This window comes from Streptomyces sp. NPDC000410 (assembly GCF_040300305.1).
In the GTDB taxonomy this organism is placed as follows: domain Bacteria; phylum Actinomycetota; class Actinomycetes; order Streptomycetales; family Streptomycetaceae; genus Streptomyces.
The window spans coordinates 1-55,928 of the sequence record NZ_JBEPDM010000027.1 but is presented as its reverse complement, the minus strand read 5'-3'; the positions used below and the strand labels follow the sequence as shown (position 1 = coordinate 55,928).

The 55,928-nt window shown below is 72.1% G+C and carries 53 protein-coding genes and 1 pseudogene (1 of these 54 running past the window's edge); 32 read left to right on the top strand and 22 right to left on the bottom strand.

The features are described from left to right. On the top strand, window positions 1-765 hold the 3' portion of the coding sequence (locus ABT342_RS24300; protein ID WP_351577724.1) for a cytochrome P450. 507 nt of this gene lie to the left of the window's left edge; only the last 765 of its 1,272 coding nucleotides appear in the window; the start codon falls outside the window, past its left edge; the stop codon is at window positions 763-765. Here the strand turns inward: ABT342_RS24300 and ABT342_RS24295 are convergent. Then, entirely contained in the window at window positions 704-1,447 is a 744-nt protein-coding gene (locus tag ABT342_RS24295; protein WP_351577597.1) for a hypothetical protein, read from the bottom strand. The genes ABT342_RS24300 and ABT342_RS24295 overlap by 62 nt on opposite strands. Before the next feature lie 105 nt (window positions 1,448-1,552). Here ABT342_RS24295 and ggt point away from each other — a divergent pair, with 105 nt between their 5' ends. From ggt to ABT342_RS24270, 5 genes are all read left to right on the top strand, one after another. Further along, window positions 1,553-3,355, top strand: coding sequence for a gamma-glutamyltransferase (ggt, locus tag ABT342_RS24290; protein WP_351577594.1), 1,803 nt, complete (start codon window positions 1,553-1,555; stop codon window positions 3,353-3,355). Between the two features lie 105 nt (window positions 3,356-3,460). Then, window positions 3,461-4,075 carry a hypothetical protein gene (locus ABT342_RS24285; protein WP_351577591.1) on the top strand — a complete coding sequence of 205 codons (615 nt, stop codon included), beginning with the start codon at window positions 3,461-3,463 and terminating at the stop codon, window positions 4,073-4,075. A 112-nt stretch (window positions 4,076-4,187) separates the two neighbouring features. After that, a complete protein-coding gene (locus tag ABT342_RS24280) occupies window positions 4,188-4,409 on the top strand; it encodes a ferredoxin (RefSeq protein WP_351577588.1) in 222 nt (73 codons plus the stop codon). Next, entirely contained in the window at window positions 4,399-5,793 is a 1,395-nt protein-coding gene (locus tag ABT342_RS24275) for an NAD(P)/FAD-dependent oxidoreductase (RefSeq protein WP_351577585.1), read from the top strand. Before ABT342_RS24280 ends, ABT342_RS24275 begins: the two co-directional genes overlap by 11 nt. Window positions 5,794-5,809: 16 nt before the next feature. Then, window positions 5,810-7,048, top strand: coding sequence for a cytochrome P450 (locus ABT342_RS24270; RefSeq protein WP_351577582.1), 1,239 nt, complete (start codon window positions 5,810-5,812; stop codon window positions 7,046-7,048). A gap of 89 nt (window positions 7,049-7,137) precedes the next feature. On the opposite strand, the gene map is transcribed toward ABT342_RS24270, so the two are convergent. Next, window positions 7,138-7,908: a type I methionyl aminopeptidase gene (map, locus tag ABT342_RS24265; protein ID WP_351577579.1), complete on the bottom strand. Its 771-nt coding sequence runs from the start codon at window positions 7,906-7,908 to the stop codon at window positions 7,138-7,140. Between the two features lie 41 nt (window positions 7,909-7,949). Here map and ABT342_RS24260 point away from each other — a divergent pair, with 41 nt between their 5' ends. Continuing rightward, window positions 7,950-8,201 carry a helix-turn-helix domain-containing protein gene (locus ABT342_RS24260; RefSeq protein WP_351577576.1) on the top strand — a complete coding sequence of 84 codons (252 nt, stop codon included), beginning with the start codon at window positions 7,950-7,952 and terminating at the stop codon, window positions 8,199-8,201. A gap of 14 nt (window positions 8,202-8,215) precedes the next feature. Here ABT342_RS24260 and ABT342_RS24255 read toward each other — a convergent pair whose 3' ends face one another. Continuing rightward, window positions 8,216-8,869, bottom strand: coding sequence for an NAD(P)-dependent oxidoreductase (locus tag ABT342_RS24255; RefSeq protein WP_351577573.1), 654 nt, complete (start codon window positions 8,867-8,869; stop codon window positions 8,216-8,218). Window positions 8,870-8,931: 62 nt separating this feature from the next. Here ABT342_RS24255 and ABT342_RS24250 point away from each other — a divergent pair, with 62 nt between their 5' ends. The 8 genes from ABT342_RS24250 (at window position 8,932) to ABT342_RS24215 (ending at window position 16,994) form a co-directional block, all read left to right on the top strand. Beyond that, a complete protein-coding gene (locus ABT342_RS24250; RefSeq protein ID WP_502965602.1) occupies window positions 8,932-9,312 on the top strand; it encodes a winged helix-turn-helix transcriptional regulator in 381 nt (126 codons plus the stop codon). Between the two features lie 10 nt (window positions 9,313-9,322). Further along, window positions 9,323-9,715, top strand: a complete 393-nt coding sequence (locus ABT342_RS24245; protein ID WP_351577570.1) for a PPOX class F420-dependent oxidoreductase — start codon at window positions 9,323-9,325, stop codon at window positions 9,713-9,715. A 67-nt stretch (window positions 9,716-9,782) separates the two neighbouring features. Then, window positions 9,783-11,234, top strand: a complete 1,452-nt coding sequence (locus tag ABT342_RS24240) for a hypothetical protein (protein ID WP_351577567.1) — start codon at window positions 9,783-9,785, stop codon at window positions 11,232-11,234. A gap of 190 nt (window positions 11,235-11,424) precedes the next feature. Continuing rightward, the gene (locus tag ABT342_RS24235; RefSeq protein ID WP_351577564.1) at window positions 11,425-12,267 is read left to right on the top strand and encodes a nitrilase-related carbon-nitrogen hydrolase; all 843 of its coding nucleotides are present in this window, start codon (window positions 11,425-11,427) and stop codon (window positions 12,265-12,267) included. Beyond that, window positions 12,264-13,544, top strand: a complete 1,281-nt coding sequence (locus tag ABT342_RS24230) for an aspartate aminotransferase family protein (protein ID WP_351577561.1) — start codon at window positions 12,264-12,266, stop codon at window positions 13,542-13,544. Before ABT342_RS24235 ends, ABT342_RS24230 begins: the two co-directional genes overlap by 4 nt. Before the next feature lie 53 nt (window positions 13,545-13,597). Further along, window positions 13,598-15,001 carry a dihydropyrimidinase gene (gene hydA / locus ABT342_RS24225; RefSeq protein ID WP_351577558.1) on the top strand — a complete coding sequence of 468 codons (1,404 nt, stop codon included), beginning with the start codon at window positions 13,598-13,600 and terminating at the stop codon, window positions 14,999-15,001. Between the two features lie 9 nt (window positions 15,002-15,010). Further along, window positions 15,011-16,009, top strand: a complete 999-nt coding sequence (locus ABT342_RS24220) for a TIGR03842 family LLM class F420-dependent oxidoreductase (RefSeq protein WP_351577555.1) — start codon at window positions 15,011-15,013, stop codon at window positions 16,007-16,009. Between the two features lie 283 nt (window positions 16,010-16,292). After that, window positions 16,293-16,994 (top strand): response regulator transcription factor, encoded by a 702-nt coding sequence (locus tag ABT342_RS24215; RefSeq protein ID WP_351577552.1) that lies wholly within the window; start codon window positions 16,293-16,295, stop codon window positions 16,992-16,994. Here ABT342_RS24215 and ABT342_RS24210 read toward each other — a convergent pair. The 5 genes from ABT342_RS24210 to ABT342_RS24190 all read right to left on the bottom strand — a co-directional run bounded on the left by ABT342_RS24210 (window position 16,955) and on the right by ABT342_RS24190 (window position 22,704). Next, on the bottom strand, window positions 16,955-18,607 hold the full coding sequence (locus tag ABT342_RS24210) for a sensor histidine kinase (RefSeq protein WP_351577549.1): 1,653 nt from the start codon (window positions 18,605-18,607) through the stop codon (window positions 16,955-16,957). The two genes, ABT342_RS24215 and ABT342_RS24210, sit on opposite strands and share 40 nt — an antisense overlap. Before the next feature lie 250 nt (window positions 18,608-18,857). Beyond that, a complete protein-coding gene (locus ABT342_RS24205; protein ID WP_351577718.1) occupies window positions 18,858-20,105 on the bottom strand; it encodes an ABC transporter permease in 1,248 nt (415 codons plus the stop codon). Between the two features lie 77 nt (window positions 20,106-20,182). Beyond that, window positions 20,183-20,881 (bottom strand): ABC transporter ATP-binding protein, encoded by a 699-nt coding sequence (locus tag ABT342_RS24200; protein WP_351577546.1) that lies wholly within the window; start codon window positions 20,879-20,881, stop codon window positions 20,183-20,185. Next, window positions 20,878-21,567 carry a peptidoglycan-binding protein gene (locus tag ABT342_RS24195; protein WP_351577543.1) on the bottom strand — a complete coding sequence of 230 codons (690 nt, stop codon included), beginning with the start codon at window positions 21,565-21,567 and terminating at the stop codon, window positions 20,878-20,880. Before ABT342_RS24195 ends, ABT342_RS24200 begins: the two co-directional genes overlap by 4 nt. A 561-nt stretch (window positions 21,568-22,128) precedes the next feature. Beyond that, window positions 22,129-22,704 (bottom strand): hypothetical protein, encoded by a 576-nt coding sequence (locus ABT342_RS24190; RefSeq protein ID WP_351577542.1) that lies wholly within the window; start codon window positions 22,702-22,704, stop codon window positions 22,129-22,131. A gap of 322 nt (window positions 22,705-23,026) precedes the next feature. Here ABT342_RS24190 and ABT342_RS24185 point away from each other — a divergent pair, with 322 nt between their 5' ends. The 4 genes and pseudogenes from ABT342_RS24185 (at window position 23,027) to ABT342_RS24170 (ending at window position 25,755) form a co-directional block, all read left to right on the top strand. Further along, window positions 23,027-23,308, top strand: a complete 282-nt coding sequence (locus ABT342_RS24185) for a hypothetical protein (RefSeq protein ID WP_351577540.1) — start codon at window positions 23,027-23,029, stop codon at window positions 23,306-23,308. Window positions 23,309-23,560: 252 nt separating this feature from the next. Beyond that, complete coding sequence (locus tag ABT342_RS24180; RefSeq protein WP_351577537.1) at window positions 23,561-23,782, top strand: hypothetical protein; 222 nt, start codon at window positions 23,561-23,563, stop codon at window positions 23,780-23,782. A 74-nt stretch (window positions 23,783-23,856) separates the two neighbouring features. Further along, window positions 23,857-24,033, top strand: a pseudogene (locus ABT342_RS24175) (dihydropyrimidinase); the annotation flags it as partial. Between the two features lie 204 nt (window positions 24,034-24,237). Beyond that, window positions 24,238-25,755, top strand: coding sequence for an NCS1 family nucleobase:cation symporter-1 (locus ABT342_RS24170; protein ID WP_351577534.1), 1,518 nt, complete (start codon window positions 24,238-24,240; stop codon window positions 25,753-25,755). Window positions 25,756-25,775: 20 nt separating this feature from the next. Here ABT342_RS24170 and ABT342_RS24165 read toward each other — a convergent pair whose 3' ends face one another. Then, the gene (locus ABT342_RS24165; protein ID WP_351577531.1) at window positions 25,776-28,331 is read right to left on the bottom strand and encodes an AMP-binding protein; all 2,556 of its coding nucleotides are present in this window, start codon (window positions 28,329-28,331) and stop codon (window positions 25,776-25,778) included. 218 nt (window positions 28,332-28,549) lie between these two features. On the opposite strand from ABT342_RS24165, the gene ABT342_RS24160 reads away from it, so the two are divergent. From ABT342_RS24160 to ABT342_RS24150, 3 genes are read left to right on the top strand one after another with little or no spacing between them, the layout of a single operon-like run. Next, on the top strand, window positions 28,550-29,569 hold the full coding sequence (locus ABT342_RS24160) for an iron ABC transporter substrate-binding protein (RefSeq protein ID WP_351577528.1): 1,020 nt from the start codon (window positions 28,550-28,552) through the stop codon (window positions 29,567-29,569). A 1-nt stretch (window position 29,570) separates the two neighbouring features. Next, window positions 29,571-31,160: an ABC transporter permease gene (locus ABT342_RS24155; RefSeq protein ID WP_351577525.1), complete on the top strand. Its 1,590-nt coding sequence runs from the start codon at window positions 29,571-29,573 to the stop codon at window positions 31,158-31,160. A gap of 11 nt (window positions 31,161-31,171) precedes the next feature. Continuing rightward, window positions 31,172-32,218, top strand: coding sequence for an ABC transporter ATP-binding protein (locus ABT342_RS24150; protein ID WP_351577715.1), 1,047 nt, complete (start codon window positions 31,172-31,174; stop codon window positions 32,216-32,218). Window positions 32,219-32,281: 63 nt separating this feature from the next. Here the strand turns inward: ABT342_RS24150 and ABT342_RS24145 are convergent, their stop codons facing one another. The 3 genes from ABT342_RS24145 to ABT342_RS24135 all read right to left on the bottom strand — a co-directional run bounded on the left by ABT342_RS24145 (window position 32,282) and on the right by ABT342_RS24135 (window position 34,797). After that, complete coding sequence (locus tag ABT342_RS24145) at window positions 32,282-32,872, bottom strand: hypothetical protein (RefSeq protein ID WP_351577523.1); 591 nt, start codon at window positions 32,870-32,872, stop codon at window positions 32,282-32,284. 3 nt (window positions 32,873-32,875) lie between these two features. Beyond that, window positions 32,876-33,478 carry an iron transporter gene (locus ABT342_RS24140; RefSeq protein WP_351577520.1) on the bottom strand — a complete coding sequence of 201 codons (603 nt, stop codon included), beginning with the start codon at window positions 33,476-33,478 and terminating at the stop codon, window positions 32,876-32,878. A 524-nt stretch (window positions 33,479-34,002) separates the two neighbouring features. Continuing rightward, window positions 34,003-34,797: an SDR family NAD(P)-dependent oxidoreductase gene (locus tag ABT342_RS24135; RefSeq protein WP_351577517.1), complete on the bottom strand. Its 795-nt coding sequence runs from the start codon at window positions 34,795-34,797 to the stop codon at window positions 34,003-34,005. 56 nt (window positions 34,798-34,853) lie between these two features. On the opposite strand from ABT342_RS24135, the gene ABT342_RS24130 reads away from it, so the two are divergent. From ABT342_RS24130 to ABT342_RS24110, 5 genes are all read left to right on the top strand, one after another. Continuing rightward, complete coding sequence (locus ABT342_RS24130) at window positions 34,854-36,281, top strand: amidase (protein ID WP_351577514.1); 1,428 nt, start codon at window positions 34,854-34,856, stop codon at window positions 36,279-36,281. Between the two features lie 5 nt (window positions 36,282-36,286). Further along, window positions 36,287-36,883 carry a TetR/AcrR family transcriptional regulator gene (locus ABT342_RS24125; RefSeq protein ID WP_351577511.1) on the top strand — a complete coding sequence of 199 codons (597 nt, stop codon included), beginning with the start codon at window positions 36,287-36,289 and terminating at the stop codon, window positions 36,881-36,883. 300 nt (window positions 36,884-37,183) lie between these two features. Continuing rightward, the gene (locus tag ABT342_RS24120) at window positions 37,184-38,056 is read left to right on the top strand and encodes an inositol monophosphatase family protein (protein WP_351577509.1); all 873 of its coding nucleotides are present in this window, start codon (window positions 37,184-37,186) and stop codon (window positions 38,054-38,056) included. Window positions 38,057-38,455: 399 nt separating this feature from the next. Continuing rightward, the gene (locus ABT342_RS24115; RefSeq protein WP_351577506.1) at window positions 38,456-39,871 is read left to right on the top strand and encodes a phytoene desaturase family protein; all 1,416 of its coding nucleotides are present in this window, start codon (window positions 38,456-38,458) and stop codon (window positions 39,869-39,871) included. A gap of 43 nt (window positions 39,872-39,914) precedes the next feature. Continuing rightward, window positions 39,915-40,427, top strand: coding sequence for an O-acetyl-ADP-ribose deacetylase (locus tag ABT342_RS24110; protein WP_351577503.1), 513 nt, complete (start codon window positions 39,915-39,917; stop codon window positions 40,425-40,427). 57 nt (window positions 40,428-40,484) lie between these two features. On the opposite strand, the gene ABT342_RS24105 is transcribed toward ABT342_RS24110, so the two are convergent. Continuing rightward, window positions 40,485-40,940, bottom strand: coding sequence for an Lrp/AsnC family transcriptional regulator (locus ABT342_RS24105; protein WP_351577500.1), 456 nt, complete (start codon window positions 40,938-40,940; stop codon window positions 40,485-40,487). A gap of 209 nt (window positions 40,941-41,149) precedes the next feature. Here ABT342_RS24105 and ABT342_RS24100 point away from each other — a divergent pair, with 209 nt between their 5' ends. Both ABT342_RS24100 and aspA read left to right on the top strand, forming a co-directional pair. Beyond that, window positions 41,150-42,232: an asparaginase gene (locus ABT342_RS24100; protein ID WP_351577498.1), complete on the top strand. Its 1,083-nt coding sequence runs from the start codon at window positions 41,150-41,152 to the stop codon at window positions 42,230-42,232. Window positions 42,233-42,523: 291 nt separating this feature from the next. Further along, complete coding sequence (aspA, locus tag ABT342_RS24095; protein ID WP_351577495.1) at window positions 42,524-43,978, top strand: aspartate ammonia-lyase; 1,455 nt, start codon at window positions 42,524-42,526, stop codon at window positions 43,976-43,978. 70 nt (window positions 43,979-44,048) lie between these two features. On the opposite strand, the gene ABT342_RS24090 is transcribed toward aspA, so the two are convergent. The 6 genes from ABT342_RS24090 to ABT342_RS24065 form a co-directional block, all read right to left on the bottom strand. Continuing rightward, window positions 44,049-44,966, bottom strand: coding sequence for a TauD/TfdA dioxygenase family protein (locus ABT342_RS24090; RefSeq protein ID WP_351577493.1), 918 nt, complete (start codon window positions 44,964-44,966; stop codon window positions 44,049-44,051). After that, complete coding sequence (locus tag ABT342_RS24085; RefSeq protein ID WP_351577491.1) at window positions 44,963-46,348, bottom strand: LLM class flavin-dependent oxidoreductase; 1,386 nt, start codon at window positions 46,346-46,348, stop codon at window positions 44,963-44,965. Before ABT342_RS24085 ends, ABT342_RS24090 begins: the two co-directional genes overlap by 4 nt. Window positions 46,349-46,448: 100 nt before the next feature. Further along, window positions 46,449-47,405: an ABC transporter permease gene (locus ABT342_RS24080; RefSeq protein ID WP_351577488.1), complete on the bottom strand. Its 957-nt coding sequence runs from the start codon at window positions 47,403-47,405 to the stop codon at window positions 46,449-46,451. Further along, window positions 47,402-48,238 carry an ABC transporter ATP-binding protein gene (locus ABT342_RS24075; protein WP_351577485.1) on the bottom strand — a complete coding sequence of 279 codons (837 nt, stop codon included), beginning with the start codon at window positions 48,236-48,238 and terminating at the stop codon, window positions 47,402-47,404. Before ABT342_RS24075 ends, ABT342_RS24080 begins: the two co-directional genes overlap by 4 nt. A 111-nt stretch (window positions 48,239-48,349) precedes the next feature. Beyond that, on the bottom strand, window positions 48,350-49,306 hold the full coding sequence (locus tag ABT342_RS24070) for an ABC transporter substrate-binding protein (protein WP_351577482.1): 957 nt from the start codon (window positions 49,304-49,306) through the stop codon (window positions 48,350-48,352). A 264-nt stretch (window positions 49,307-49,570) separates the two neighbouring features. After that, window positions 49,571-49,660 (bottom strand): putative leader peptide, encoded by a 90-nt coding sequence (locus ABT342_RS24065; RefSeq protein WP_351577479.1) that lies wholly within the window; start codon window positions 49,658-49,660, stop codon window positions 49,571-49,573. A 216-nt stretch (window positions 49,661-49,876) separates the two neighbouring features. Between ABT342_RS24065 and ABT342_RS24060 the strand changes: the two genes are divergently transcribed. Both ABT342_RS24060 and ABT342_RS24055 read left to right on the top strand, forming a co-directional pair. Beyond that, the gene (locus tag ABT342_RS24060) at window positions 49,877-51,355 is read left to right on the top strand and encodes an AlkA N-terminal domain-containing protein (RefSeq protein WP_351577477.1); all 1,479 of its coding nucleotides are present in this window, start codon (window positions 49,877-49,879) and stop codon (window positions 51,353-51,355) included. Window positions 51,356-51,381: 26 nt separating this feature from the next. After that, a complete protein-coding gene (locus tag ABT342_RS24055; protein WP_351577712.1) occupies window positions 51,382-51,876 on the top strand; it encodes a methylated-DNA--[protein]-cysteine S-methyltransferase in 495 nt (164 codons plus the stop codon). A 54-nt stretch (window positions 51,877-51,930) separates the two neighbouring features. Here the strand turns inward: ABT342_RS24055 and ABT342_RS24050 are convergent, their stop codons facing one another. From ABT342_RS24050 to ABT342_RS24040, 3 genes are all read right to left on the bottom strand, one after another. After that, window positions 51,931-52,662 (bottom strand): SIR2 family NAD-dependent protein deacylase, encoded by a 732-nt coding sequence (locus ABT342_RS24050; RefSeq protein ID WP_351577474.1) that lies wholly within the window; start codon window positions 52,660-52,662, stop codon window positions 51,931-51,933. Window positions 52,663-52,827: 165 nt separating this feature from the next. Continuing rightward, entirely contained in the window at window positions 52,828-53,319 is a 492-nt protein-coding gene (locus tag ABT342_RS24045) for an NUDIX domain-containing protein (protein ID WP_351577472.1), read from the bottom strand. A 54-nt stretch (window positions 53,320-53,373) separates the two neighbouring features. Beyond that, on the bottom strand, window positions 53,374-54,429 hold the full coding sequence (locus ABT342_RS24040) for an ADP-ribosylglycohydrolase family protein (RefSeq protein ID WP_351577469.1): 1,056 nt from the start codon (window positions 54,427-54,429) through the stop codon (window positions 53,374-53,376). 207 nt (window positions 54,430-54,636) lie between these two features. On the opposite strand from ABT342_RS24040, the gene ABT342_RS24035 reads away from it, so the two are divergent. Beyond that, window positions 54,637-55,794 (top strand): glycerate kinase, encoded by a 1,158-nt coding sequence (locus tag ABT342_RS24035; protein WP_351577466.1) that lies wholly within the window; start codon window positions 54,637-54,639, stop codon window positions 55,792-55,794. Window positions 55,795-55,928 lie beyond the last annotated feature (134 nt).

Sequence of the window (55,928 nt, the reverse complement as noted above, 5' to 3'; positions counted from 1 at the left end):
GGGCTGCTGCTCACCTGGACCGAGCGGGTCATCGCCTACCAGGACCCGGACGAGCCACCCGTTCTGGACCGCGACGGAAACCCCGTCAATCCGCGCTCGCCCGCGATGCTGCGCGAGATGTTCGACTACGCCCAGGACCTCGCGGCGCACAAACGCCGCCGTCCCGCCGACGACGTCATGACCTCGCTCGCCACCTCCGGACTGCTCGGCGCGGAACTGGAGATGTTCTTCTTCCTGCTCACCGTCGCCGGGAACGACACGGTCCGCAGCGCCGCCCCCGGCGGGCTGCTGGCGCTCGCCGCGCATCCGGACGAGCAGCGGCGGCTGCGCGCGGGGGAGGTGGCCGTGGACACGGCGGTGGACGAACTGCTGCGCTGGCACCCGCCGGTGCTGTCGTTCCGCCGCACGGCGGCCCGTGACGTGACGCTCGGCGGGCGCCGGGTGCGCAGGGGCGACAAGGTCGTCGTCTTCCACGCCTCGGCCAACTACGACGAGCGGGTGTTCACCGACTCCTACCGGCTCGATCTGTCCCGCTCCCCGAACCCCCATGTGTCGTTCGGGGACGGGCCGCACGTCTGCCTCGGCGCCCACTTCGCCCGCCTGCAACTGAGAGTGCTGCACGAGGAGGTCCGGGAACTGCTGCCCTTCGTCACCCTCGCCGGACCGCCACCGAGGCGGCTGGTCTCCAACTTCATCAACGGTCTCAAGTCGCTGCCGGTGTCGATGGCTCGGGCTCCGGATACGGGGCCTGCGCCGCGCGCGTGACATCCGCGACGAGTTCGACGACATCGGGTCCGTACGCCTGGGCGTTGACGACCTTCAGCAGCAGCACGAAGGAGTTCGACCGGTACTTCCGGGCGAGCCGCTCGTGGTGGCGGGCCAGATAGCGGGTGGCGGCCTGGTTGGTGATGGCCCGCTGCCCGCAGAAGAGGAACACGGGCCTGCCGCCCTCGCCCGCGGTCAGGCGGGCCAGCAGGACGTACTCGGTCGTGCCCGCGTCCAGACGGTACTGCTCGGCGCCTATGAGGAACGCGCCCCGGTCCTCCGTGCCCTGCTCGAAGTTGTTGATCCGTACACCGGGAAGGAGGGTGCTGAGATGGGCCGCCATCCGGCGGTTCGAGTACGGACCGCCCACGCAGAACTCCGTACGGTCACCGAAACCCTGCCGCGCGACATCGTGCTGGACGATCTGCGCCTGCGCCCCGCAGTCCTTGATCAGGGCGGACAGCTCCAGCAGCGCGAACACGTCGAAGCGGTGGACCACGCCCTCGCCGGTGGCCTCGCGGTTGACGACGAGCAGACACTCGGAATTCCCCGGCAGCCCGAAGAAGGCCTGCTTGCGACGGAGCCCCCGGCGCCACAGGTAGGTACGGGCGAGCCAGCCGAGCTGGGCGCTGACACCGGCGGCGACCACGCCCAGCACGATGTCGCGGAGGTCTTCATTCATGGGCGCGCATGTTAGCGGGCCGGGTGAAACAATGTTCGAGACGGTCCTGACGGGAGCCACGCGGTGAAGTTACGCTGCGCGGACGTTCGTTGACCGGAGGTACGGATGCGTCGCAAAGCCGCTCGTCTCGTCACGATTCCCGCAGTCACCCTGGCCGTGCTGTCGTCCGGCGCGGCCGCGCCACCCACCCCCGCGGCGGATGCCCCGGCCAAGGAACCGGTGGCCGTCGGATACGGGGGAGCGGTCTCCAGCGTCGACGCCGACGCCTCCGCGGCGGGCATCGCGGTGCTGCGCGGAGGCGGCAACGCGGTGGACGCGGCGGTGGCGACGGCCGCGGCGCTCGGCGTCACCGAGCCGTACTCCGCCGGTATCGGCGGGGGCGGCTACTTCGTCTACTACGACGCCAGGACGAAGAAGGTCCACACGATCGACGGCCGCGAGACCGCGCCCGGCTCGGCGGACGCGTCCCTGTTCCTGGAGAACGGCAAGCCCATCCCGTTCGAGGAGGGCATGACCAGCGGGCTGAGCGTCGGCACGCCCGGCACACCGCAGACCTGGGACGCGGCCCTGGACGCCTGGGGGACCCGGCCGCTGCGGCAGCTGCTGAAGCCGGCGGAGCGGCTGGCGAAGGACGGTTTCACGGTCGACGCGACCTTCCGCTCGCAGACCCAGGCCAACGAGGCGCGCTTCCGGGACTTCCCGGCGACGGCCGAGCTGTTCCTGCCGGGCGGCCGACTGCCGGTGGTCGGATCCGTCCTCAAGAACCCCGATCTCGCACGAACCTACGCGGAGATGGGGCGCAAGGGCTCCGAGGTGATGTACCGGGGCCCGATCGCCCGGGACATCGTCGACACGGTGCGCGAGCCGCGTGTCCGGGAGGGCGCCACGAGGGTCGTACGGCCGGGCGATCTCACACTGAAGGACCTGGCGGGGTACGAGACCAAGCGGCAGCGGCCGACGAGGACGACGTACCGGGGGCTGGACGTCTACAGCATGGCGCCGTCGTCGTCGGGCGGCACGAGCGTGGGCGAGGCGCTCAACATCCTTGAAGGGACGGACCTTTCGGGGCTCTCGCAGGCCAAGTACCTGCACCGGTACATCGAGGCGAGCCGGATCGCGTTCGCCGACCGCGGACGATGGGTCGGCGACCCGGCGTTCGAGGACGTGCCGGTGCGGGAACTGCTCTCGCAGCGGTACGCGGACTCGCGCGCGTGCCTGATCCGCGACGACGCCGTGCTGAAGAGCCCGCTGGCCCCGGGGGACCCGAGGAACCCGGCGGCGTGCGCGAACGAGGGGAAGGCCACGCCGACGACGTACGAGGGCGAGAACACGACGCACCTGACGGTCGCCGACAAGTGGGGCAACGTCGTCGCGTACACGCTGACCATCGAGTCGACGGGCGGCAGCGGCATCACCGTCCCCGGGCGCGGCTTCATCCTCAACAACGAGCTGACCGACTTCTCCTTCGCCCCGGCCGACCCGGCCGTCCCCGACCCGAACCTCCCGGGGCCGGGCAAGCGCCCCCGCTCCTCCATGTCCCCGACGATCGTCCTCGACGACCGTGACCGGCCCGTGCTGGCGCTCGGCTCCCCCGGCGGCGCGACGATCATCACGACGGTGCTGCAGACACTGACGGGCGTCGTGGACCGCGAGCTCGCCCTGGTCGACGCGATCGCGGCCCCGCGCGCGAGCCAGCGCAACCAGTCGACGACCGAGATCGAACCCGCCCTGTGGAACAGCCCGGTCCGGGCCGAACTGGAGGCCCTGGGCCACGCCTTCCGCCAGAACCCGGAGATCGGCGCGGCGACCGGTGTCCAGCGACTGCCGGACGGCCGCTGGCTGGCCGCCGCGGAGACGGTCCGGCGGGGCGGCGGCTCGGCGATGGTGGTACGGCCCTCGGGGTCGTAGACACGGTGGGCGGGAGGGTGACGCCGGCGTCACCCTCCCGCATCCCTCTGGTGGCGCGGCCCCGCACCCCACGGCTTGCTGGTACGGGGGAGAAAGCGAGCCGTCATGGAGCCGAGCACACGGCGCGCCCTGCGCACCCCGCGGGCCGCGGGGGTGGTCGGGATCCTCTTCGCGGTGCTGCTGGCCGTCGCGATCGTGCTGATGCGGATCGCGCTGCCCGAAGGGGACGCCGGCGGTGACGCGGTGGTCGATCCCGGTCGGCGGCGTGCCGTGCGCGTGGCGCTGGAGATCGTGCCGTTCGCCGGCATCCTCTTCCTCTGGTTCATGGGCGCCCTGCGCGCGCACGTCGGCGAGGCGGAGGACAAGTTCATCGCCACCGTGTTCCTGGGCAGCGGTGTGATCTTCGTGGCCTCGCTGTTCGGCGCCGCCGCGGCCGCCGGGGGCCTCCTGGCCGAAGAGGACCCCTCGGGCTTCGGCCGGCACTTCGCGTACACGTTCCTCACGACGTACGCGATGCGCATGGCCGCCGTCTTCGTCTTCGCGACCTCGACCATCGGGCACCGCCTCGGTGCCCTGCCCCGATGGCTCGCCTTCCTCGGCTACGCCGCCGGTGTGATCCTGCTCTTCGTCGGTCCTGCCGTGCCCTGGTCCGAGCTGATCTTCCCGTTCTGGTCGCTGGTCGTCAGCCTCCACCTCCTGCGGGCCAACTTCCGGGCCTGACGGCCTGGCCACTCACTCCTCCGGCCCGGCAGCACATGCGGGGCCGCGCCCCTTCCCCGATGCTGGTGCAGGGGAATGACCAGGCCACAGGCATGGGAAGGGCTGATCCTCGGTGAGGCTTGTCGTCGATCTCAACCGCTGCCAGGGATACGCGCAGTGCGCGTTCCTCGCCCCCGACGTATTCGAAATGCACGGCGACGAGGCGCTCCTGTACACCCCGCACGCCGACGAGAAGGAGCGCGAGAACGTGGCGCGTGCCGTCGCCGCGTGTCCGGTCCAGGCCATCCAGGTGGATCAGCTGGGCGACGCCGAGGAGACCTCCCGTGACCGGTGACGGATACCTGGACCGGCTCAGGCGCGAAGGGCGCATCGTCATCGTCGGCGCCTCCCTGGCCGGGCTGCGCGCGGCCGAGACCCTTCGCGAGGAGGGCTTCAACGGCTCCCTGACGATGATCGGCGACGAGCCGCACGAGCCGTACGACCGGCCCCCGCTGTCCAAGCAGGTCCTGCTCGGCAGGTCGCCCGCCGAGCACACCGCACTGCCCCGCCGCCGCGCCCTCGACGCCGAGTGGCGGCTCGGAACCCCGGCCACCGGGCTGGACATGGCCGCCAGGCGGGTACGGCTGGGCGACGGGGACGAGGTGGAGTACGACCGGCTGCTGATCGCCACCGGCGTACGGGCCCGGCCGTGGCCGAAGGAGTCGGAGGCCGAACTCGACGGGGTCTTCGTCCTGCGCACCCGCGACGACGCGGCCGCGCTCCACCGGCGGCTGGCGGAGTCACCCCGCCGGGTGCTCGTGATCGGCGCCGGTTTCACCGGCTCGGAGATCGCCTCGGCCTGCCGGGAGCGGGAGCTGCCCGTCACCGTCGCCGAACGCGGCGGCGCGCCCCTGGTCGGCGCCCTCGGCGGCGTCATCGGCGAGGTCGCCGCCGAGCTCCAGCGCGAACACGGCGTGGACCTGCGCACCGGCGTCATGGTCACCGGCCTCGAGGGCGACTCGGCGGGCCGGGTACGCGCGGCGCACCTCTCCGACGGCGCCACCGTGGAGACGGACGTCGTGGTCGTGTGCCTGGGCGCGACCCGCAACACGGAATGGCTCAGCGGCTCCGGCCTCGGCGCCGGCCCCAGGGGCATCGCCTGCGACGCGGGCTGCCGGGCCTTCGACATCCGGGGCATCGTCACCGACGACATCTTCGCGGCCGGTGACGTGGCGCGCTCCCCGCACCCGCTGTTCGGCTACCAGTTCGTCTCCCTGGAACACTGGGGCAACGCGGTCACCCAGGCCGAGACCGCCGCGCACAACATGCTCAGCGACAGCGTCGGGCGCCGCCCGCACATGTGGGTACCGGCCTTCTGGTCCTCCCAGTTCGGGGTGAACATCAAGTCCGTCGGCGTCCCGTCCATGGGCACGGAGATCCTGATCTCCCAAGGCTCGCTGGCCGAACGCAGATTCGCCGGTGTCTACGGCTACCAGGGGCGCGTCATCGGCGCCGTCACCTTCGACCAGTCGCGGTGGCTGCAGTTCTACCAGCAGCTGATCGAGACGACCACGCCGTTCCCGCCACCGTTCCCGACGGTGGACCGCCGCCCCGAGGGGCGGCACCCGGTGCCGGCCGACTTCCCCGACCCCTCGGTGCCCACGCACGGCCCGACGGTCACCCTCAGCGGCTATTCGCCGGCCGACCGGCGGATCACGTTCACCCCCGCCCGGCACTGAGAAGGATCCCCCCGTCATGACGCAAGCCACCACGCTCCTGCGGCAGATCATCGACTACGCCAACCGCGCGAACCCGTATCCCCTGTACGAGGAGCTGCGCAAGACGCCAGTGGTCCACGACGAGGACGGTGCCTACGTCGTCAGCACCTACTGGGAGATCCAGAGCCTCCTCCACGATCCCCGGATCAGCTCCGACGCCCGTAATCTGTCCGCGCCCCCCTCCGGACTGACGCAGACGGAGGAGGAGACGGCCCTGCCGCCCAGCTTCATCAAGCTCGATCCGCCGGAACACGACCGGCTGCGCCGCATGACCAACCACTCCTTCGGCCCGCCGCACTCCCCGCGCCGGATCCACGACATGCGCGACGAGCTCGGCGGGATCGTCTCCGGCCTCATCGACGACCTGGGGGACCCGGGCCGGATCGACCTCGTCGAACAGTTTTCGTATCCCTTTCCCGTGACCATGATCTGCCGGCTGCTCGGGGTGCCGCGCGAGGACGAAGCGCGCTTCCACACGTGGGCCGACACCCTCGCCGCCAGCCTCGACCCCATGCCGGGAGAGGACCCGACCGAGCGGAACCGGATCGCTCACGAGGCCCGGACACAGCTGGGCATGTACCTGGCCGGGCTGGTGGAGGAGCGCCGTAAGAACCCCGGCGACGACATGCTCTCCGACCTGGCGACCGGCAACCACGGGCCGGACGGAACCATGACGACGATGGAGGTGCTCAGCACCTCCGCCCTGCTGCTGATCGCCGGCCATGAGACGACCGTCAACCTGATCACCAACGGGATGCTCACCCTGCTGCGCCACCCCGACGTGCTCCAGCGGCTCCGTGAGGACCCCGGCCTGGCCGTCCCCGTCGTGGAGGAGCTGCTGCGCTACGAGCCGCCGGTGCAACTGCTGCCGAACCGCACCACCCTCGCGGACATCGACGTCGCGGGCGTCACCATCCCCAAGGGCGCCTCGCTCTGGCTCGTCGTGGCCGCCGGCAACCGCGACCCCCAGCGCTTCACCGACCCCGACCGGTTCGACCCGGACCGGGGCGACATCCAGCACCTCGGCTTCGGCAGCGGGATCCACAGCTGCTTCGGTGCGCCGCTCGCCCGACTGGAGGCGCAGATCGCACTGAGCGCGCTGGCCCGCAGGCTGGACAATCCGCGGCTGCTGGAGGACCCGCCCCCGTACCGCCAGAACGCGGTGCTGCGGGGCCCGCGCCATCTGAACATCGCCTGCGACGGGATCCGTCCGTAGCCGGGGGTGTGAGCCGGGGCCGTGAGCCACGGGGGTCGTCAGGTGTGGGTGTCACGCGTGGGCGCCGGCCCGGGACACCACGCGCGGTGTCAGAGCGCGGTGAGGATGCGCGGGCCGTCGTCCGTGACCGCCACCGTGTGTTCGGCGTGCGACGCGCGTGAGCCGTCCGACGTGCGCAGCGTCCAGCCGTCGCCGTCCGTGTAGTAGCCGTCGCCGCCGCCCCCGATGAGCATCGGCTCGATCGCGAGCACCATGCCGTGGCGCAGCGGCATTCCGCGCCCCGGACGGCCCTCGTTGGGGACGGCGGGGTCCTCGTGCATGGTGCGGCCCACGCCGTGCCCGCCGTACCCCGAGGGGATGCCGTATCCGGCGGTGCGGCAGACGCGGCCGATCGCGTGCGCGATGTCGCCGATGCGGTTGCCGACGACCGCCGCGGCGATGCCCGCCTCCAGGGCCTCGTACGCCGTGTCGACGAGGCGGACGTCCTCGGGGCGGGCGGCGCCGCCGACGACGAAGCTGATGGCGGAGTCGCCGGCCCAGCCGTCCAGGAGGGCGCCGCAGTCGATGCTCACCAGGTCGCCGTCGCGCAGCCGGTATCCGTCCGGGATGCCGTGCACGATCGCGTCGTTGACGGACGCGCAGATCACGGCGGGAAAGGGGGTCGGGGCCCAGTCCGGCCGGTAGCCGAGGAAGGGTGAGCCGGCCCCGGTCTCGCGCAGGACGGCCCGCGCGATCCCGTCCAGCGTCCGGAGCGTGACGCCCGGGGCCGCCGCGTCGCGCACGGCCGTCAGGGCCTGGGCGACGACGCGTCCGGCAGCCCTCATGGCGTCCAGTGACATGTCGGTCTTGATCTCTACCATGCCAATTACTATACCGGTCGGAGCGGTATTAGAATGACGGCATGGTACGTACGCCCCTGACCCCCGAAGAGCGCGAACGCGGCGAGCGGCTCGGCCGCCTGCTCCGTGAGGCGCGCGGCTCACGGAGCATGGTGGACGTGGCCGCGGCCGCCGGACTCTCCGCCGAGACCCTCCGCAAGATCGAGACGGGCCGCGCCCCGACCCCCGCCTTCTTCACCGTGGCGGCGCTGGCCGGGACGCTGGGCCTGTCCATGGACGACCTCATGGCGAGGTGCTCGCCGGTCCCGGTCTAGGGTCTTCCGGCGGATCAGCCCTGGGCGTCGGCCACCGCCAGCTGCACCCGGCTGTGGCGCGGCGTCTCGATCTCGTCCAGCAGGGCGATCGCGAGATCCGCGTGCGAGATCACACCCGGGCCGTCCAGGACGGTGCCCACGGCCGTCCGGTAGCCGCCGGTCCGCGGCGCCTCGGGGTTCAGATCCATCGGCGGCACCACCATCAGCCAGTCCAGCTCCGCCGGATCCGCCGACCGGAGCACCTCGAACTCCGCGACGTGGCCCTGCGAGAAGGTCCGGTACGCGGCCGGGAAATCCGGCGCGTCCATGATGCGTACCCCCGGCGCGGTCTGTAGCGTCGTGGCGATGCCCAGCACCAGGAGCCGTCGTACGCCCGCCTCGCCCAGCCCCGCGATCAGCGCCTTCGCCGCCGAGGTGAAGTACTCCTCGGACGGGATGTCGAGACGCGCGGACGCGTTGACCGCGGCGCTGTGGCCCGCCGCGAGCCGTGCCACCGACGCGGCGTCCGTCGCGTCGCCCTGGACGACCGTGACCCTTTGCCCGTCCAGGTCCGGGTACTTCGCGGGGTCCCGGACCACCGCGGTCACCCGGTGGCCGCGCGCCACCGCCTCCGCCACGGCCGCCCGGCCGACCCGTCCGCCTGCTCCGAAAATGATGATGTCGTTCATGGGCAGGACGGTAGGACCGAAGTGCCTGGTTACTGCAACGGTACTGGGCTAGCGTCGAACCCATGCACACTGCACGCGAAGCGCTCCGCGCCGACATGTTCCCCGAGGCCGACTGCTTCAGCGAGGCCGGCGCGCGGCCGCTGCGCGTCGGCGACAAGTGGTCCCCGTGGGTGCTGCGCTGCCTCGAAGGCGGACCCCGGCGGTTCTCCGAACTCCGCGTGCCCCTGCACTGGATCACCCCCAAGGTGCTCACCGAGACCCTGCGCGCGATGGAGCGCAACGGGTTCCTGACCCGGACCGCGTACGACGAGAACCCGCCGCGCGTCGACTACGAACTGACCGGGCTCGGCCGCTCGCTGCTCGGCCAGCTCGACCTGACCTGCGACTGGACGCGGGCGCACATCGCCGAGATCGCGGAGGCCAGGGCCGCGTACGAAGCGTAGGGTCGGCCCCGTGGACCTCAAGGAACTCGATCGTGCCAAATACGTCAGCCTCACCACCTACCGCAAGGACGGCACGGGCGTCGCGACGCCCGTGTGGTTCGCCGTGGACGGGGGCGTGCTGTACGTCTGGACCCGCAGCGACTCGTGGAAGGTCAAGCGGCTGCGCAGGGACACCCGCGCGGCCGTGACCGCCTGCGACGTGCGCGGCCGGATCGCCGAGGGAGCGCCGTCCGCGGAAGGGACGGCGCGGCTGCTGGAGGACCCCTCGGAGCTCAAGCGGATCCGCAGGCTCCTCGCCCGCAAATACACCTGGCAGTTCTGGCTGGTGGACTGGCCGGCCGCCGTCGTGCGGCTCGGCAAGCGGCCGCACACGGGCATCTCGGTGACGTTGTCCCCGCGTTGAGCTTTCCGCTCCGCCGCCGAAAACTCCGCGTAGCCGTCCCGTAACACGAATGCGGTCGGATGCTCGGATGGTGGTGGATCAACTCCCTCCGGACGTCGGGTTGTTCGCGCGATATCTGAGACGGGTGACGGCGCGCCTCGACCGGGGCGGCGGCTGGTACGGAGTCTTCTGGCAGCGTGACCCGGAGGGGTTGTTCGCCTGCCTCGAAGGTTCCGAGATCCCGCCCTGGGACGTGGTGGAGTCGCTCCTCCACGACCTGGCGGCGGACGGGGCCGAGACCGCACGGGCCCGCGCACTGCACACCGCTGCGGCTGCCGCGCACGACCGTCGCCCGACCGGTCGCGAGGACCTCGGCCGCAGGCTGGAGCTGATGCGCCGGGAGAAGGCGCAGGCGGCGGAGCGCGGCGAGGAGCTGCTGCGCCGGCTGACCGCGCTGCCCGAGGGGTCCCCGGAATACCGGCGCCTCGCCCACGATCTGAGTTGGACCAACGACGACCACACGCGGGCGACGGCACGCTGTACGGAGCTGTCGGCCCGGCTCGCGGCACTTCCGCCGGATGAGCCGGATCTGCCGGATGAGCCCGATCGACCGTATCCACCGGATCCAGCGGACCCACTGGACCGGCTCCATCGGCCGGAGCCGGAGGCCCCGCCGGTTCCGCGCGTCCCGGAGGCCCGGCGGGGGCGGGGCGGCGGCAGACGGCGGCCGCGCGGCGCCCGGTACGCATGGCTGGAGGAGGACGAGCAGGCGAGCGAGTCGGCCGGGCCGGCCGCCGAGGGCATCGGGGGCATCGGGGGCGTCGGGGGCGTCGGGGGCGAGGCCGTCGGCCTCGGTGCGATGCCCGTCACCGCGAGCCGGCCGCGGGGCGCGCGCTACGGCGGGGCCGCGGTGGAGGCGGACGAGGGGGTGCCCTTCGAGGAGCGGCCGGCGGCGGGCCCCCGGGGCGCGGGTCCCGCGGTCACGGGCCCGCCGGTCACGTCCGCCGACGAGGACACCTGGGGCGCCGCCGCCGAGACCGTCGCCCTGCTCGGGCGGCTGCGGGCCGAGGGCCGCAGCGGCGAGGCGCACGCCGTGCTCTGCGAGGCCGCCGCACAGCCCGCCGGCCGGCTGCCGATGCTGGCCGCCGAGCTGCACCGGGCCGGGCTCGGCGCCGACTGGGCCACCCTGCTCTGGGAGGCCGCCTCGCTGCCGCCCGAGCAGCTCGTCGCCGCGGCGGTCGCGCTCGCCGACGCGGGCAGGGCCGACGACTGCGGGCAGCTGCTGCGCCAGGGCGTCGCCCGCCCGGCGGGCGAGGTCGCCGCCGCCGTGCTGTTACTCGCGGACGCCGGACGAGGTGAGGCGGCCATGCTGCTGGAGGCCTTCCTACGGGTCCGTACGCCCGAGGAGGCCGCACGGATCGCCGCCACCGACCCCCGGCGGCTCGTCCCGCAACTGCTCGCCGCCGCCCGCGCGGTGTCCCCCGACCGGGAGCGGGACCTGGTGCACGCGCTGCGGGTCGCCGGACTCATAACCGGCTGAAGCGGGCCGAAAGCATGCGGTGTGCGTTGCATTCGCGTCGTATGTCGACCGCTCGGGTGCGAAACATGATCGACACTGCGGGTTGACGACGATGGTCTTGCACCGGTCTGTGACGAGGCTTACGTTCTCCTCCTACGCACCGCGTCTACGTGCGTAGAGGCTCTCCGCCGTCTTGTCGAAGGAGCAGCTCATGACCAATGTCGTACGCGCCGCACTCGTCCAGGCGACCTGGACCGGCGACACCGAATCCATGATCGCCAAGCATGAGGAGCACGCCCGCGAGGCTGCCCGGCAGGGCGCCAAGGTCATCGGATTCCAGGAGGTCTTCAACGCTCCGTACTTCTGCCAGGTGCAGGAGCCGGAGCACTACCGCTGGGCCGAGCCCGTCCCGGACGGACCGACGGTCCTGCGCATGCGGGACCTCGCCCGGGAGACCGGCATGGTGATCGTCGTCCCGGTCTTCGAGGTCGAGGGCACGGGCTTCTACTACAACACCGCCGCTGTGATCGACGCCGACGGCACCTATCTCGGGAAATACAGAAAGCACCACATCCCGCAGGTCAAGGGCTTCTGGGAGAAGTACTACTTCAAGCCGGGCAACGTCGGCTGGCCCGTCTTCGACACCGCCGTCGGCAGGGTCGGCGTGTACATCTGCTACGACCGCCACTTCCCCGAGGGCTGGCGCCAACTGGGTCTCAACGGCGCCCAGTTGGTCTACAACCCGTCGGCCACCTCGCGCGGCCTGTCCGCCTACCTCTGGCAGCTGGAACAGCCCGCGGCGGCCGTCGCCAACGAATACTTCATCGCCGCCATCAACCGGGTCGGCCAGGAGGAGTACGGCGACAACGACTTCTACGGCACCAGCTACTTCGTCGACCCACGCGGCCAGTTCGTCGGCGACGTGGCCAGCGACAAGGAGGAGGAACTGATCGTCAGGGACCTCGACTTCGGCCTCATCGAACAGGTCCGCCGGCAATGGGCCTTCTACCGGGACCGCAGGCCCGACGCCTACGAGGGACTGGTGCGGCCATGAGCGACCTCTTCGACCGGCACCGGGCCGTCATCCCCGACTGGGTCGCCCTCTACTACCAGCGCCCCATCGAGATCACCCACGGCGAGGGGCGGTACGTCTGGGACGCGGACGGCACCCGCTACCTCGACTTCTTCGGCGGCATCCTCACCACCATGACCGCGCACGCCCTGCCCGAGGTCACCAAGGCGGTGAGCGAGCAGGCCGAACGGATCATCCACTCCTCCACGCTCTACCTCAACCGCCCGATGGTCGAGCTCGCCGAGCGCGTCGCCGCCCTCTCCGGCATCCCCGACGCCCGTGTCTTCTTCACCACCTCCGGCACCGAGGCCAACGACACGGCCCTGCTGCTGGCCACCGCGTACCGCAGGTCGGGCCAGATCCTCGCGATGCGCAACAGCTACCACGGCCGCTCCTTCTCGGCCGTCTCCATCACCGGCAACCGCTCCTGGTCGCCGACCGGCCTCTCGCCGGTGCAGACGCTGTACGTGCACGGCGGCGTCCGCACCCGGGGCCCGTACGCGCGGCTGACCGACGCGCAGTTCATCGAGGCCTGCGTCGCGGATCTGGAGGACCTGCTCGGCCACACCCACGACGTCGCCGCGCTGATCGCCGAGCCCGTCCAGGGCGTCGGCGGCTTCACCTCCCCGCCCGACGGGCTGTACGCCGCGTTCCGCGAGGTCCTCGACCGGCACGGCATCCTGTGGATCGCCGACGAGGTGCAGACCGGCTGGGGCAGGACCGGCGACCACTTCTGGGGCTGGCAGGCGCACGCCGCGAGCGGCCCGCCGGACATGCTCACCTTCGCCAAGGGCATCGGCAACGGCATGTCCATCGGCGGGGTCGTCGCCCGCGCCGAGATCATGAACTGCCTCGACGCCAACTCCATCTCCACCTTCGGCGGCTCACCCGTCACCATGGCGGCGGGTCTCGCCAACCTCTCGTACCTCCTGGAACATGACCTCCAGGGCAACGCGCGCCGCGTCGGCGGACTGCTCATCGAGCGGCTGCGCGCCATCGCCGCCGGGGTCCCCGGCGTACGCGAAGTACGCGGCCGGGGCCTGATGATCGGCGTGGAGCTCGTGAAGCCGGGTACGGACGAGGCCGATCCGCAGGCCGCGTCGGCCGTACTGGAAGCGGCCCGCGAAGGCGGCCTGCTCATCGGCAAGGGCGGCGCGCACAACACCAGCGCGCTGCGGATCGCGCCGCCGCTCACCCTCACCGTCGCGGAGGCGGAGGAGGGCGCGGCGATTCTCGAACAGGCGCTCCGCAGCATCTAGGCATCCAGGAGCTCACACGTTCATGCGAGGGACACCATGAGTAGAGGGACACCATGAGTACCCGCACCCTGATCCGCGGCGGACTCGTCATCACCGCCGCCGAAGAGACCCACGCCGACGTGCTCGTCGAGGACGGCCGTATCGCCGCCCTCGCCGCGCACGGCTCCACACCGGCCGAGAGCTGGACCGCCGACCGCACCATCGACGCCACCGGGAAGTACGTCATCCCGGGTGGTGTGGACGCGCACACCCACATGGAGCTGCCGTTCGGCGGGACCTTCGCCTCCGACACCTTCGAGACCGGGACCCGGGCCGCCGCCTGGGGCGGCACCACGACCATCGTGGACTTCGCCGTCCAGTCGGTGGGGCAGCGGCTGCGCGAGGGGCTCGACGCCTGGTACGCGAAGGCCGACGGCAACTGCGCCATCGACTACGCCTTCCACATGATCCTCTCCGACGTCAACGAGAAGACGCTGAAGGAGATGGACCACCTCATCGAGGAGGGCGTCACCTCCTTCAAGCTCTTCATGGCCTACCCCGGCGTCTTCTACAGCGACGACGGCCAGATCCTGCGGGCCATGCAGCGCGGCGCCGGGAACGGCGGGCTGATCATGATGCACGCCGAGAACGGGATCGCGATCGACGTCCTCGTCGAACAGGCCCTCGAGCGCGGCGAGACCGACCCGCGCTACCACGGCGAGGTGCGCAAGGCCCTGCTGGAGGCGGAGGCGACCCACCGGGCCATCCAGCTCGCCCGGGTCGCCGGCGCGCCGCTGTACGTCGTCCACGTCTCGGCCGAGGAGGCCGTCGCCGAGCTCGTCGCAGCCCGCGACAAGGGGCTCAACGTCTTCGGCGAGACCTGCCCGCAGTACCTGTTCCTGTCCACCGACAATCTCGCCGAGCCCGGCTTCGAGGGCGCGAAGTACGTCTGCTCGACACCGCTGAGGCCGAAGGAGCACCAGGCGGCGCTCTGGCGCGGCCTGCGCACCAACGACCTCCAGGTCGTCTCCACCGACCACTGCCCCTTCTGTTTCGTCGGCCAGAAGGAGCTCGGGCGGGGCGACTTCTCCAAGATCCCCAACGGTCTGCCGGGGGTGGAGAACCGGATGGACCTGCTCCACCAGGCGGTGGTCGACGGGCACATCAGCAGACGGCGGTGGATCGAGATCGCGTGCGCGACGCCTGCCCGGATGTTCGGCCTCTACCCGAAGAAGGGCACCATCGCGCCGGGCGCCGACGCCGACGTCGTCATCTACGACCCGGGCGCCTCGCAGGTCCTGTCCGCCGAGACCCATCACATGAACGTCGACTACTCGGCGTACGAGGGCAGAGCGATCACCGGACAGGTGGAGACCGTCCTCTCGCGCGGTGAACTCGTCATCGACGGGCGGAAGTTCACCGGCCGCGCGGGTCATGGCCTCTACACCCCGCGATCCACCTGCCAGTACCTGAACTAGGAGGTCCCCGTGGACTTCGGACTTGTCCTGCAGACGGATCCGCCGGCCTCGCAGGTCGTCAGCCTGATGCGGCGCGCGGAGCGCAACGGCTTCCGCTATGGCTGGACCTTCGACTCGGCGGTGCTCTGGCAGGAGCCGTTCGTCATCTACAGCCAGATCCTGGAGCACACACAGAAACTGCACGTCGGCCCCATGGTGACCAATCCAGGGACCAGGACCTGGGAGGTCACCGCCTCCACCTTCGCCACTCTCAACGACATGTACGGCAACCGTACGGTCTGCGGCATCGGGCGTGGCGACTCGGCGATGCGGGTCGCCGGCCGTAAACCCAACACCTTGGCGCGGCTGGGGGAGGCGATTCCCGCCATCCGCGACCTCGCCGAGGGGCGGGAGGCCGTCATCGACGGGCAGCCGGTCCGCATCCCCTGGGTGCGGGACGGGAAGCTGCCGGTGTGGATGGCGGCGTACGGCCCGAAGGCGCTCGCGCTCGCCGGGCAGAAGGCCGACGGGTTCATCCTGCAACTCGCCGACCTCTACCTCACCGAGTGGATGGTCAAGGCGGTCCGCGACGCCGCGGCCGAGGCCGGGCGCGATCCCGACGCCCTCACCATCTGCGTCGCGGCTCCGGCGTACGTCGGCGACGACCTCGCCCACGCGCGCGAACAGTGCCGGTGGTTCGGCGGCATGGTCGGCAACCACGTCGCCGACCTGGTCGCCCGCTACGGCGAGCACTCCGCCATGGTGCCCGACGCCCTCACGGCGTACATCAAGGAACGGCACGGCTACGACTACAGCCACCACGGGCGGGCCGGGAACCCCTCCACGGACTTCGTTCCGGACGAGATCGTGGACCGGTTCTGTCTGCTGGGTCCGGCCTCGGCCCATATCGAGAAGCTGAAGGCACTGCGCGAGCTGGGAGTGGACCAGTTCGCGGTCTACAACATGCACGACGCCCGCGAGGCCACCATCGACGCCTACGGCTCCCAGATCATCCCGGCCCTCACCTGACAACCTCGGGGAAGAAACGCCACGATCTGTGATTCACCAGCAATAAGGACCAATTGGGTGTCCGCCGGATCGCGGCGGTGGCCGGCTCGTCGATCTGATGGTTGACCGGGCCGGCCACGGCAACGCACCGCAGCAGCGGCACCGTGCGGGCGGCTCCCAGTGCCGATCACCGCGCGCAGGGCCGTCGGCAGGCAGCCCGGCTTCCGGTGGACGCCTTCGCCGCCGCCCGATCCACCTGTACTACGGTGTGGGAAAGCGCAGGATATCGGCGGGGGGAGAGGCGTTGAGCGCCCGGATTCTGGTCGCCGAGGACGACGAGATGCAGTCCCGTCTGATCCGGATCTATCTGGAGCGTGAGGGAAACGCGGTGCAGGTGGCGGCCGATGGCCGCGCGGCGCTGGAGCGCGCGCGTTCCTCGCGGCCTGACCTCATCGTTCTCGACGTGATGCTGCCGCTGGTCGACGGACTTGACGTGTGCCGGATCCTGCGCACGGAGTCGGATGTGCCGATTCTGCTGCTCACGGCCCGCGCCACCGAGGACGACATGCTCCTCGGTCTCGACCTCGGTGCCGACGACTACCTCACCAAGCCGTACAGCCCCCGCGAACTGACTGCCCGGGTCAGGGCGCTGCTGCGCCGGTCCAGGAAGGCCACGGCGGCGCCGACGGTGCTGCGGGTCGGTGAGATGGAGCTGGACACCGCGCGCTTCGAGGTCCGGGTGGCCGGACGCCAGGTGGCGCTGACCGCCAAGGAGTTCTCCATTCTGGAGGCGCTGGCCCGGGAACCGGGCAGGGTCTTCACCCGGGCGCAGATCATCGAGCGCGTCTTCGGCTTCGACCAGGACGTGCAGGAGCGGACTGTCGACGCACATGTGGTGAACCTGCGGCGGAAGCTGGAGGCGGACCCGGGGCGCCCACGCCGTCTGGAGACGGTCTACGGACGGGGCTACCGCATCGCGGACGGGCCCGGCTCACCGCCGTCCTGACCGCCGCCCTGGGGCATGGGCAGGACGACCGTGAAGGTTGTGCCTGCTCCGACCGTGCTGCGCACTTCGATCGTCCCCCGGTGATCGGCGACGATCTGGCGGGCGATGGACAGGCCCAGGCCGCTGCCACCGGTGGCGCGGCCCCGTGCGGCGTCCGCCCGCCAGAAGCGGTCGAAGAGATGCGGCAGGTGCTCCGCCGGTATTCCCTTGCCGGTGTCCCGCACTTCCACGACAGCCAGCTCGCCGTGCGGGGCCGCGGTCAGGGTCACGATGCCGCCCGGCGCCGTCGCGCGCAGCGCGTTGCCGACCAGGTTGCCCACCACCTGGCGCAGCCGGTCAGGGTCGACGGTCACGTACACCGGTCGGTGTGCCTTCAGTTCGAGCGTGACGCCGGCCGTCTCGGCCTGGGCGCGGTGGGCCCTGCGGCACGCCTCCAGGAGCTCGCGCAGGTCGGTCTCCGTGCGGTGGTACGTGAGCGCGCCGGCCTCCGCCAGGGCGAGGTCCTGGAGATCGTCCACGATCCGCTGCTGAAGCAGGGCCTCCTTGTGGAGTGAGGCGAGCAGCTCGGGGGTCGGTTCGACGATCCCGTCCCGCAGAGCCTCCAGATAGCCCCGCAGATTGGCCAGCGGGGTGCGCAGTTCGTGCGCGATGTCACCGGTGAGACGGCGCTGGCGCTCCTCGCCGGCCTGGAGGGAGTCGGCCATGCGGTTGAAGGCGCCGCCGAGTTCGGCGATCTCGTCCCGGCCGGAGACGGGGACCCGCCGCCTCAGGTCGCCGTCGCCCAGCCCTTTCGCCGCGAGGGTCAGGGCACGGACGGGGCGCAGTACGGCCCGGCTCAGGAGCAGGGCGCCGAGGATGACCGCGAGGGCGACCGCCAGCGCGACGCCCGCGGCGGGAGCGGCGGCCAGGGTGGGGGGCGACTCGTCGCGGACGCCGAGGCGGACCTCCAGGCGGGGCGGGGCGGCGGACCTGGTCCGCTCGTTGAACACCCGCTGCAGGCAGGAGGTGAACCGCCGTTCGGACTCACACGGGAGCAGCGCGTCGAGATCCCGCTGGATCAGCGGATCGGTGTCCCCGTCCGGTTCCTCGCACCACGGGGGCCGGCGGTCGGTGCTGACGCGGGGGACACCGAAGCGGTCGGTCCGGGCTGTCACCTCGGCACCTGCCCGGGTCAGGCAGGCCGTGTACGCCGCCGTGGCGCGGTACTCCCCGATCGCGTGCGCGACCAGCTTGACCGACAGCCGAGGCACCTGCCCTTCCGGTATCCGCAGGACGGGGCGCGCGTCGATCGTCAGCGGAGGCCGGCTGCCCGGCGCGCGGGGGACGCGGCCGGCGAGGGCGTCGGAGTCGGCGAGCGGCACGCCGGATTCCGTGGCCACCTGGATCCGCTGGCCGGTGCTCCTGGCGAGCCCGGCCACCGTCGGTGAGACCCCGTCCCAGGTGCCGTGGGCGAAGCCGTACGCCCGGAGTCCGTCGGTGATCCGGGAGACCTCCCGCCGGTCGGCGGCGGCGGTCTCCTGGACCTGACGGTTCGCCTGGCGCAGGGTCAGCCAGGCGGTGGCGGCGGTGGCGGCCAGCGCGACCAGGCCGAGGACCCGGAGCCGGAAGCTCACCGCATCCCACCCTCTCCCACGTTCACGACTCCTCCCTGCGCCCGGCCGCGTCTGCCCCGGGGGCGCCTCCTTGAGCAGCGGTCACCCCCATGGGGCACCGGGACGAACGTGCTCGTCAACACGGCTCCTCCAGCGGGAATTCCGGCATCGTGGGACGCCCGCCCGGGTACGGCGTGCCGAGGACGGCTCCGGCCGGGCCGCCCCCGGCGCCTCCGCCGGGGCCGGCTCCCCGACCATGCCTCCGTCACGCTCAGCTCCCGGACAGGGCCTCTGTCGGGGACAGCCTGCTCGCCCGAACCGCCGGATACAGGCCGGCGATCACGCCGATCACCAGCGTCGAGCCGATGCCCGCGGCGCTCGCCCAGGCCGGGACGACGACCGGCCAGTCGCGGCTGACGGCGTACCCCGCCGTGATCAGCGTCCCGAGGACGGTTCCGCCCAGGCCGCCGGCCAACGACAGCAACAAGGACTCCGTCACGAACTGGGTACGGATCTGCCCGCTGGTCGCCCCCAGGGCCCGGCGCAGGCCGATCTCCGGGCGGCGTTCCAGTACCGAGATGACCATGGTGTTGCCGACGCCGACCCCGCCGACCAGGAGTGCCACGCCGCCGAGGCCGAGGAGCAGGCCGGTGAGTGCCGACTCGGTGGCCTCGCGGGCGGCGAGGGCGTCGGACGGGCGGGAGATCTTCACCTCGCTGGGTTTTCGGGGGTTCGCCGTGGCCGCGAGCACCGCTCGTACCGCCGTGACCTGGCTGTCCTCCGCCCGGACGTACACCGTTGACGGATGGCCGTCGAAGCGGAGGTACGTCCTGGCCGCCGGCCAGCCGACCAGTGCGGCGCTGTCGATCTCCGGCGCGAGCGGTACCGGATCGAGGACGCCGACCAGCGCGAACCAGCGGCCGCCGATCCAGAGCCGGGTCCCCGGGGTGTCGATGTCGAGCCGCCGGGCGGCGGTCGCTCCCAGCACCACGGACGGGTACGTCTCCGTCGCGGAGTCGAGCCAGCGGCCCCTGCGGAGGTGCCCGCCGACAGCCGGGAGCAGGTCGGAGCCCGCCGCCAGGACGGTGAGCGACCCGGTGCGGCCGACGGCGATGTGCTCGTTGCGGTAGAGGTGGGCACCGGTGGCACCGGTGGCACCGGTGGCGGCGACCCGCTGCACAGGCGGGACGCGGCGGATCATCGCCACGGACTCCGGGGGCAGGACGGCCTTGTCCCCGGCGAGCGTCTCACCGGGGGCGACCCGCAGCAGGTTCGTACCGAGTGCGTCGAGCTGTCGGTCCACCTCCGCCTGCCCGGAGCCCGAGATGCCGACCACGGCGATCATGGCGGCGACGCCGATCGCGATGCCGAGCGCGGACAGGAAAACCCGCAGGGGGCGGGTGCGCAGGCCGGTGCCGCCGAGTCGTACGACGTCCGCAGGGCGGAGCCGGGCGGCGCGCAGCCGGGACCGGGACCGGGATTGCTCCGGCGCGGTGCCTTCCGGGGGCTCGGACGCCAGGGCACGGATCCGTACGGTCGCGGGGTCGGCGACCCGGTCGTGTGGCCCCCGCCGCGGGGAGTGCGTCGTTCCGTCTGTCACCGGGGTGCCCCCGTCGTCGTACCCCGTGCCGTGTCGGAGACCAGGCGTCCGTCGCGCATCTCGATGCGCCGTGGCAGCTCGCAGGCGATCTCCCGGTCGTGGGTGATGATCACGACGGTGGTGCCGGCGGCGTGCAGTTCCCGCAGGAGCGTGAGGACGGCCGCGCCGGAAGCCGAGTCGAGGTTCCCGGTCGGCTCGTCCGCCAGCAGGACCGACGGTTCACCGACCACCGCGCGGGCCACCGCGACCCGTTGCCGCTCGCCGCCGGAGAGCTGGTGCGGAAGATGGTGGACGCGGTGGCTGAGCCCGACCCGGTCCAGGGCCGCCGTCGCCTTCGCCCGACGGCGGCGCAGCGGCGCTCCCGCGTAGAGCAGACCGTCCGCCACCGCGTCGAGGACCGGCACCCCGACCGCGAGGTGGAACTGCTGGAAGACGAATCCGATCCGGGTGGCCCGCAGCGCCGAGACCTCCCGGTCCGACAGGCTCGCCACGTCGTGGCCGTCGACCAGGACCCGGCCGGCCGAGGGGCGGTCGAGGCTGCCCATGAGGTTGAGCATGCTCGACTTCCCGGAGCCCGACGGGCCGACGACCGCGACCAGTTCGCCCCGCTCGATGCGCAGGCTCACGTCCCGTACCGCCGCGACGCCGCCGGGGTAGGTCTTGGAGACCGCGTCGAATTCCACGACCGCCGTCACTCCGGGATCCTCACCTTCATGCCTTCGCGGACCGCGGGACCGCTGACCTCCACATTGCCGTCGGCGAAGAGCCCGGTCTTCACGGCGACGAACCGGCCCTCGGCGGTCTCCAGGCCGTGGCCGCCCTCGGTGAGGGCGACGAGCGCGGAGACCGGAACGGTCAGTACGTCCTTGACCTCGCGGCCCACGTACTCGACCGTGACCGGGCCGCTCTCCAGTTCGCCCACGGCCTTCTGGTCCGCGATGGTGACGGTCACCGGGAGCGTGGCGGGCTGCCCCGAGCCGTCCTCGCCGCCACCCTCGGGCGCCGTCGCCTGTCTGCCGATCGACTCCACCGTGCCCTTCACCGGCGTGCCGTCGGGCAGCTTGACCGTCACCCGCGAGCCGCGGACGGCCCAGGCGGCGTCCGACGCCGAGGCGTTGACGACCACCTTCCGGGTCGTGCTGGTGTACGTCAGGGTGTTCTCCCCGACCGCCGAGCCGAGGCGGTTACCGGGCTGCCCGATCCGTGCCGTGCCGCCGGAGTAGATGACGTCACCCACGCCGACCGTGCCGGTCTGGGCCAGCCCGAGCGACGTCTGCCAGCGCTTGACGGCGTCGGCGGTGCGGGCGGTGAAGTCGTTGTCCACGGTGAATCCGGTGTAGCCGAGTGCGGCGAGGTTCGTCTCGAACTGCCGGACGTCCATGCCCTGCGTCCCGCGCGGTGCCTGGGACGTATCGGCGTCCCCGCCGGTTCCGGTGCCGCCCCGCCCGTGACCCGGAGGGGCCCGGGGAGGTCTCCTCCTCGTCCTGCGGCTGCTCGCCCTGCTCCTGAGGGGTCGTCAGCCCCAGCTCCCGGTACATCGGCAGCGTTCCGTACATCAGGATCACCGGCCGGTCGTTCACCCGCAGCAGCTGCTCGCCGCGCTCGACCGTCGAGCCCTGCTTGGGCAGCCAGGTCACGGTGCCCTGCGCTTTGAGGGGCAGCGGCAGTTCCTTGCCGTACCCCAACTCGCCGTCCACCGTGGTGCGTTCGGTCAGCGTCGTCCGGTTCACCTGGATCACGGAGCCGGACCGGGGCGGGGTGCTCGGACCCTCGTCCTCGCCGCCGAGCCCGAGAGTGCCGGCCACGGCGACCGCCGCCACGGCCACCGCGCCCGAGGTGATCAGCGCCGTACGCCGACCACGCCTGCCGCGCCGGGCGCGCGGTGGGAGCTCGGGGGCCGTCTCGCGTGCGTCATCGATGTGCGTCATCGTCCTGGCCCCGATCAGCCCTTGGCCGACGGGGGGTTGCTCGGCACGCCGATGATCGGGCCGCAGACGCGGGCGGCTCGCCGGGCGCCGGCCGAGTCCTGGTCCCATTGGGCTTCGCGGTTGTTGTGCCCGTCCGGGCCGGGATCGGGGAAGTCGGGGGCGCCGTTCTTCTGCATGCAGGTGGCGTACTCCCTCTTGATCTTGATCTCCTCGGGGGTGTAGGGGTGGAGGATCTTCTCAAGACCTTCGGGGGCGGGCGGGTCGACCGACTCGCACTTCCGCGCAGCCTCCACGAACTTCGGGTTCTTCGTCATGCTCCGCACGGAGTCGCCCCCGCCGAAGTCGATCTGGCCCTTTTCATCCGGATCATTGAGCTGGATCCCGTTCTCGCGCATGCACCTCACCCAGGCGCGCTTGCCCTCGACGTACTCGGCGACCACGTCCTTGCCGGAGTCCGTCCCGCCGCCCGTCCCGGAAGCACCGCCCCCACCGGCGGTCGGGAGCTTCGCGCCCCCGTCGTCGCCACAGCCGGCCAGCGCGAACGCCATGACGGCGGCCGCGGCGGCCAGCAGTACCCGATTCGTCCTCATCGGTCCTCCCACTCCTGTGCCGGACCCGTCCGCGAACGCGGCGGGCAGGCCGACCGTAGGAGGGGGATGATGAAGAACCTTTGAAGAAGTTGTCAGCCGATGATGCGGGTGCCTGCCAAGGCGGCACCCCTCAGGGCTGACGCGGGCCGACGAGTCGCCCGTGAGCTGAGCGGACCCCGGATGGTGAGCCGCTGAGCGCTGCCGTCCACGGTCGGCGTCCGTGTGCGGATCGTGCCATGCGGCTTCCCCTGCGGCTTCCCCGGCGACGATGGATGATGAACGCAGTAGCAGGCCGAATCCTCTCGACACGTGCGGAGGCATCGTGGATACCTGGGCGACATGGACCACCCAGGGGGTCATCGCCGGCACGGGAGGCGTCATGACGACCGAGGGGGGGCCGATCACAGGGGACCTGACCGTGCACACCACCTGGATCGACGGCCTCGCCCAGGTCACCATCCAGCACACCGGAGCGTCCGAGTGGTACGCGATGCAGGGCAGCCCCATGCAGGCGCCCGACGAAGCCACCGGCAGAGCCGTGCATCAGGCCGCTGTGGAAGCGGTCAAGGCAGGAGGAGGCACCGTCCTCGTGTTTCCGGTGTGAGCGGGTGACTCCTGCGGCGGTCGACGGCTTTCACGCCGTCCTGTGCGTCACTGCGGCCGAGTTCGGAGGGTGCGGCGGCGAAGAGCAGGCTCTGGTCCCCGGCCGCGCCGCCGAGGACGGAGGCGGCGGCGAAGCCGACGAGCCCGGTCAACACCGACGTCGAACGCGGCCAGCCGCACACCCACCGGGCCGGAAGCCGGACCGAACTCGCCGCCGAAACCGGCAGGTTCTGCCACAGCCGGCAACGGGAGAGTGCTTGATGCGGCCTTTGATACGCAGCTGCGTCTCGACCATCTGAACTTCAACCAGAAGCTGGATATGCTGGATGTCATGGACATCGAGGTGCAGGGCACCAGCGAGTTCCTGACATGCCGAGAAGTGCTGGGCGCCCGTTCGAAGGATGGTTCACCGAGCGCGCGCGGCCGGCCTGCCCCGACCGCCGGTGCCGCCCCCGTACGCACTGCCGGATCTTGACGTCACCGGCACCTCCGACCCCGGCTTGGGCACTCTCTCGCGGGCTCTGACCAGCGGAGATGGCGCGACGATCCATGATGCGCGCCGAGAACGGGACCGCGATCGATGCCCTCGTCGTCCTCGTCGAACAGGCCCTCGCGCTCGTGCGCGGGGAGACCGGCCCGCGCCAGCCCGGCGAGGTGCGCAAGGCCCTGCTGGAGGCGGAGGCGACCCACCGTGCCATCCAGCTCGCCCGGGTCGCCGGCACGCCGCCGAGGCCCAGTCCCGGTCGCTGTCCCGGCCCCGAGGTGGGAGTGGACCGGTTCGCGGTCCACAACAGGCACGACGCGAAGGAAGTGACGATCGACGCGTGCGGCGCGGAGATCATCCCGGCACTCAACCGCTGAGACCACACCGCTGACACCACACCGCCGAGACCACCGCCGAGATCGCCGACCGTGGGAGGGCCAGCCGCCATGAGCTCGACCGTGAACCCGTCCGACCAGATGAGCGACGCGCAGGGGCGGGTGGAGCTCGCGCCCGGCGCGGTCCCCGCCGGGGGCCGCTTCGTCAACGACGATCTGCTGCCCGTCCCGGTCGCCAGGCGCCGCTGGACCACGTACAACTTCACCGCGTTGTGGGTCAGCATGGCCCACAACATCCCCTCCTGGCTGCTGGCCTCCGGGCTCGTGGCGCTCGGCATGGACTGGAAACAGGCCGTCTTCACGATCGCGCTCGCCAACGTGATCGTGCTGTTTCCGATGCTGCTGACGGGTCACGCCGGACCCAAGTACGGCATCCCCTTCCCGGTGCTCGCCCGCGCCTCCTTCGGGCTGCGCGGTGCGAACCTGCCGGCGCTCATCAGGGCGGCGGTCGCCTGCGCCTGGTTCGGCATCCAGACGTGGATCGGCGGACAGGGCATCTTCATCCTGCTCGGCAAGGTCTTCGGCGGCTGGACGGAGGCGGCGGAGGTGGCCGGCCAGCCCTGGACCCTGTGGCTGTGCTTCATCGTCTTCTGGGCGGTCGAACTGGCCATCATCTACCGGGGAATGGAGACGCTGCGCCGCTTCGAGAACTGGGCGGCGCCGTTCGTCATCGTCGGCGCGCTGGTGCTGCTCGTCTGGATCGCGGTCAAGGCGGGGGGTTTCGGGCCGCTGCTCGACCAGCCCTCCGAGCTGGGCTGGGGCGCCGACTTCTGGCCGGTCTTCTTCCCGTCCCTGATGGGCATGATCGCCTTCTGGTCCACCCTCTCGCTGAACATCCCGGACTTCACCCGGTTCGGCGCCGGCCAGCGCGCCCAGGTCTGGGGCCAGACGCTCGGCCTGCCCACCACCATGACCCTGTTCGCCCTGCTGTCGGTGCTCGTCACCTCCGGCTCCCAGGCCGTGTACGGAGAGGCGATCTGGGACCCCGTCCAGCTCGCCGCCAAGACCGACAACGTCTTCGGCCTGCTCTACGCCCTGGTGACCGTGCTCGTCGCGACGATCTCGGTGAACATCGCGGCGAACGTCGTCTCACCCGCGTACGACCTGGCGAACCTCGCCCCGCGCTTCATCAACTTCCGCAAAGGCGCGCTGATCACGGGGGTGGTCGGTGTCCTCATCATGCCGTGGAAGCTCACCGAGACCCCCGAGCTGTACATCTTCGCCTGGCTCGGCCTGGTCGGCGGGCTGCTCGGTACGGTGGCGGGCGTCCTCATCGCCGACTACTGGATCGTCCGCCGCACCCGGCTCGCCCTGGCCGACCTCTACCGGCCGCACGGCATCTACTGGTACGCCGCCGGCTGGAACTGGCGCGCGGTCCTCGCCTTCGCGGTCGGGGGCGTCCTCGCGATCGGCGGCTCCCACTCCGCCCCGGGCAAGGGACCGTTCCCCGAGGAGGGCCTGATCCCCTTCCTGAAGCCGCTCGCGGACTACGGCTGGGCGGTGGGGCTCGCGGCCTCGCTGCTGCTGTACACCGCGCTGATGAAGGGACGGGGAACCTCCCCGTCGTGAGGTCCCGCCGTGACCTGAATTCAGAGAACGCTGAACCGTCGTACCCGTGCCGCGAAGACGCCCCGAAACTCGGGCACGCGTGGAGTCAGCCACGAGACCGCCGAGTGGTAGCCGATGCCGAAGGCGAGCGACACGACGAAAGCGAGGTGCTTCGAGAGGCCGTCGAACACGGGGTAGATCTGCCAGTGGGTCAGGTAGATGGCGAGCGAGCTGCCGGCCAGGAGGGCGACGACTCGGTTGACGCGGGGTGTGCTCGGAAGGGTGGGGAACCAGACCAGGATGACGAAGCCCGCCATGACGAACAGTTCGCGGCGCGGCTCGCCCGGGAAGAAGCCGGGGACGGTGGCGAGGGCCGTGAGCGTCACGAGGAGCCGCTGGGGCACGGTGTGCGACCTGGCCGCGGCCCAGCCGAGCGCGAAGAGCCAGAAGACGGTGATCGCGTCGGTGATCTGGGTACGGTCGGGCAGGCCGATGAGCTCGTAGCGGGTGAGCAGGCCCAGCGTCACGAGGGCGAGCGGCAAGCCGTACGGGAAGCGGCGCTCGAACCGGTCGACGGCGGGGACAGCCAGCAGCAGGAGCACCGTCAGGAGGATGTAGACGAGGGCTTCGACGAACCAGAGGTGAATGCCCGGGCCCATGTCCTGCGGGGCGACGAGGTTGTGCACGAGGAGGAGGTTGGTCAGGTCGTAGTCGTCGCTGACGAGGAGCGCGAAGGCGGTCCAGGCCATGCAGGGAAGGGCGATCCGCGCGATGCTGCGGGCGGTGCGGCGGACCCGTGCGCGGCGTTCGGCGGAGGTCAGCAGGAAGCGGGCGAAGTTGAAGCCCGCGACGGCGAGGAGGAGATGGGCGCCGCCGCGGATCTCGAAGATCGGGATGTGGGAGCCGACGACGCAGAGGATCGCGATCGCGCGCAGGGCGACGCTGGTCTCCACCCTTCGCCCACGGGCGGGGGACGGTTCCGCGCGCTGCTCCAGCTCGCGGAGGGGGGTCGTGTGCCAGCTCGGCGGCAGTTGGCCGAGGCGCTGTTCGAGGTGGAGTGACATCTCGACGTATGTGAGGGAGTCGCCGCCGAGGTCGACGAAGGTGCTGTCCGGGGTGACGTCGGTGCGGTCGAGGATCCGTGCGTACAGGGCGCACAGGTCGTCGCCCGTGTCGGTGGCGGCGGTTGCCATGGGGGTCGCCAGTGCCCGGACGGCCGGGTAGTCGGGCTTGCCGTTGGGGAGCCGGGGCAGTTCGTCGACGACGTGGACGTCGACGGCGCGCGGCGGCAGGCCGCACTCGTCGGTCACCCTGCGTCGGATCCGCCGCGTGTCCCAGCCGGGCCGGCGCGCGGCCGCGACGACGATCCTCTCGTCGTCTCCCGCGCACAGCGCGCGCACCCCCTGCCGCTCGAGTGCCCGCTCCACCTGCTGGGGGTCGACGCGCAGACCGAGGATCTTCAGGAACCGGGAGCGCCGGCCCACGATCTCGTACAGGCCGTCCTCGGTGCGGCGGGCCAGGTCGCCGGTGCGCAGGACGTCCACGGTCCGGCCGAGGGCGAGGTCCTCGGGGGAGTGGGCGTAGCCCAGCATCACGTTCGGGCCGGAGTATACGAGTTCGCCGACACCGTCGCCCTCGGCCACCTCGTCGGCCGGCTCCAGGCGGAAGGAGCCGCCAGGGACCGGGACGCCGATCGCGCCGGGGTGCGTCGCGGCCCGCTCCGGGGGCAGGTAGGCCATCCGTGCGGTCGCCTCCGTCTGCCCGTACATGACGAACAGGTCCCAGCCGTGCCGCAGCCCCAGTCCGGCGTAGCGGCGCACCCGTTCGGGTGCGAGCCGCCCGCCGGCCTGGGTGACGTACCGCAGGTGCGGCAGATCCATGTCCGCGAAGCCGACCCGGTCGAGCAGGTCGAACGTGTAGGGGACACCGGCGAGCGCGGTACCACGGGCGGCGCGGAAGAGGTCCCAGAAGCACGCGTCGGCGACCGAGAGGCCGGTCAGGACGAGTCCGGCACCGCGCAGCAGGTGGCTGTGGATCACGGACAGGCCGTAGCAGTAGTGCATCGGCAGGGTGGTCGCGGCCCGGTCGGTGTCGCGGATGCCGAGGTACGCGGCGATCGACTCGGCGTTCGCCTGGAGGTTCTCGTACGAGAGCCGGACGAGCTTCGGGGACCCGGTGGAGCCGGAGGTGCTGAGCAGCAGCGCGAGATCGGGGTGCAGGGCGTGGGCGGAGACCGCCCGCCGCTCCTCGATGCGCCAGTCACCCGAAGCGGGGTGGACGACGACATCGGGGTCGTACGCGTCGATCAGCGAGGCGACGGCCTCGGAGTGGTCTCCGGGGACGAGAAGGACGGGGTGCCCCGAGGAGAGGGCGGCCAGATGGATGACGAGGGCCTCGACGGTGTTGGAGCCGGGGAGGAGGACGACACGGCGCTCCGGGCCGAGGCGCCGCGCCGTCTCGTCGACCCTCCTCGCCAGTTCGCGGTAGGAGAGCTCGCCGTCGGCGGTCACGAAGGCGGCGCGGTCACCGTGCTGTGCCAGGCCGTGGGCGAGGGGGAGGCGGCTGCCGCGAGCGGGCGGGGAGGGGAGGGGCTTCACAGGCGGATCGTAGGTAAGCCTTCCCTAAGCCGGAAAGGGGAGGGGGTGCTCCGGGTGCCCGTTCGTGACGCCTTCGTTATCGAGGCCTGACTTGACCATTAGGTTAGCTTTACCTTATCAATTCCGTGTTCACAGGTTTCTCGGACAGAACTCGCCGCTCGCCACCTGCCCGTACACAGCGGCGCCGGAGGCCGGCACGGCAGGAAGGCCCCCGTCCCATGCGCCGCCCCCTGGCCCGCACCCTGACCGCGCTCGCCGCGGCCACCCTGCTCGGTCCCCTGCTCGCCGCCTGCGGCAGCGACGAACCGGCCGGGCTCGTCATCTACTCCGGCCGCAACGAGAACCTCGTCAAGCCGCTCATCGAGAAGCTGGAGAAGCACCTCGGCACCAACGTCGAGGTCCGCTACGGCGACAGCGCCGAGCTGTCCGCCCAGCTCCTGGAGGAGGGCGACAAGACCGAGGCCGGTCTCTTCCTCTCCCAGGACGCGGGCGCGCTCGGCGCGCTCTCCAAGGAGCAGCGCCTCGCGCCGCTCCCGCGGACCACCTTGGACAAGGTCGCACCCGCCTACCGCGGCTCGGCCGGGGACTGGACCGGCGTCAGCGGCCGCGTCCGCGTTCTCGGTTACCACCCGGCCCAGGTCCCCACTCCGCCGGACAGTGTCCACGAGCTGGTGAAGCCGGAGTGGAAGGGCAAGATCGGCTTCGTCCCGACCAACGCCTCCTTCCAGGCGTTCGTCACGGGCATGCGCGTCCTGGAGGGCGACGACGCCACCCGCACGTGGCTCAAGGGCCTGAAGGCCAACGAGCCCAAGAAGTACGAGAACAACCTCAAGGTCCTGGAGGCCGTCGACCAGGGCGAGGTCTCCCTCGGCCTGATCAACCACTACTACTGGTACGAGCAGGCCGCCGAGAAGGGCGCGGACAAGCTCAAGGCCAGGATCCACTACCTGCCCAAGGGCGACCCGGGCGGCCTGGTCAACGTCGCCGGCGTCGGCATCCTCAAGGGCGCGGACGAGAAGCAGGCCGCGTACGCGCGGAAGGCCGTCGACTACCTGCTCTCCGCCGAGTCCCAGAAGTACTTCGCCGAGGAGACCAAGGAATACCCGCTCGCCGCCGGCGTGAAGACGGCCGAAGGTGTGCCCCCGCTGGAGACCCTCCAGCCCCCGAAGATCGACCTCGGCAAGCTCGACTCCCTCAAGCAGACCCTGGCCATGCTCCAGGAAGTCGGACTCGTCTGACATGACCTCACCGGACGCCCCGGTCCGGGCCGGTGACGCCCCCCGCCCGGCAGGTGCCCCCGCACCCGCCGGGCGGCGGCGCGCCGGTACCCGGCCCCCCTGGGTACTCATCGTGCCCGCCGCGCTCGCCGCGTCCCTCGCCGTCCTACCGCTGGGCTACCTCGCCGTCCGCGCCCTGGAACGTGGCCCCGCCTATGCCTGGGACGTCATCGCCGACGACCGCACCGGGGAACTGCTCCTGCGCAGCCTCGGCCTGACCGCCGCCGTCGTCGCCGCCAGCCTGCTGATCGGCGTATCCCTCGCCTGGCTCACGGTCCGCACCGTGCTGCCCGGTGCCCGTGCCTGGTCCGTCCTCGTCACCCTGCCGCTGGCCGTACCGAGTTACGTCACCGCCTTCGCCTGGCTGTCCGCGGCACCCTCACTGGCCGGCTTCGCCGGATCGGCCCTCGCGCTCACCCTGGTGAGCTTCCCGTACGTGTATCTGCCGGTCGCCGCCGCCCTGCGCGGCACCGACCCCGGGCACGAGGAAGTCGCCCGCTCCCTCGGCCACGGCCCGCTGCGCACCTTCCTGCGCGTCACCCTGCCCCAGTTGCGGCCCGCCGCGGCCGGCGGCGGACTGCTCGTCGCGCTGTACGTGCTCTCCGACTTCGGAGCCGTCTCGCTCATGCGGTACGACACCTTCACCCGCGGCATCTACACCTCGTACCGCGCGAGTTTCGACCGCACGCCCGCCGCCGCGTTGAGCGCCGTCCTGGTCGTCATGACCGTGCTCCTCGTGGCCGCCGAGACACGGACCCGCGGCCGCGCCGACTACGCCCGCACCGGCACCGGAACCGCCCGGCGGGCCGTACCCACCCTTCTCGGCGGGTTGAAGCCGCTCGCCCTCGCCTGGTGCGGCGCTGTCGTCGCCGTGGCCGTCGGCTTCCCGCTCGCCGTGCTCGGCTACTGGCTCGCCGTCGGCACCTCCGCCACCTGGGACCCGGAGACGCTGACGACGACCGCGCTCACCACCCTGGGCGTCGCCGCCGGAGGCGCTGCCCTGACGACCCTGCTCGCGCTTCCGGTCGGCGTCATAACCGCCCGGCACCGGGGCCGCCTCGTCCACCTCCTCGAACAGGCCGCGTACGCCGGCCACGCCGTGCCCGGCATTACCGTCGCGCTCGCCCTGGTCTTCTTCGCGGTCCGCTACGCACGCCCCCTCTACCAGGAGACACCCCTCCTGATCTGCGCGTACGCGGTGCTGTTCCTGCCCGTCGCGGTGGCCGCCACCCGCGCTGCCGTTCTTCAGGCGCCTCCCGTCCTGGACGACGTCGCCCGCTCTCTCGGCCGCTCGCCGCTCGGTGTGCTGCGGGAGGTCACCCTGCCGCTGGCAGCCCCCGGTGTCGCCGCGGGCGCCGCCCTCACCTTCGTGGTGTGCATGAAGGAACTCCCCGCCACGCTGCTGCTGCGCCCGACCGGCATGGACACCCTGGCCACCCGGCTGTGGACCGAGACCGGCACCGGATCCTTCGCGGCGGCCGCGCCCTACGCCGCCGCGCTGATCCTGCTGGCCGCCGTCCCCTCGTACCTCCTCGGAAGGCACCGCACATGAACGACCGGGACATGAACGACCTTCGGATCAGCGGTGTGGTCAAGGCGTACGGTGCCGGTGCGCCCGTCCTCGACGGCCTCGACCTCACCGTTCCCGGAGGCTTCCTAGCGGCCGTGCTCGGCCCGTCCGGTTGCGGCAAGACCACTCTGCTGCGGGTGATCGCCGGCTTCCTGAAGGCCGACGCCGGCACCGTGACCGTCGCCGGCAGGCTGCTCGGCGGCCCCGGCGTCCACCTGCCGCCCGAGCGGCGCCGCATCGGGATCGTCCCCCAGGAGGGGGCCCTCTTCCCGCATCTGAGCGTGGCCCGCAACATCGCCTTCGGACTCACGGACCGCGACCGGGCCACCCGGCGCGGACGGGTCGAAGAGATGCTGGAGCTGGTCGGGCTCGCCGGTTACGGCGCGCGCATGCCGCACGCGCTCTCCGGCGGGCAGCAGCAGCGTGTCGCGCTCGCCCGCGCCCTCGCCCCGGGACCCCAACTCGTCCTGCTCGACGAACCGTTCAGCGCACTTGACACCGGTCTGCGCGAGTCGGTACGGGCCGAGGTCCGCGCCGTGCTGCGGGACAGCGGCGCGACCGGCCTCCTCGTCACCCACGACCAGCAGGAGGCGCTCTCCACCGCCGACCTCGTCGCTGTCCTCCGCGACGGGCGCGTCGCCCAGTGCGCCACCCCCGAGGAGCTGTACCACCGCCCCGTGGACCCGTGGCTGGCGTCCTTCGTCGGCGACGCCGTGCTCGTGCCCGGCACCGCCGACGAGCTCATGGCCACCACCGCCCTGGGACACATCCCCCTCGCCGCCGCTCCGGAGGGGCTCCGCGACGGCCTCGTGCTCCTGCGGCCCGAACAGCTCCGGCTCGCCGACCCGGAGGCCGCGGACGCCGAAGGCGTCGTGACCGAGGTCCGCTTCTTCGGTCACGACGCCCTGGTCACCGTGGCGGTCGACGGCCTGGAGCAGCCGATCGGCATCCGTACGCCGAGCCCGCTCCAGGTCGCTCCGGGGCGCAGGATCGGCATCCGCCTGACCGGCGAGGCCACCTTCCACCGGTCGACGGCCTGAGCGGACGGGCTGCCCCGTCCGCTCGATACGGGCCTCAGGGCCGGCTGTTTCAGGGTCGGCTGTTCAGGACTGGCTGTTGAGGAAGCCGATGAACGTCGCTCCCCACCAGCCCGTCTGGCTGACCGTGGCGGCCACGGCCGACTGCACGAGCAGTCGCCTCGGCGGTGTCGTGTCGAGGTACGGCTCAAGGCGCTGGCCGAGCCGATGCGCGTAGAGGCCGTTCACCGCGACGGCCAGGACGAGTCCCAGTTTGAGGAGGGTGAGCGGCGAGTCCAGGTTCGGGCGGAGGAAGAGGCCGGAGACGACCAGGCCGCCCAGGCCGAGCCAGATCGGGACCTGGAGGGTGCACGCCGTGCGGAGGACAGTGGGGAGCCCGAGACGGCCGAGCAGCCACATGACGGCGAACCAGTCGACGGCGAGAACGGACCCGAGGCCGACAACCAGCGCCGCCACGTGCAGGAAACGGGCCGCCATCTGCAGCGTCGCATCGGCGTGCACATGGCCGGAGACCCAGCAGGCGGCGGCGATGAAGGCCGAGCTCACCACCCCCAGGGCGACGAGCTGCCACACGGGCGTGCACCGCACGTCGTGCCCCGTGTCCGGCCGGCGGGACGGAGCGGGCGGCGTGAGCGGTCTTCCGGGGGCGAGTGCCATGACTCAGTTCCCGTTCTTCAGCGGCACGTTCCGGAAGATGACGGTGACCGGCGCGCTGAGCGGGGGCTTCTCGTCGCGCGCACCGTGCCGCAGGAACGTCGGTGGCCGCAGCGTGGCCCGCAGTGTGTACGTGCCGTCCTGCGGGATGGAGAAGTTGTTCGCGTAGTGGAAGAACGTCGCGTGGTAGAAGTTCAGGTCCTGAGCCTGGACCACCTTGCCCGTGCCGTCGACGACCTCCAGCCTGACCGGCACGTCGGGGACGATGCGGCCGGTCGCGGCCTCCATCGGGATGATCTCGATGTGGTGCGTCTCCCCCTCGGCCGGCTCACGGTTGACGAGGGCACCGTGGCCGCCGTGCTCCCCCTGGAACCACGGTTCGGCCGCCTCGACGATGTAGCCGACCCGGTAGTCGCCCGCTGTCGTCTCCCCGCCCCGCTCCGCGATCTCCTTCTCCAGGACCGCGTACTGCTCCACCACGCCTGCGGGTACGCCGTGTCCGGCGGCCTCGTCGTCGGAAGTGCCGACGGTCTTGTCGCTGCCGCAGGCGGTCAGCAGCAGGCCCAGCGGAAGCGTGATCAGGAGTGGGCGCAGGGCGGATCTGTGCATGGCTGATTTCTTTCGTTTTCTGATTAGGTAAGCCATCCCTAAGTGTGATCTGTGTGGCCCCGTCAAGTCGTCTCATGGTGTGAGCAATGCTGGTGAGTGAAGGCATCGCGCGACCTCTTCGAGCCAAACCGACATCGATGTCGAATCCGCTGTGGATCAGACCGCTCGCCGGAGGGGAGGCTGTTCACGAGCGGGGTGAGGCCCCGCCGCTGGTGAGCGTGGACACGGTGGTGGAGAACTCGAAGTCGTCGAGGTCGCCGAGGACGACGACGCGGGCATCGGCTGGTCGGGGCTCGCGCCCAGGTCGAGGGTGGTGCGGGTCAGCTTCACGCCGTGGGCGGCGGCCCAGGCACCGAGCCGCTCGTTCTCGGCCCGCGTCCGGGGCGGGCGTACGGCCCGATGGGTCTCAAGTCCCCGGAGACTCCAGGTACGGCGAACATGTGACCGACTGTAACAAGGGGCGCTGACAGTCCCGTCGGTTCAGCATCGGCTCAGCGCATCGGCTCAGCGCCGGGTCGCCGCGGTCAGCGGTTGTCGCGCTGGGCCTCCACGATCCGGCGGACGGTGCCTTCCGCGCCGCTCGCGCGGCGCTGGACCCGCTCGGAGAAGCCGGGGAACTGGCCGCCGATGGCGGTGAGCACCTTCATCTCGACCGGGGCGACATTGACTTCGGCGCGGTCCTGTTCGATGGAGCGGACGACGCCCGCGACGACCTGGCGCGGGGAGACCGTCCGCAGGCCCGCCGGCGCCTCGGCGCCCGTCGCCGCGAACATGCCCGCGTCCCGTACGAAGCCGGGCTGGATGATCGAGACGCCGACACCCCGCTCGTGGAGGTCCTGGCGCAGGGAGAGGGCGAAGCCCCGCAGACCGAACTTGCCGGCGTCGTACAGGGCGGAGTACTTCGTCGCCGTCTTGCCCGACATCGACCCGACGAACGCCAGATGGCCCCGGCGGGCCTCGGCCATCGCGGGGGCGAGGAGGCGGGCCAGCATGACGGGGGCGCGGAGGTTGACGGCGAGGGAACGGTCGATCTGATCCGGGGTGTAGTCGAGCAGCTCGCCGCTGGAGGGCAGGGCGGCGTTCGCGATCAGGATCTCGGTGCCGGCGGCCTCGCGGGCGAGCCGCTCCACGTCGTCCGGGTCGGCGAGATCGGCGACGACGCCACGGGCGTCGTACCGCTCGACGAGGGGTTCGAGGGCGTCGGGACGACGGCCCGTGAGGATCAACTTGGCTCCCCGCGCCGAGAGTTCGGCCGCGAGCGCGGCACCGATACCGCCGGTGACACCGGTGAGCAGAACGGTTGATCCGGTGATACGCATCTGGTTACCCTCCAGTTCTGTTCGTTCGAACGAACAATAAGGAGCCCAAGGTGGCCATGTCCACAGCTGATTTCACCGGACTCGCCGAGCAGGCAAGGAAGTTGAGGGAGGGGCAGATCTCGTCGGCGGAGCTCGTCGCCTCCTCCCTGGAGCGCATCGCGGCGAGCCAGCGCACGCTCAACGCCTTCCGGCACGTGTGCGGTGACCTCGCGCTCGCCGAGGCCGAGGCGGCCGACCGACGGCTCGCGGCAGGGGTGCGGCTGCCGCTCCTCGGCGTTCCGGTGGCGGTCAAGGACGACAGCGACGTCGCGGGGCTGCCGACCCTCTTCGGCTGCCGCGGCGAGATCGCCCCCGCGACGGTCGACGGCGAAGCGGTACGGCGGCTGCGCGCGGCCGGGGCCGTCATCGTCGGCAAGACGAACTCCTGCGAACTCGGCCAGTGGGCGTTCACCGAGGGACCCGCCTTCGGTGCCACCCGTAACCCCTGGTCCCCGGGCCACACCCCGGGCGGGTCCTCCGGCGGCTCCGCGGCGGCCGTCGCCGCCGGGCTCGTACCCGCGGCCCTCGGCTCGGACGGCGCCGGATCCATCCGTATCCCCGCCGCGTGGACCCACCTCGTCGGCATCAAGCCCCAGCGCGGCCGCGTCTCCCTCCATCCGCACTCCGACGCCTTCCAGGGCCTGGCCGTGGCCGGCCCGCTGGCCCGCAGCGTGGCCGACGCGGCCCTGCTCCTCGACGTCGTCCAGGGCGCACACCCCGAGGACCTCCACCGGCCCGTCCCCGTCGACGCCTCGGCCGCCGCCCGCCGCGACCCCGGCCGACTGCGCATCGCCCTGGCCTGGCGTCCCCCGCTCACCCTCACCGGCGCCGCGCCCCACCCCGACGTACGCCGCGCCGTGACCGGACTCGCCGAAGCACTCGCCCGCCTCGGCCACCACGTCGAGGAGGCCCGGCCCCGCTACGGCCTCATCGGCCTCGGCTTCGTCCCGCGCGGCACGACCGGCGTCGCCGAACTCGCCGCCCTGCACCCCGACCCCGCCCTGCTCGACCCGCGCACCCGCAGTGCCATGCGCAGCGCCCGGCTCCTGCGCGGGCCGCTCGTACGCGCCGCCCGCGCCCGCGAGGCCCGCCAGCACCGCCGGATCGGCGCCCTGTTCGACGCGTACGACGTCATCCTCGCCCCGACCACCGCGGAGCCCCCGCCTCCCATCGGCCGCTTCGACGGGCTCGGCGCGTGGCGCACCAACGCCGCCATGGCCGCGGCCTGCCCGTACGCCTGGCCCTGGAACGTCCTCGGCTGGCCGGGCGTCAATGTGCCCGCCGGCTTCACCGGGGAAGGGCTGCCCCTCGGCGCACAGCTCCTGGGACCCGAGGGCGCGGAGGAGCGGCTCATCTCGCTCGCCGCGCAACTGGAGGCCGACCGACGGTGGTACGACCAGTACCCCGACCCCTTGATCACCGGAGGCGCGCCGGTGGGACAATGACGCCCATGTCCAGCCAGTCCGCCACCCACCCGGTGTCCCCGACCCGGCAGCGCATCATCGGCGCCGTCCTGCGCATCATCGGCCAGGACGGCATCGCCGCGGTCACCAACCGGCGGATCGCCAAGGAGGCCGGGGTCTCGCTCGGATCGGTCACCTACCACTTCGCCAGCCAGCACGAGCTGCTGCGCGAATCCCTGCTGCACTTCGTCCGCGAGGAGACACGGCGGCTGACCGAACTCGCCGACGCGGGCCGCGCCGAAGGCGTCGACATCGACGGCGCGGCCGCCCTGGCCGGACGGGTCGCGGGCGGCACGGCCTTCGACAGCGAACACATCGCCCCCTTCGAGCTGTACGTCCAGGCCGGCCGCGACGAGCGCCTGCGCGAGGCCGCGGCGGAGTGCTTCGGCGCCTACGACCGCCTCGCCGCCCAGATCCTCACAGCCCTCGGCGTTCCCGACGCGGACCGCCTCGCCGCGACCACCGTCGCCCTGGTCACCGGACTCCAGCTGCGCCGCCTGGCCACGGGCTCCCCGGCGGAGGACCTCACCGACGCGCTGCTGCTGCTCGCCCGTGGTGCGATCAGCGCGGAGACCGCGCGCTGACCAGCCACCACCAACTGGTCGTCCTGGCGTAGGAGTCCGGTGCGGGTCCGGGCCGGTGACACCCCGCGCAGGCCTGCCCTGAGGGACGCCTTCCGCATCGGCGCGTCCTCGGGCGCCGTCGCGACGGCTGTGCCGGCGGACGGCGGGACCGTGGAACCGGCGCGGCATGCGGGGTTACGCGGGAGGCCGCCGCACGGTCACCGTGTGTTCGCACGGGCATGGCCGGGGGATCACTCGGTGTCCACCGTCCCGTTGCCGCGCGTCGGCGGGGATGTCAGTGCCACGTGTTTTCCTGGACGCATGACCGAAGAGTTTCTGGCCGGGACGACCGGCAACCCCTGGGAGTCCGGAAACCTCGCCCTGGTCGAGGAGGCGGTCCGCAAGGCGGCCGCCGCCGAGATCATGCCGCGCTTCCGGCAGCTCGCCGCGCACGAGATCATCGAGAAGAACGGCCCGCACGACCTGGTCACGATCGCCGACCGCAGTGCGGAGGAGCACCTCACGGCCTCCCTGACCGCGCTGCTGCCGGGCTCGGTCGTGGTGGGGGAGGAAGCCGTCCACGCGGACCCCGCGGTGTACGACGCGCTGCAGGGGGACGCCCCCGTGTGGATCGTCGACCCGGTCGACGGCACGCGGCAGTTCGTCCACGGTGACCCCGGCTTCTGCACGCTCGTCGCGCTCGCCCGGCACGGCGAGGTGCTGGCGTCCTGGACCTTCGCCCCGGCGCTGGACGAGATGGCGGTCGCGGTGCGCGGCCACGGCGCGCGGGTGGACGGCACGCCGATACGTTCGGGTGCGCCGGAGCCCGGAGCGGTCCTCGAAGTGGCCATGTCCCACCCGGACTTCACCACCCCCGAGCAGAAGCAGGCCCTGCTCGCCCTGATCACCGACGACATCCACGCCCGTCCGTGCGGCTCCGCGGGCCTGGAGTACCTGGCGGTGGCCCGTGGCGAGCTGGACGCGATCGCCTTCTCCTGGGAGAACGCGTGGGACCACGCGGCGGGTCTGCTCCTCGTCAGCGAGGCGGGCGGCACCGACCTGACCCGCACGGGCGAGCCCTTCCGGATCACGGGCGGCAACGCGCTGCCGTTCACCGCCGCCCGTGACGCACGGACGGCCGACCGCCTGCGCACGCTCCTCAGCTCCGGGAGCCGCCGGGCACCCGCCGCGTAAGCCCGAGCGGCGGTGGCATGCCGGGGTCCGTACGCCGCCGCCGGTCACGCCGAGCGTCGGCCCGGCGCGACGCGGACCTGCGCGGCCGGCTCCGCCGCCGCGGCGGCCTCGGGCGCGTCCGGGGCGCGCGGGCCGGGGCCACCCGGGGTGCGAAGTCCCGCGGGGCGGAAGGGGGCGCCGCCGCTCGACCGGATCGTGCACCGCCACCGGAGGCCCGTGGCCGGGATGCCGCTGACCGGGCGCCATGGCAGCGTCGGCGGTGCCCCCACCCCGCTCGAGCGGCGCGCTCGGGCCCGGGACAGCTCCTTCCGGCCACGCGGTCGACGACCCCCGGTCGTGCTGTCAGTGGCGGCGAATATCCTGGTTCTCCTGGCCGTCGGCTGATGAAGGAGTCCGAAGGTGCCGTCGATGCTCGATGCCGTCGTCGTGGGGGCGGGCCCCAACGGACTGACGGCAGCCGCCGAGTTGGCCCGCCGAGGCTTCTCCGTTGCCGTGTTCGAGGCCCGGGACACCGTGGGCGGCGGCGCGAGGACCGAGGAGCTCACGCTCCCCGGATTCCGCCACGACCCGTGCTCCGCCGTGCATCCGCTGGGCGCGGGCTCGCCCGCCTTCAAGGCGATGCCGCTGGCGCGGTACGGGCTGGAGTGGCTGCACGCGCCACTCCCGATGGCGCACCCGTTCGACGACGGCACCGCCGCCGTGCTGTCCCGCTCGATCGCGGAGACCGCCGCCTCCTTCGGGCCCCGGGACGCCGGGGCGTACCGCCGCCTGGTGGCCCCGTTCCACGGCAAGTGGGACACGCTCGCCCGCGACTTCATGTCCCTCCCGCTGACCGCGCTGCCCCGCGACCCGGTCACCCTCGCCCGCTTCGGTCTCGCCGGACTGCCGCCGTCCACCTGGCTGTTCCGCCGGTTCCGCGACGACCGCGCGCGTGCGCTGTTCGCCGGGCTCGTCGCCCACGTGATCGCCCCGCTGGACGGCATCGCCACCGGCGCGGTCGGTCTCGTCTTCGCGCTGGCGGCGCACGCCGGGGGGTGGCCGATGCCGCGCAGCGGCTCGCAGTCCATTTCGGACGCCCTCGCGGCGTACGTACGCGACCTCGGCGGCGCCGTCCACACCGGCACCGAGATCAAGCGGCTCGACGATCTGCCGCCCGCCCGCGCGTACGTCTTCGACACGTCCCCGACCGCCCTGGCGCGGATCGCGGGCCTCGGCCGCGTCTACGACGGCTACCGCTACGGCGCGAGCGTATTCAAGATCGACTACGCCCTCGACGGCCCTGTCCCCTGGACGGCCGAGGAGCCGCGCCGGGCCGGCACCGTACAGGTCGGCCCCAGCAGCAGGGAGATCGGCACCGCACTGCGCCAGGCCTCCGGCGGTCAGGCCCCCGCCACCCCGTTCCTGATCACCGCCCAGCCCAGCCTGGTCGACCCCTCCCGCGCCCCCGCCGGAAAGCACGTCTTCTGGGCGTACGGCCATGTCCCGCACCGCTGGGAGGGTGACCTCACGGACGCGATCGAGCGCCAGATCGAGCGATTCGCCCCCGGCTTCCGCGACCGCGTCCTGGCCCGCGCCACGGCCGGCCCGCCCGAGCTGGCCGCGCGCAACGCCAACTACGTCGGCGGGGACATCGCCTGCGGCGCCGCGAGCGGGCTCCAGCTGTTGCTGCGCCCCAAGCTGTCCCTCTTCCCGTACTCGACCCCGCACCCGGCGGTCTTCCTGTGCTCGTCCGCGACCCCGCCGGGGCCCGGGGTCCACGGGATGTCGGGGCACAACGCGGCGAAGGCGGTGTGGCGGCACCTCCGCGGGAGCTGAGCGCGCTGTGGGCGCTGTGGGCACTGAGCGCGATGATGGGCGTATGAGCACCGAGCCCGCCATCACCTTCGTCCGGGGCGACATCACCGACGAGCACGCCGACGCGATCGTCAACGCCGCCAACTCCTCGCTCCTCGGCGGCGGCGGAGTCGACGGGGCCATCCACCGGCGGGGCGGTCCGGAGATCCTGGCCGAGTGCCGCGACCTGCGCGCGTCGCACTACGGGAAGGGTCTCCCGACCGGGCAGGCCGTCGCGACGACAGCCGGGAAGCTGCCCGCGCGGTGGGTGATCCACACCGTGGGGCCCGTATTCAGCCAGAGCGAGGACCGCTCCGCGCTCCTCGCCTCCTGTTACCGCGAGTCGCTGCGGGTCGCCGACGAACTGGGCGCCCGCACGGTGGCCTTCCCGGCGATCTCGACGGGCGTCTACCGCTGGCCGATGGACGACGCCGCGCGAATCGCCGTCGAGACGGTCCGGGGGACGCGGACCGCCGTGGAGGAGGTCCGCTTCGTGCTGTTCGACGAGCGGGCGTACGAGGCCTTCGCCGCCCAGTGACGGGCGGGGGCCGGGGCTGCCGCGCGGACGTCCAGCGGACGTCGTGCGGACGTCCGGTCAGCCGTCCACCGGCAGGCCCCGCGGCTCCTTGATCCGCTTCATGATGATCTGCGAGTTGACCTCGGTGACGCCGGACAGCGCGGTCAGCTTCTCGATCCACAGCCGCTCGTACGCGCGGAGGTCCGCCACCGCGATGCGCAGCAGGCACCCCGGGCTCCCGAAGAGCCGGTAGGCCTCGATGACGTCGGGGATGTCCTGGAGCGCGGCCTCGAACGCCTCGACCGCCTCGCGGTCGCGCTTGACCTCGATGGAGACGAGGACCTCGAAGCCCCGGCCGACCGCCTCCGGGTCGATGACCGCCCGATAGCCCTGGATCACCCCGTCCTGTTCCAGCTGGCGCACCCGGCGCATGCACGGTGAGGGGGTCAGGCCCACGCGCTGCGCGAGTTCCTGATTGCTCAGGCGGCCGTCGTTCTGGAGCTCGCGCAAGATTTCTCGATCGATCTCGTCCATGACGCAATTATCCACCCCGGTTTTCCGACCGATGGGGCGGGATTCGCGATCAAATTGCGGGACAAAGGTTCTATTATCTTGCTCGCCTGATCCGGCCATCCCCGGGTCAGCCATGGGGCGCAGCCCGGCCGGGGCCACGAGCGAGGCCGGGCCGCGTGCCCCGCCGAACGCCGCCCACCCGCGGCAGGCACGGACGAGGAGTGGACACTGTGGGACGGATTGTCGTCATCAGCACCGGCGGGACGATAGCCAGCCGCTGGCAGGGCTCCGGGTTCGCCGCCGACGCGGACGGCAGCGAGGTCATGGCGACCGCCGCGGTGCCCGAAGACGTCAGCATCGAGGTCGTCGACCTGTTCAGCGTGAACAGCCCCCGCCTCACCACCGTCCACCAGCTCACCCTGCTGCGTACGGTGCACGAGGTCCTCGCCGACCCCCACGTGGACGGCATCGTCGTCACCCATGGCACCGACACCCTGGAGGAGTCGGCGTTCCTGGTCGACCTCCACCACGACGACCCCCGCCCGGTGGTCTTCACCGGCGCTCAGCTGCCGCTCGACGCGGCCGACGGGGACGGCCCCGGCAACCTCCATGACGCGCTGCTGACCGCCGCCACCACGCGCGGCCTCGGCGTGCTCGTCGCCTTCGACGGCAAGGTCCACCAGGCCCGGGGCACCGTCAAGACGCAGACGCTCGCCCCGGACGCGTTCGCCGACCCCTCCGGCGCCCGGATCGGGAACATCGGCTTCGGACGCGTCTCCGTACTCCGCCGTCCGCAGCGCCCCGCCGCGCTCGCGCTGCCCGGTATGCCCGACACCCCGCCCCGCGTCGACATGGTGATGCACCACGCCGACGCCGACCCGCTGCTGCTGAACGCGGCCGTGGACGCCGGGGCGCAGGGGATCGTCCTGGTGGCCACCGGCGCCGGCAACGCGACCCCCGAGATCGTCGAGGCCGTCGCCTCCGCGACGGCGCGCGGTGTGCTCGTCGCCCTGACGACCCGGGTCCAGGGCGGACCGGTCGCCGAGATCTACACCCACGGCGGCGCGGTCGACCTCGTCGCCGCGGGCGCCGTGCCGACCGGCACGCTGCGCGCCGGCCAGGCCCGGATCGCGGTCCTCACCGCACTGCTCGCCGCCACCGACCCGCGGGAGCGGGACCGGGTACTGCGGCGCGTGCTGGGTGAGACGGAGGGCGAGCGCGAGACCGAAGTCGCGACCAAGCCCGGTTCCGCGACCGCGACCAAGGCCGTGTCCGCCGACGCCGGCCCGGCTGCCGAGCTCGTCCAGGCCTAGGCCGTGTCTGACAAATACCGCCGTCCGCCCGCAGGGCGGGGCGCGCGGCGTCCGGTGCGTGCAATCGCAAGGCGGAGGATCATCCTCGTACTGGACGTACTCGTGCCGGGCGTCGCGCGCCAGGCGGGATTTGTCAGACACGGCCTAGGGCCTGTCTTTCGGATCTTGCCGGGCTCGCGTGCCCTGGCCCGCGCGCTGATCCGGCCCGATCCACCGGACAGGACCTAAGGGCGTACGGCACAGACAGCCGCCCGGTCCGCCGAAACCCTCTACAGGAGAGTCCACGCCTCCATGGCCACGCACGCCCACGCCCACCCCCAGCCCGCGTTCCGGGCCGAGCACGATCTGCTCGGTGACCGGGACGTCCCCGCCGACGCCTACTACGGCATCCACACCCTGCGGGCGGTGGAGAACTTCCCCATCACCGGCACCCCGATCTCCGCCTACCCGGACCTCGTCGCCGCCCTCGCCTGCGTCAAGCAGGCCGCCGCCCTCGCCAACCGGGAGCTCGGCCTGCTGGAAGGGCGCAAGGCGGACGCGATCGTCAGCGCCTGTGAGGAGATCCGCGCCGGGAAGCTGCACGGCGAGTTCGTGGTCGACGTGATCCAGGGCGGCGCCGGCACCTCGACGAACATGAACGCCAACGAGGTCGTCGCCAACCGCGCCCTGGAGCTCCTCGGCCACCGCCGGGGCGAGTACGGACACGTGCACCCGCTGGAGGACGTCAACGCGGGACAGAGCACCAACGACGTCTACCCGACCGCCGTGAAGATCGCCCTCGACTTCACCGCCCAGCGTCTGCTGGACGCCATGGAGGTGCTCCGCTCCGCGTTCGCGGCCAAGGCGGAGGAGTTCGCGGACGTCCTGAAGATGGGCCGTACGCAGCTCCAGGACGCGGTGCCCATGACCCTGGGCCAGGAGTTCGCGACGTACGCCGTCATGCTCGGCGAGGACCACAAGCGGCTCACGGAGGCACGCGAGCTGATCCGTGAGATCAACCTCGGCGGCACCGCGATCGGCACCGGACTCAACGCCCACCCCCGGTACGCGGCGCTGGCCACCCGGCATCTGCGGACCATCACCGGACTGCCGCTGACGGTCGCCGACGACCTCGTCGAGGCCACCCAGGACGCCGGTGCGTTCGTCCAGTTGTCCGGCGTGCTCAAGCGGATCGCCGTCAAGCTCTCCAAGACCTGCAACGACCTGCGGCTGCTGTCCTGCGGACCACGTGCCGGGTTCGCCGAGATCAACCTGCCGCCGGTGCAGGCCGGTTCGAGCATCATGCCGGGCAAGGTGAATCCCGTCGTCCCCGAGGTGGTCAACCAGATCGCGTTCGAGGTCATCGGCAACGACATGGCGGTGACCATGGCCGCCGAGGCGGGCCAGCTCCAGCTGAACGCGTTCGAGCCTGTCATCGCCCACAGCCTGCTCAAGAGCCTGACCCACCTGCGGGCCGGCTGCCTGACCCTCGCCGAACGCTGCGTCAGCGGCATCACCGCCAACCGTGAGCACCTCGCCCACCTCGTCGCCCACTCCATCGGCCTGGCGACCGCGCTGAACCCGCACATCGGCTACGAGCAGGCCACCGCCGTCGCCCAGGAAGCCCTCAGGACCGGCCGCAGTGTGCAGGACCTCGTCCTCGACAGGGCCCTGCTGACCGAGGACGAGCTCCAGCGCATCCTGCTCCCGGACAATCTCGCCCGTCCGCACGTCCACGCGGCCGAGGCGGCGGCCCTCGGCGGCTGACCGTCCGCGAACGCGCCACGTCGCCGCCGGGCGGGGAGCAGGCGCCCCCGCCCGGCGGCGTCCGTGCGGCTCAGGCCGCGGCGGGTGTGTAGTGGGCGGCTTCGTCGCCCTCGATGGTGTGGCTGGCCGTGCCGTCGACGCCGACGGGCACGTCGCCCGCGACCGTCACCCGGTGCAGCAGGCGCGGCAGGTCGCCGTAGTCGTCGGGGGCGTAGTGCTGGGTGATGCGGTTGTCGAACAGGACGAGGTCCCCCGGGGTCCAGGTCACGCGGAGAACGTTCTCGGGGCGGGTGACGTACGACTGGAAGAGCCGCAGCAGATCGCGCGAGTCGGACGGGCCGAGGCCCACGATGCTCTGGGCGAACCCGCCGATGAACAGCCCGCGTTCACCGGTCTCGGGGTGGACGCGGACCACGGGGTGCGCGGTGCGGTACTTCCGCGAGACGAACCGTTTGCGGTGCTCGGCGGCCTTCTCGCTCTTCGGGGCGGCGTAGGCGGCGTAGGCGGCGTAGTCGAAGGCATTCGTGTGCACCGCCCACAGCTTGTCGGCCAGCTCGCGCAGCGGCTCGGGCAGGTCACGGTAGGCGGCGGCCGAGTTGGCGATCAGGGTGTTGCCGCCGTAGGGCGGGACGACGATGCCGCGCAGCGTGGACGCCTTCGGGGGCGTACGGACGAAGGTGACGTCGGTGTGCCACTGGTTGGCGCGGATTCCCTCGTCACCGTCGACGGCCAGGATGTGGGGCTGTCCCTCCACGGAGGGGACGGTGGGGTGGGCGGTGGTCAGCTCGCCGAAGAGGGAGGCGAAGCGGAGCTGTCCGGCGTCGTCGAGCCGCTGGTCACGGAAGACGAGTGCCCTGTGTTCCAGGAGCGCGGCGTTGATCTCCCCGACGAGCGCCGGGTCGAGGTCGGCCGAGAGGTCCACACCGAGGATCTCGGCGCCGATCCGGCCGCCGATCCTGCGGATGTCGAAGCCCGTGCCGGCAGTCATGCGTGGGTTCCTTCCTGAGTGGTGGAGTCGGCGGGGGTGAGGGGCAGGGAGGCTCCCGGGGCCAAGCGGTTGGCGGGCCGGGGCAGTCCGTAGTGCTCGCGCAGGGTGCTGCCGGTGTACTCGGTGCGGAACAGGCCGCGGCGCTGGAGCTCCGGCACCACCTGGTCCACGAAGTGCGTGAGCCCGCTGGGCAGCAGCGGCGGCATGATGTTGAAGCCGTCCGCGGCGCCCTGCGTGAACCACTCCTCCAGCTCGTCGGCGATCTGCTCCGCGGTGCCCGCGAAGACCCGGTGGCCGCGGCCCCCACCGAGGCGGGCGATGAGTTCGCGCAGGGTCAGACCGTCGCGGCGGGCGAGTTCCGCGACGAGCGTGAAGCGGCTCTTGTTGCCGTTGATCTCGCTTTCCTCGGGCAACTCGGGCAGCGGCCCGTCCAGCGGCAGCCCGGTCAGGTCGGTGCCGAGCATCCCGGACAGCTGGGCGAGTCCGTACTCGGGCACCTGGAGCTCGGTCAGTTCCTGCTCCAGCGCGCGGGCCTCGGCCTCGGTCGACCCGATCACGGGGCAGATGCCGGGCAGGATCCTGAGGTCGTCCTCGGCCCGTCCGAAGCGGGCCAGACGGCTCTTGAGGTCCTTGTAGAAGGCCTGTCCGTCGGCGAGGCTCTGCTGAGCGGTGAACACCGCCTCCGCGTACTCGGCCGCGAACTCCTTGCCGTCCTCCGAGGAACCCGCCTGCACGAGCAGCGGACAGCCCTGCGGAGTGCGCGGGACGTTCAGCGGGCCCTGGACGCCGAAGTACGTGCCGCGGTGGCCGATCTCGCGCACCTTGGCGGTGTCGGCGTACACGCCGCTCTCCCGGTCGAGCAGGATCGCGTCGTCCTCCCAGCTGTCCCACAGCTTGGTGGCGACGTCGACGAACTCCCGGGCCCGCTCGTACCGCAGGCGGTGTTCCAGGTGCTCGTCCTGGCCGAAGTTCCGGGCCTCGTTGACGCTGCCGGAGGTGACGATGTTCCAGCCGGCCCGGCCACCGCTGATGTGGTCCAGCGAGGCGAACTTGCGGGCGGTGTGGAACGGTTCGTCGAAGGTCGTGGAGACGGTGGCGATCAGTCCGATCCGCTCGGTGACCGCGGCCAGCGCGGACAGCAGGGTCAGCGGTTCGAAGCCGCCGAGCGCGTTGTGGCGGACGTTGCCCCACAGCGCCAGGCCGTCGGCGAAGAAGATCGAGTCGAACAGGCCGCGCTCGGCGGCCCTGGCGAGCTCCTGGAAGTAGCGCAGGTCGGTGACGCGTTCGGGCCGGGTGCGCGGATGCCGCCAGGCGGCGTCGTGGTGGCCGGCGTTCATCAGGAAGGCGTTGAGATGCAGCCGACGGGGAGCGGTCGCGGTCATGAGGTTCCTTGACGGTGAGGAGCGATGACGAACGAGCGGGAAAGAGGCGGAACGGCGCGGAGAGGTGCGAGCGCCTGCGGCAGGGCCGGTCCGCCCGTGGTCAGACGCACGCGGCGGCGGCCGTCGGGACGCGCCAGGAGCTGAGGCGCCGTTCCAGGGCCACCAGCAGCTGGTTGAACGCCACGCCGATGGCGGAGATCGTGATGATGCCCGCGTACATCTGCGGGATCGCGAAGTTGTACTGCGAGGCGTTGATCAGATAGCCGAGCCCCGCCTTGGCGCCGATCATCTCGGCCGCGACCAGCACCAGGATCGACGCGGCTCCGGCCAGCCGGATCCCGGTGAAGACGACCGGCACGGAGGCCGGCAGGATCACCTTCTGGAACAGCCGGGGCGCCGACAGGTCCAGCGACGAGGCCAGCCGGAACAGCGTCGGGTCGACGGTGCGCACGGCGCTGATCGTGCTCAGCAGGATCGGCCAGGTGCAGGCGTACACCACGATGGAGATCTTGGACGTCTCCCCGATGCCCAGCAGCAGGACGACCACCGGCAGCAGGGCGAGCGCCGCGGTGTTGCGGAACACCTCCAGCAGCGGGCCGAGAACATCGGCGACCGGCCGGTACCAGCCGATCAGCAGACCGAGCGGGACGGCGACGACGACAGCCAGACCGAAGCCGATGAACGAACGCGTCAGGCTGGCCCACGTGTTGTCCGCGAGCTGACCGTCGGCGGCCAGCTGCCACCAGGCGACGGCGACCTCGCTGACCGGCGGCAGGAAGGTGCGGTCGACCAGCCCCAGCCGTGGCGCGGTCTCCCACAGCAGGATCAGCGCCGCGATCGCCGCCGACTTGGTGACCCACGTCAGCAGGAGGTGGGACAGCCGGCGACCGGCCCACCGGGCCCGCGCCGCGGGGCGGGACACCTCCTTTGGTACGACGGGAGTGGCCGCCGTGGCCGCGAGCCTCTCGGGATTCCCGGCCGGGGGCCGCTCCGTGGCCGCCTCACCGGTCGCGGTGACCGTACTCGTCGTGGTGGTCGTGCCGGTCGCGGGGCTCATGCGGCGACGCCTTCCTTCTCCAACTGCTGGGCCGTCGCCACCTCGTCGTGCAGCAGCGACCAGATCTCGTGCCGGTGGCGCGCGAAGCCGGGACTGGAGCGCGGATCGTCCGTGGCCGTACGGGAGTCGAACGCGATCGGGACCACCTGCTTGATCCGGCCCGGCCGCGAGGTCATCACCGCGACCCGTTGTCCCAGGTAGACGGCCTCGTCGATGCTGTGCGTGATGAACACCACCGTCTTGCCGGTGCGCTGCCAGATCCGCAGCAGCTCGTCCTGGAGCGTCTCCCTGGTCTGGGCGTCCAGCGCGCCGAACGGCTCGTCCATCAGCAGCACATCCGGGTCGTACGCGAGACTCCGGGCGATGGCCACGCGCTGCCGCATCCCGCCCGACAGTTCGTGCGGGTGGCGCGCCTCGAACCCCGAGAGGCCGACCAGGTCCAGGAACTCCCTGGCCCTTGCGGCTCGCTCGCGCCGCGGGACGCCCGTGGCCTCCAGTCCGAACTCGACATTGCCCTGCGCGGTGCGCCAGGGAAGCAGCGCGTACTGCTGGAAGACGATGCCGCGGTCCAGGCCGGGGCCGCTCACCGGCTCGCCGTCGAGGAGGATGCGCCCCTCGGTGGGCCGGGCGAGACCTCCCAGCAGGTCCAGCAGGGTCGACTTGCCGCAGCCGCTGGGGCCGACCACGACGACGAACTCGCCCGCCGCTATCTCCAGGTCGACGCCGTCGAGGGCGGTGAACTCCCTTGCCTGCCGGGCACCCGAGCGGTCCTTGACGGTGAAGTCCTTCCGTACCCGCTCGAACACGATCTTGGGTCTGGTGGCTTCCGCCATGCGGATCAGCTCCTGCTCGTCGTCACGGACGCGGACGGTCCACGGCCCCCGCCGGCCGCGTTGAACTCGTTGGTGAACAGGTCGCCGAGCTTGACCTGGCCCTTCTTGATGTCACCGCGCTCGGCCAGCCAGTCGATCCACAGCTGGAGCTCCTTGCCGGTGATGCGGCCCGCTGTCTCGGCGACGCCGTAGGACTTCCAGTACCGCAGGGCCGCGGGTGTCCTCGTTGCGGCCGCGCTTCTTCACGATCTCCGTCATCCGGGCGACGGCCTCCTCGCGTGGAGTCGTGCGCGACCACTCGATGGCCTTGCCCACCGCGGTGACGAAGGTCCGTGCCGTGTCGGGGTTCTGCTGGAGGAAGCGGTCGGTCATCACGTACGTACCGGCGCTGAACGCGCCGAGCAGTTCGAAGTCGGTGAACAGCGGCCGGATGCCTCCGGCCGCCACGGCCTTGTTCCGCAGGATGTTGCCGAGCACAGCCACGTCGATCTGCTTCTGGCGCAGGGACTGCTCGGCGTTGACCGGAGGTATGACCAGCGGCTCGACCCGGTCCCGGTCCGCGCGGGAGAGGCCGCCGCGCTCGAGATAGATGTCGAGCAGCGCCTCGGCGTGCGCGCCGAGGGTGTTCATCCCGACCTTCTTGCCGATCAGGTCGCGCGCGGAGCGCAGCGGACTGTCCTCGAGCACGTAATAGCCGTTGAAGGCGTCCTTGTCGGAGCCGTAGTAGCTGATGACGGACTTGATGGGGGTGCCGTTCGCGGCGAGTTTGACGACCGCGCCGTTGAACGCGCCGCCGAAGTCCGTCTGGCCGGTCGCGGCGGACTGGATGTCCTGCGGGCCGCTGATCGTGTTGCCGACCCACTCCAGCTTCACGTCCTCCAGATAGCCGAGGTCCTCGGCCAGTTCCGGCAGCGTGACCAGACCCGCCGATCCCTGGTACCGGAGGGTCCCGGTCCGGCCGCTGCCGGAGGTGCCGCCGCCGACGGCCGTGCCGCAGCTGACCGCGGCGGCCGACAGGCCGAGCAGCGTGAGGAATTGTCGTCGGGTCGCCGGAGTCAGCGTGGCCATGGGAATGTCCTGTTCGGGGAGGAGAGGGCGGCCGGTGTGCCACAAGGGGCATGGAGGCACCGGCGCCTGAATCAGGGCAGGGGAAATACCCGGGAGACGAAACGGAATATCGTCAGGAATTTCCTGCGAGGAATCCGCGATTGACCGAGATTCGCGGAGATTCACGGAGATTCACGGAATGCGGCGAGCAGTCGGGGCCGCCGGGGAAGGGGCGACGCGCTGGCCGGCCGGGCAGTACCCAGGGCCTGTGCGGTGGATCAGGCCCTAACGGCCGACCGCACAGATGGCGCTGGCCTGACGTCGCAGATCGACGTGCCGGCGCGCGGCGAGGTTCTCGGACTGGCTCACGTCCATGAGGCTGGCAGTGAAAACCGGCCACGTCAACGAGTCCCGGGAAGACGTCTCACATCCTGAATTCCTTGCCACACACGGGAAGTATTGCGTTCATATTCGGCGTGATCCGGATCGTCGACCGCCCGCGCGCCCCGAGGCCGTCGCCCGAAGCCGTCCCTCAAGGCTGATGTCGTTTTTCCGCCAGCCCCGCCCGCCGCCGTCCCCGATGCTTGAGCCATGCACACCGACACCGAACGCTGCGTACGGGCTGTTCGGGCCAAGGACGCCCGCTTCGACGGCTGGTTCTTCACCGCGGTCCTGACGACCCGGATCTACTGTCGCCCGAGCTGCCCGGTCGTCCCGCCCAAGGCCGAGAACATGACGTTCTACCCCAGCGCGGCCGCCTGCCAGCAGGCCGGTTTCCGGGCGTGCAAGCGGTGCCGCCCCGACACCAGTCCCGGCTCCCCGGAGTGGAACGCCCGCGCCGACTCCGTCGCCCGGGCGATGCGGCTCATCCAGGACGGGGTCGTCGACCGTGAAGGCGTCCCCGGACTGGCCGCCCGGCTCGGGTACTCCACCCGGCAGATCGAGCGGCAACTGCTCGCCGAGGTCGGCGCGGGACCGCTCGCCCTGGCCCGCGCGCAGCGGGCGCAGACCGCCCGGCTGCTCATCGAGACGACCGCGCTGCCCATGGCGGAGGTCGCGTTCGCCGCCGGGTTCGCCTCCATCCGCACCTTCAACGACACCGTCCGCGAAGTCTTCGCGCTCGCCCCGAGCGAGCTGCGCGCCCGGGCGGCGGGGCGCGGTACGCGGCCCGCGCCCACCCCCGGCGTGCTCGCGCTGCGCCTGCCGTACCGCGCGCCCCTCAACCCCGACAACCTCTTCGGGCACCTCGCCGCGACCGCCGTACCCGGCGTGGAGGAGTGGCGCGACGGCGCGTACCGCCGCACGCTCACGCTCCCGCACGGCCACGGCATCGTGTCCCTCGCCCCGCGCCCCGACCACATCGCCTGCCGGCTCTCCCTCACCGACCCCCGCGACCTCACGCTCGCGATCAGCCGCTGCCGCCGCATGCTCGACCTCGACGCCGACCCCGTCGCCATCGACGACCAGCTGCGTACCGATCCGCTCCTCGCGCCGCACGTGGACAAGGCACCGGGCAGGCGGGTGCCGCGTACCGCCGACGCGGCGGAGTTCGCCGTACGCGCGGTCCTCGGCCAGCAGGTGTCGACGGCCGCCGCCCGCACCCACGCCGCGAGGCTGGTCACCGCGCACGGAACCCCTGTCGACGACCCCGAGGGCGGGCTCACCCACCTGTTCCCGAGCGCGGAGGCGCTGTCCGGGCTCGACCCGGAGACCCTCGCGTTCCCGCGCAGCCGGCGCACCACCCTCACCACACTGATCGGCGCCCTCGCCGACGGCACCCTGCGGCTCGGCGCCGACAGCGACTGGGACGAGGCCCGCGCGCAGCTCTCCGTGCTGCCCGGCTTCGGCCCCTGGACCGTCGAGCTCATCGCGATGCGCGCGCTCGGCGACCCCGATGCCTTCCTCCCCACCGACCTCGGCATCCGCCGCGCCGCCGCCGACCTCGGCCTGCCGTCGAGCCCGGCGGCGCTCACCGCCCGCGCCGCTTCTTGGCGGCCCTGGCGCGCCTACGCCGTCCAGTACATGTGGGCCACCGGTGACCACCCCATCAACCAGCTCCCCGCCCGATGACCCGGACCACGACCATGACCATGACCATGAACCGCACCCACACCGTCGTCGACAGCCCGTACGGCCCGCTCACCCTCGTCGCCACCGACTCCGTCCTCAGCGGCCTCTACATGACCGAACAGCGCCACCGCCCCGCCGAGGAGACCTTCGGGGATCCGGACCCCCGCCCCTTCGGCGAGGCGATCCGCCAGCTCGACGCGTATTTCGCGGGCGAGCTGAAGGACTTCGACCTGCCGCTGCGGCTGATGGGCACGCCGTTCCAGCGCCGGGTCTGGGATCAGCTGTGTCTGATCCCGTACGGCGAGACCCGCACCTACGGCGAGCTGGCGGACGCCCTCGGCAACCCCGGCGCGTCCCGGGCGGTCGGCCTGGCGAACGGCAAGAACCCGATCGGGATCATCGTGCCGTGTCATCGGGTGATCGGCTCGACGGGCAGCCTCACGGGTTACGGGGGCGGGCTGGGGCGCAAGCAGCGACTGCTGGCGTTCGAAAGCGGGGCGGAGGCCGGGGCGCTGTTCTAGGGGGTGTCCGGTGGATCGAGCCCAGCAGGATCCACCGGACACCTCCTGGGGGTGCTACCCCTCAGCCGCGATGCGGTCCAGCAGTTCCGGCAGCGCCGTGCCGATCGGAGTGCGGATGATCTCCGCGGCGCGGTCGTCGTACGGCGTCGGCTCGGCGTTCACCACGATCAGCCGGGCCCCGCCGTCCGCGGCGATTCCCGCCAGCGACGCGGCAGGCTGCACCTGAAGGCTCGAGCCGACCGCGATGAAGATCTCGGCCGCCTTCGCGATGCCCATCGCCTCACCGAGCACCACCGGGTCGAGCCGCTGCCCGAACATGACCGTCGCCGACTTCAGGATCCCGCCGCAGGACCGGCACGGCGGGTCGGTCTCGCCCGCCGCGACGCGGGCGAGCGCGTCCGTCATGGGGGAGCGCGCGTGGCAGCGGGTGCACTCCACCTGGCGGGCGGTGCCGTGGAGTTCGAGGACCTTGCGCGCGGGCATCCCGGCCAACTGGTGCAGTCCGTCGACGTTCTGCGTGATCACCCGGACGGCCACGCCGTTGTCCGCCCGTTCCAGCCCGGCCACCGCGCGGTGCGCCGCGTTCGGCTCGGCGCGCAGGGTCGGGCTGTCGCTGCGCATGCGCCAGGCGCGGCGCCGGATGTCCGGATCGGCCATGTAGAAGTCGTACGTGACGAGCTTCTCGGCCTCGGGATCACGCCGCCACAGGCCGTTCGGCCCGCGGTAGTCGGGGATGCCGGAGTCGGTGGAGATGCCGGCGCCGCTGAGGATCGCGACGAGAGTCATGCCGCGAGCGTACGGAGCGGAACGGCCCGGCAGCGAGCCGTTTTCACCGGGCGCCGGTCAGCCCGCCGGGTTGCTGTCGACCAGTTCCGCCGGTCAGCCCGCCGGGTTGCTGTCGACCAGTTCCGCCGGTCAGCCCGTCGGGCTGCCGTCCACCAGTTCCGCCGGTCAGCCCGCCGGCTTGCCGTCCACCAGCTCCACCGGCCCCGTGCCGTCCGCGAGTGCCTCCAGCGCGGCCAGCACCCGCGGGCCCAGGCCGCCGATGAGGCACGTCGGGATCTCGTCGCGCGCCACCAGCTTCCACGAGATCAGCTCCTCCTCCTGGAGCCGGATCGCCCGGAACTGCTCCCCGGTCAGCACCCCGCCGTCGTACACGTACCCCACGATCGGCGGCCGCCCCGGCCCCCGCGCCCAGTCGAACGCGAGCAGCCGGCCGGGCTCGACGTCCAGACCGATCTCCTCGAGGGTCTCCCGGCGCGCTGCCTCGCGCGGGGTCTCCCCGGAGTCGGACTCGATGGTCCCGCCGGGCAGCGTCCAGCCCTCGCGGTAGTTCGGCTCGACGATCAGGATCCGCCCCTCCGCGTCCCGGAAGAGCGTGGCGGCGCCGGCGAGGACGCGGGGGAGGCCGGCGAGGTACGTGGAGAAATCCGAGGAGGTCACTGTGGCAGCCTAATCGTGCGCGGTGCGTGAGTGACCCGTGCCGGGCTCTTCGCGTCAGATGTACGCCAAACGGGCGGTACGGTCGGCCAGTTCCCCGATCCGTGCCCCGTCGAAGCCGAACACCGCGCTGCGCACCCGGTCCGCCAGCGGACGGGTCCACTGGGGCGGGATCGCGGAGGCGCCGCACAGCACGCCGGCCACCGAGCCGGCCGTCGCGCCGTTGGAGTCGGTGTCCAGGCCGCCGCGGACGGTGAGGGCGAGGGTGGTGGTGAAGTCCCCGGCGCCGTACAGCAGTCCGCAGGTGATGACCGCGGCGTTCGGCACGGAGTGGATCCAGCCGAGGCGGCCGGTCTCCTCGCCCAGCTCGGTGAGCGCGTCGGACCAGGGCAGCCCGGAGTCGTACAGGGCGGTCGCGTGCCGGACCGTGCGGGCGAGGCGGCTGCTCGCGGGGATGCGGTCGACACCGGCCTCGATCGCCTCGCGCGCGTCGGCCGCGGCGATCATCGCGGCCGCCCACATCGCGCCGTAGACGCCGTTGCCGGTGTGGGACAGCACCGCGTCCCGGCGGGCGAGGGCGGCGGCGCGGTGGGGGTCGCCCGGACAGGTCCAGCCGAAGATGTCCGCGCGGATCAGGGCGCCGATCCACTCCTGGTAGGGGTTGTCGTACGTGGCGGTGAGCGGGGGCTTGAGGCCGGTCGCGAGGTTGCGGTACGCCGCCCGTTCCGCCGTGAACGTCTGCAGATACGGCAGCCGCAGCAGCCACAGCTCGCCCACCTGCTCGGTCGTGAACGAGAAGCCGTGAGTCTCCAGCAGATGCAGTCCGAGGATCGCGTAGTCGACGTCGTCGTCGCGGCAGCTGCCGTGGATCCTGCCGCGTACGCAGCCGCGCCAGTCCGGGCGCAGCTCGAAGTCCGTCCCGGCCGTGCCCGGCGGTGGCTCCGGGAGGTAGTCGGTGAGCGGCAGCGCGTCGGTCAGCCGCAGATAGCGGTCGATGCGGTCCCGGGTCCAGTAGTCCCCCCGCTCGATGGGCTTTCCGAGCATGTTCCCGGCGATCCTGCCCAGCCAGCCGCCGAGGATCCGGTCGGCCGTTCGTGTGGCGTGAGGGGTCATGGTTCGGGTGTACCCCTTCATGGTCCGTGGCTTCCGGCCGCGGGTTGCTTCCGGCCGAGGGTTTGATCGATCGTTTTCGTACCTTCCGTACCCATGCCGCACGACTATGGTGCGAAATACCGGGTTATCAGGGGGTGGCACGCCGTCTCGGGGTGCGGATAGGGTCAGGGCGGCGCGACTGCCTGTTCGAAAGCAAGGGATAGCAAGGTGGCGGACGGAGCAGTTACCGCGGCGCGAGTGCTCGTGGCGGCGGACAAGTTCAAGGGCTCGCTCACGGCCGTACAGGTCGCGGAGCGGGTGACGGCTGGGCTGCGGCGGGTCGTCCCGGGGCTTCCCGTGGAGACCCTTCCCGTCGCGGACGGCGGCGACGGCACGGTCGCGGCGGCCGTGGCGGCGGGTTTCGAGCGCCGTGAGGTACGGGTGACCGGACCGCTCGGCGAGCCGCTGACCGCGGCGTACGCACTGCGGGAGACGACCGCGGTGGTGGAGATGGCGGAGGCGTCCGGTCTCCAGCACCTGCCCGAAGGGGTCTTCGCGCCCCTGACGGCGACGACGTACGGCTCCGGCGAGCTGCTGCGCGCCGCCCTCGACGCGGGTGCCCGGACGATCGTCTTCGGCGTCGGCGGCAGCGCGACGACGGACGGCGGGGCCGGGATGCTGGCCGCGCTCGGCGCGCGCTTCCTGAAGGCGGACGGCGAGCCCGTCGGGCCGGGCGGCGGAGGGCTGCGCGACCTCGCGACCGCGGACCTGACCGGGCTCGACCCTCGCTGGGCCGACGTGTCCGTCGTCCTCGCGAGCGATGTCGACAACCCGCTGACCGGTCCCAAGGGCGCACCGGCCGTGTTCGGGCCGCAGAAGGGCGCGAGCCCCGAGGACGTCGCGACCCTCGACGCGGCGCTCGCGCACTACGCCGAGGTCCTGGAGAAGGCCATCGGCCCGAAGGCCGCCGAGTACGCGGTCGCGCCCGGCGCCGGCGGAGCGGGCGGCATCGGCTACGGAGCGCTGGTCGGCCTCGGTGCGACCTTCCGCCCCGGCATCGAGCTCATGCTCGACATCCTGGGCTTCGCCCCGGCCCTGGACCGGGCGACGCTGGTCATCACCGGCGAGGGCTCGCTGGACGAGCAGACCCTGCACGGCAAGGCGCCGGCGGGCGTCGCCGCGGCGGCCCGCGCGGCGGGCAAGGAGGTCGTCGCGGTCTGCGGCCGTCTCCTGCTCACCCCGGAGGCCCTCGGCCAGGCCGGGATCGCCCGCGCCTACCCCCTGCTGGAGCTGGAGTCGGACCCGGCGGTCGCCATGGCCCAGGCGGGTCCGCTGCTGGAGCGGGTCGCGGAGAACATCGCACGGGACTTCCTGGCCGGAAGCTGACCCGTACGAGCACGGCCGCGGGCCCGCCCGGAGATCTCCGGGCGGGCCCCCGGCCGCGCTCGGGGCCGGCGGGGGCGGCCGCCCCCGGCCCCCCCGGGCGCGGCGCGAAAGCCGGAACGGCGGGGTGCGGAGGA

What these genes read in the sequence shown, in the direction of transcription:
- ggt (WP_351577594.1), top strand. Translation starts at nt 1,553, where the DNA reads ATGCGTCGCAAAGCCGCTCGTCTCGTCACGATTCCCGCAGTCACCCTG.
- ABT342_RS24040 (WP_351577469.1), bottom strand. Translation starts at nt 54,429, where the DNA reads ATGACCCCTCACGCCACACGAACGGCCGACCGGATCCTCGGCGGCTGG.
- ABT342_RS24080 (WP_351577488.1), bottom strand. Translation starts at nt 47,405, where the DNA reads ATGAGCCCCGCGACCGGCACGACCACCACGACGAGTACGGTCACCGCG.
- ABT342_RS24295 (WP_351577597.1), bottom strand. Translation starts at nt 1,447, where the DNA reads ATGAATGAAGACCTCCGCGACATCGTGCTGGGCGTGGTCGCCGCCGGT.
- hydA (WP_351577558.1), top strand. Translation starts at nt 13,598, where the DNA reads ATGAGTACCCGCACCCTGATCCGCGGCGGACTCGTCATCACCGCCGCC.
- ABT342_RS24160 (WP_351577528.1), top strand. Translation starts at nt 28,550, where the DNA reads ATGCGCCGCCCCCTGGCCCGCACCCTGACCGCGCTCGCCGCGGCCACC.
- ABT342_RS24060 (WP_351577477.1), top strand. Translation starts at nt 49,877, where the DNA reads ATGCACACCGACACCGAACGCTGCGTACGGGCTGTTCGGGCCAAGGAC.
- ABT342_RS24085 (WP_351577491.1), bottom strand. Translation starts at nt 46,348, where the DNA reads ATGACCGCGACCGCTCCCCGTCGGCTGCATCTCAACGCCTTCCTGATG.
- ABT342_RS24250 (WP_502965602.1), top strand. Translation starts at nt 8,932, where the DNA reads ATGCACACTGCACGCGAAGCGCTCCGCGCCGACATGTTCCCCGAGGCC.
- ABT342_RS24055 (WP_351577712.1), top strand. Translation starts at nt 51,382, where the DNA reads ATGAACCGCACCCACACCGTCGTCGACAGCCCGTACGGCCCGCTCACC.
- ABT342_RS24150 (WP_351577715.1), top strand. Translation starts at nt 31,172, where the DNA reads ATGAACGACCTTCGGATCAGCGGTGTGGTCAAGGCGTACGGTGCCGGT.
- ABT342_RS24235 (WP_351577564.1), top strand. Translation starts at nt 11,425, where the DNA reads ATGACCAATGTCGTACGCGCCGCACTCGTCCAGGCGACCTGGACCGGC.
- ABT342_RS24075 (WP_351577485.1), bottom strand. Translation starts at nt 48,238, where the DNA reads ATGGCGGAAGCCACCAGACCCAAGATCGTGTTCGAGCGGGTACGGAAG.
- ABT342_RS24195 (WP_351577543.1), bottom strand. Translation starts at nt 21,567, where the DNA reads ATGGACGTCCGGCAGTTCGAGACGAACCTCGCCGCACTCGGCTACACC.
- ABT342_RS24135 (WP_351577517.1), bottom strand. Translation starts at nt 34,797, where the DNA reads ATGCGTATCACCGGATCAACCGTTCTGCTCACCGGTGTCACCGGCGGT.
- ABT342_RS24155 (WP_351577525.1), top strand. Translation starts at nt 29,571, where the DNA reads ATGACCTCACCGGACGCCCCGGTCCGGGCCGGTGACGCCCCCCGCCCG.
- ABT342_RS24070 (WP_351577482.1), bottom strand. Translation starts at nt 49,306, where the DNA reads ATGGCCACGCTGACTCCGGCGACCCGACGACAATTCCTCACGCTGCTC.
- ABT342_RS24285 (WP_351577591.1), top strand. Translation starts at nt 3,461, where the DNA reads ATGGAGCCGAGCACACGGCGCGCCCTGCGCACCCCGCGGGCCGCGGGG.
- ABT342_RS24050 (WP_351577474.1), bottom strand. Translation starts at nt 52,662, where the DNA reads ATGACTCTCGTCGCGATCCTCAGCGGCGCCGGCATCTCCACCGACTCC.
- ABT342_RS24230 (WP_351577561.1), top strand. Translation starts at nt 12,264, where the DNA reads ATGAGCGACCTCTTCGACCGGCACCGGGCCGTCATCCCCGACTGGGTC.
- ABT342_RS24110 (WP_351577503.1), top strand. Translation starts at nt 39,915, where the DNA reads ATGAGCACCGAGCCCGCCATCACCTTCGTCCGGGGCGACATCACCGAC.
- ABT342_RS24065 (WP_351577479.1), bottom strand. Translation starts at nt 49,660, where the DNA reads ATGGACGTGAGCCAGTCCGAGAACCTCGCCGCGCGCCGGCACGTCGAT.
- ABT342_RS24270 (WP_351577582.1), top strand. Translation starts at nt 5,810, where the DNA reads ATGACGCAAGCCACCACGCTCCTGCGGCAGATCATCGACTACGCCAAC.
- aspA (WP_351577495.1), top strand. Translation starts at nt 42,524, where the DNA reads ATGGCCACGCACGCCCACGCCCACCCCCAGCCCGCGTTCCGGGCCGAG.
- ABT342_RS24190 (WP_351577542.1), bottom strand. Translation starts at nt 22,704, where the DNA reads ATGAGGACGAATCGGGTACTGCTGGCCGCCGCGGCCGCCGTCATGGCG.
- ABT342_RS24260 (WP_351577576.1), top strand. Translation starts at nt 7,950, where the DNA reads ATGGTACGTACGCCCCTGACCCCCGAAGAGCGCGAACGCGGCGAGCGG.
- ABT342_RS24145 (WP_351577523.1), bottom strand. Translation starts at nt 32,872, where the DNA reads ATGGCACTCGCCCCCGGAAGACCGCTCACGCCGCCCGCTCCGTCCCGC.
- ABT342_RS24125 (WP_351577511.1), top strand. Translation starts at nt 36,287, where the DNA reads ATGTCCAGCCAGTCCGCCACCCACCCGGTGTCCCCGACCCGGCAGCGC.
- ABT342_RS24130 (WP_351577514.1), top strand. Translation starts at nt 34,854, where the DNA reads ATGTCCACAGCTGATTTCACCGGACTCGCCGAGCAGGCAAGGAAGTTG.
- ABT342_RS24090 (WP_351577493.1), bottom strand. Translation starts at nt 44,966, where the DNA reads ATGACTGCCGGCACGGGCTTCGACATCCGCAGGATCGGCGGCCGGATC.
- ABT342_RS24170 (WP_351577534.1), top strand. Translation starts at nt 24,238, where the DNA reads ATGAGCTCGACCGTGAACCCGTCCGACCAGATGAGCGACGCGCAGGGG.
- ABT342_RS24140 (WP_351577520.1), bottom strand. Translation starts at nt 33,478, where the DNA reads ATGCACAGATCCGCCCTGCGCCCACTCCTGATCACGCTTCCGCTGGGC.
- ABT342_RS24240 (WP_351577567.1), top strand. Translation starts at nt 9,783, where the DNA reads ATGGTGGTGGATCAACTCCCTCCGGACGTCGGGTTGTTCGCGCGATAT.
- ABT342_RS24255 (WP_351577573.1), bottom strand. Translation starts at nt 8,869, where the DNA reads ATGAACGACATCATCATTTTCGGAGCAGGCGGACGGGTCGGCCGGGCG.
- ABT342_RS24120 (WP_351577509.1), top strand. Translation starts at nt 37,184, where the DNA reads ATGACCGAAGAGTTTCTGGCCGGGACGACCGGCAACCCCTGGGAGTCC.
- map (WP_351577579.1), bottom strand. Translation starts at nt 7,908, where the DNA reads ATGGTAGAGATCAAGACCGACATGTCACTGGACGCCATGAGGGCTGCC.
- ABT342_RS24105 (WP_351577500.1), bottom strand. Translation starts at nt 40,940, where the DNA reads ATGGACGAGATCGATCGAGAAATCTTGCGCGAGCTCCAGAACGACGGC.